This window comes from Vibrio sp. MMH1-50, from assembly GCF_022347645.1.
Taxonomy (GTDB): Bacteria; Pseudomonadota; Gammaproteobacteria; order Enterobacterales; family Vibrionaceae; genus Vibrio; species Vibrio harveyi.
Genome location: NZ_JAKRGG010000004.1, coordinates 1 through 57,671, shown reverse-complemented (window position 1 = coordinate 57,671; position 57,671 = coordinate 1). Strand labels below are relative to the sequence as shown.

General features: G+C 44.5%; 54 protein-coding genes (1 of these 54 running past the window's edge). 35 read left to right on the top strand and 19 right to left on the bottom strand.

Annotated features, from left to right (window positions below; all coding sequences use genetic code 11):
* Positions 1 to 962: the 5' portion of a maltose/maltodextrin ABC transporter substrate-binding protein MalE gene (gene malE, locus MHO32_RS04755; protein ID WP_005453405.1), read on the bottom strand. The gene continues 217 nt to the left of window position 1, outside the view; the window shows 962 of its 1,179 coding nt (coding positions 1-962); the start codon lies at positions 960 to 962; its stop codon lies beyond the left edge, outside the window.
* A 668-nt stretch (positions 963 to 1,630) separates the two neighbouring features.
* Between malE and malK the strand changes: the two genes are divergently transcribed.
* The 17 genes from malK (at position 1,631) to MHO32_RS04670 (ending at position 19,834) form a co-directional block, all read left to right on the top strand.
* Entirely contained in the window at positions 1,631 to 2,749 is a 1,119-nt protein-coding gene (gene malK / locus MHO32_RS04750) for a maltose/maltodextrin ABC transporter ATP-binding protein MalK (protein ID WP_005453403.1), read from the top strand.
* Between the two features lie 413 nt (positions 2,750 to 3,162).
* Positions 3,163 to 4,563 (top strand): undecaprenyl-phosphate glucose phosphotransferase, encoded by a 1,401-nt coding sequence (locus MHO32_RS04745; protein WP_005453401.1) that lies wholly within the window; start codon positions 3,163 to 3,165, stop codon positions 4,561 to 4,563.
* Positions 4,553 to 5,779 (top strand): outer membrane beta-barrel protein, encoded by a 1,227-nt coding sequence (locus MHO32_RS04740; RefSeq protein ID WP_061066257.1) that lies wholly within the window; start codon positions 4,553 to 4,555, stop codon positions 5,777 to 5,779. Before MHO32_RS04745 ends, MHO32_RS04740 begins: the two co-directional genes overlap by 11 nt.
* 12 nt (positions 5,780 to 5,791) lie before the next feature.
* On the top strand, positions 5,792 to 6,325 hold the full coding sequence (locus MHO32_RS04735) for a polysaccharide biosynthesis/export family protein (protein WP_005453398.1): 534 nt from the start codon (positions 5,792 to 5,794) through the stop codon (positions 6,323 to 6,325).
* Positions 6,325 to 8,520, top strand: a complete 2,196-nt coding sequence (locus tag MHO32_RS04730; RefSeq protein WP_239210753.1) for a GumC family protein — start codon at positions 6,325 to 6,327, stop codon at positions 8,518 to 8,520. Before MHO32_RS04735 ends, MHO32_RS04730 begins: the two co-directional genes overlap by 1 nt.
* Complete coding sequence (locus MHO32_RS04725; RefSeq protein ID WP_017188677.1) at positions 8,498 to 9,307, top strand: putative capsular polysaccharide synthesis family protein; 810 nt, start codon at positions 8,498 to 8,500, stop codon at positions 9,305 to 9,307. Before MHO32_RS04730 ends, MHO32_RS04725 begins: the two co-directional genes overlap by 23 nt.
* A 2-nt stretch (positions 9,308 to 9,309) precedes the next feature.
* Positions 9,310 to 10,362: a glycosyltransferase gene (locus MHO32_RS04720; protein WP_239210750.1), complete on the top strand. Its 1,053-nt coding sequence runs from the start codon at positions 9,310 to 9,312 to the stop codon at positions 10,360 to 10,362.
* On the top strand, positions 10,328 to 11,578 hold the full coding sequence (locus MHO32_RS04715; protein ID WP_045489950.1) for an O-antigen ligase family protein: 1,251 nt from the start codon (positions 10,328 to 10,330) through the stop codon (positions 11,576 to 11,578). Before MHO32_RS04720 ends, MHO32_RS04715 begins: the two co-directional genes overlap by 35 nt.
* A gap of 72 nt (positions 11,579 to 11,650) precedes the next feature.
* Positions 11,651 to 12,481 carry a putative capsular polysaccharide synthesis family protein gene (locus MHO32_RS04710; RefSeq protein ID WP_009697148.1) on the top strand — a complete coding sequence of 277 codons (831 nt, stop codon included), beginning with the start codon at positions 11,651 to 11,653 and terminating at the stop codon, positions 12,479 to 12,481.
* Complete coding sequence (locus MHO32_RS04705) at positions 12,481 to 13,512, top strand: glycosyltransferase (protein ID WP_009697149.1); 1,032 nt, start codon at positions 12,481 to 12,483, stop codon at positions 13,510 to 13,512. The genes MHO32_RS04710 and MHO32_RS04705 overlap by 1 nt, the downstream gene beginning before the upstream one ends.
* Positions 13,513 to 13,520: 8 nt before the next feature.
* A complete protein-coding gene (locus MHO32_RS04700; RefSeq protein WP_239210748.1) occupies positions 13,521 to 14,828 on the top strand; it encodes an oligosaccharide flippase family protein in 1,308 nt (435 codons plus the stop codon).
* Between the two features lie 2 nt (positions 14,829 to 14,830).
* Positions 14,831 to 15,217, top strand: coding sequence for a VanZ family protein (locus MHO32_RS04695; protein WP_009697151.1), 387 nt, complete (start codon positions 14,831 to 14,833; stop codon positions 15,215 to 15,217).
* 154 nt (positions 15,218 to 15,371) lie between these two features.
* Complete coding sequence (yqfB, locus tag MHO32_RS04690; RefSeq protein WP_005432046.1) at positions 15,372 to 15,692, top strand: N(4)-acetylcytidine aminohydrolase; 321 nt, start codon at positions 15,372 to 15,374, stop codon at positions 15,690 to 15,692.
* A 50-nt stretch (positions 15,693 to 15,742) separates the two neighbouring features.
* The gene (locus MHO32_RS04685) at positions 15,743 to 16,330 is read left to right on the top strand and encodes a TetR/AcrR family transcriptional regulator (RefSeq protein ID WP_009697152.1); all 588 of its coding nucleotides are present in this window, start codon (positions 15,743 to 15,745) and stop codon (positions 16,328 to 16,330) included.
* Between the two features lie 102 nt (positions 16,331 to 16,432).
* Entirely contained in the window at positions 16,433 to 17,464 is a 1,032-nt protein-coding gene (locus tag MHO32_RS04680; protein WP_239210745.1) for an NADP-dependent oxidoreductase, read from the top strand.
* A 15-nt stretch (positions 17,465 to 17,479) separates the two neighbouring features.
* Positions 17,480 to 18,097 (top strand): glutathione S-transferase family protein, encoded by a 618-nt coding sequence (locus MHO32_RS04675; protein ID WP_239210744.1) that lies wholly within the window; start codon positions 17,480 to 17,482, stop codon positions 18,095 to 18,097.
* Between the two features lie 300 nt (positions 18,098 to 18,397).
* A complete protein-coding gene (locus tag MHO32_RS04670) occupies positions 18,398 to 19,834 on the top strand; it encodes a catalase (RefSeq protein ID WP_005451376.1) in 1,437 nt (478 codons plus the stop codon).
* A 201-nt stretch (positions 19,835 to 20,035) separates the two neighbouring features.
* Here the strand turns inward: MHO32_RS04670 and MHO32_RS04665 are convergent, their stop codons facing one another.
* Together MHO32_RS04665 and MHO32_RS04660 are read right to left on the bottom strand one after the other, a co-directional pair.
* Positions 20,036 to 20,914, bottom strand: coding sequence for an NAD(P)-dependent oxidoreductase (locus MHO32_RS04665; RefSeq protein WP_010452745.1), 879 nt, complete (start codon positions 20,912 to 20,914; stop codon positions 20,036 to 20,038).
* A 116-nt stretch (positions 20,915 to 21,030) separates the two neighbouring features.
* Positions 21,031 to 21,399 (bottom strand): DoxX family protein, encoded by a 369-nt coding sequence (locus MHO32_RS04660; protein ID WP_239210743.1) that lies wholly within the window; start codon positions 21,397 to 21,399, stop codon positions 21,031 to 21,033.
* A 101-nt stretch (positions 21,400 to 21,500) separates the two neighbouring features.
* Between MHO32_RS04660 and MHO32_RS04655 the strand changes: the two genes are divergently transcribed.
* Positions 21,501 to 22,388, top strand: coding sequence for a LysR family transcriptional regulator (locus tag MHO32_RS04655; protein WP_239210742.1), 888 nt, complete (start codon positions 21,501 to 21,503; stop codon positions 22,386 to 22,388).
* A 326-nt stretch (positions 22,389 to 22,714) separates the two neighbouring features.
* Here MHO32_RS04655 and MHO32_RS04650 read toward each other — a convergent pair whose 3' ends face one another.
* Complete coding sequence (locus MHO32_RS04650; protein ID WP_020194036.1) at positions 22,715 to 24,586, bottom strand: fructose-specific PTS transporter subunit EIIC; 1,872 nt, start codon at positions 24,584 to 24,586, stop codon at positions 22,715 to 22,717.
* A gap of 233 nt (positions 24,587 to 24,819) precedes the next feature.
* Between MHO32_RS04650 and MHO32_RS04645 the strand changes: the two genes are divergently transcribed.
* Positions 24,820 to 25,119, top strand: a complete 300-nt coding sequence (locus MHO32_RS04645) for a PTS fructose transporter subunit IIB (RefSeq protein ID WP_005441202.1) — start codon at positions 24,820 to 24,822, stop codon at positions 25,117 to 25,119.
* Between the two features lie 12 nt (positions 25,120 to 25,131).
* Positions 25,132 to 25,908: a PTS sugar transporter subunit IIA gene (locus tag MHO32_RS04640; protein ID WP_017819357.1), complete on the top strand. Its 777-nt coding sequence runs from the start codon at positions 25,132 to 25,134 to the stop codon at positions 25,906 to 25,908.
* Between the two features lie 12 nt (positions 25,909 to 25,920).
* Here the strand turns inward: MHO32_RS04640 and MHO32_RS04635 are convergent, their stop codons facing one another.
* Entirely contained in the window at positions 25,921 to 26,763 is an 843-nt protein-coding gene (locus tag MHO32_RS04635) for a helix-turn-helix transcriptional regulator (RefSeq protein ID WP_005451367.1), read from the bottom strand.
* A 382-nt stretch (positions 26,764 to 27,145) separates the two neighbouring features.
* Between MHO32_RS04635 and MHO32_RS04630 the strand changes: the two genes are divergently transcribed.
* The 4 genes from MHO32_RS04630 to MHO32_RS04615 all read left to right on the top strand — a co-directional run bounded on the left by MHO32_RS04630 (position 27,146) and on the right by MHO32_RS04615 (position 32,550).
* A complete protein-coding gene (locus MHO32_RS04630) occupies positions 27,146 to 29,053 on the top strand; it encodes a PTS fructose transporter subunit IIABC (protein ID WP_239210741.1) in 1,908 nt (635 codons plus the stop codon).
* A gap of 77 nt (positions 29,054 to 29,130) precedes the next feature.
* The gene (gene manA / locus MHO32_RS04625) at positions 29,131 to 30,363 is read left to right on the top strand and encodes a mannose-6-phosphate isomerase, class I (RefSeq protein ID WP_239210740.1); all 1,233 of its coding nucleotides are present in this window, start codon (positions 29,131 to 29,133) and stop codon (positions 30,361 to 30,363) included.
* 201 nt (positions 30,364 to 30,564) lie between these two features.
* Positions 30,565 to 31,500, top strand: coding sequence for an ADP-ribosylglycohydrolase family protein (locus tag MHO32_RS04620; RefSeq protein WP_009704883.1), 936 nt, complete (start codon positions 30,565 to 30,567; stop codon positions 31,498 to 31,500).
* A 144-nt stretch (positions 31,501 to 31,644) separates the two neighbouring features.
* The gene (locus MHO32_RS04615) at positions 31,645 to 32,550 is read left to right on the top strand and encodes a LysR family transcriptional regulator (protein WP_239210739.1); all 906 of its coding nucleotides are present in this window, start codon (positions 31,645 to 31,647) and stop codon (positions 32,548 to 32,550) included.
* A gap of 65 nt (positions 32,551 to 32,615) precedes the next feature.
* Here the strand turns inward: MHO32_RS04615 and MHO32_RS04610 are convergent, their stop codons facing one another.
* The 6 genes from MHO32_RS04610 to norV all read right to left on the bottom strand — a co-directional run bounded on the left by MHO32_RS04610 (position 32,616) and on the right by norV (position 38,591).
* A complete protein-coding gene (locus MHO32_RS04610) occupies positions 32,616 to 33,611 on the bottom strand; it encodes an HlyD family secretion protein (RefSeq protein ID WP_047515197.1) in 996 nt (331 codons plus the stop codon).
* Positions 33,611 to 33,934 carry a DUF3302 domain-containing protein gene (locus tag MHO32_RS04605; RefSeq protein WP_239210738.1) on the bottom strand — a complete coding sequence of 108 codons (324 nt, stop codon included), beginning with the start codon at positions 33,932 to 33,934 and terminating at the stop codon, positions 33,611 to 33,613. The genes MHO32_RS04610 and MHO32_RS04605 overlap by 1 nt, the downstream gene beginning before the upstream one ends.
* 426 nt (positions 33,935 to 34,360) lie before the next feature.
* On the bottom strand, positions 34,361 to 35,218 hold the full coding sequence (locus MHO32_RS04600; protein WP_069219142.1) for a DUF2608 domain-containing protein: 858 nt from the start codon (positions 35,216 to 35,218) through the stop codon (positions 34,361 to 34,363).
* A gap of 330 nt (positions 35,219 to 35,548) precedes the next feature.
* Positions 35,549 to 35,887, bottom strand: a complete 339-nt coding sequence (locus MHO32_RS04595) for a DUF1971 domain-containing protein (protein WP_009697167.1) — start codon at positions 35,885 to 35,887, stop codon at positions 35,549 to 35,551.
* Positions 35,888 to 35,929: 42 nt separating this feature from the next.
* A complete protein-coding gene (norW, locus tag MHO32_RS04590; RefSeq protein ID WP_239210737.1) occupies positions 35,930 to 37,078 on the bottom strand; it encodes an NADH:flavorubredoxin reductase NorW in 1,149 nt (382 codons plus the stop codon).
* Positions 37,079 to 37,088: 10 nt separating this feature from the next.
* Entirely contained in the window at positions 37,089 to 38,591 is a 1,503-nt protein-coding gene (norV, locus tag MHO32_RS04585; protein ID WP_239210736.1) for an anaerobic nitric oxide reductase flavorubredoxin, read from the bottom strand.
* A 190-nt stretch (positions 38,592 to 38,781) separates the two neighbouring features.
* On the opposite strand from norV, the gene norR reads away from it, so the two are divergent.
* From norR to MHO32_RS04570, 3 genes are all read left to right on the top strand, one after another.
* Positions 38,782 to 40,314 carry a nitric oxide reductase transcriptional regulator NorR gene (norR, locus tag MHO32_RS04580; protein ID WP_050935311.1) on the top strand — a complete coding sequence of 511 codons (1,533 nt, stop codon included), beginning with the start codon at positions 38,782 to 38,784 and terminating at the stop codon, positions 40,312 to 40,314.
* A 97-nt stretch (positions 40,315 to 40,411) separates the two neighbouring features.
* Entirely contained in the window at positions 40,412 to 41,059 is a 648-nt protein-coding gene (locus MHO32_RS04575) for an HAD family hydrolase (RefSeq protein ID WP_005451350.1), read from the top strand.
* A gap of 156 nt (positions 41,060 to 41,215) precedes the next feature.
* Positions 41,216 to 41,749, top strand: coding sequence for a cytochrome b (locus MHO32_RS04570; RefSeq protein WP_009700145.1), 534 nt, complete (start codon positions 41,216 to 41,218; stop codon positions 41,747 to 41,749).
* 72 nt (positions 41,750 to 41,821) lie between these two features.
* Here MHO32_RS04570 and MHO32_RS04565 read toward each other — a convergent pair whose 3' ends face one another.
* Both MHO32_RS04565 and MHO32_RS04560 read right to left on the bottom strand, forming a co-directional pair.
* Positions 41,822 to 42,736, bottom strand: a complete 915-nt coding sequence (locus MHO32_RS04565) for a LysR family transcriptional regulator (protein WP_005451346.1) — start codon at positions 42,734 to 42,736, stop codon at positions 41,822 to 41,824.
* Between the two features lie 97 nt (positions 42,737 to 42,833).
* Positions 42,834 to 43,703: an AraC family transcriptional regulator gene (locus MHO32_RS04560; RefSeq protein WP_074051744.1), complete on the bottom strand. Its 870-nt coding sequence runs from the start codon at positions 43,701 to 43,703 to the stop codon at positions 42,834 to 42,836.
* A 123-nt stretch (positions 43,704 to 43,826) separates the two neighbouring features.
* On the opposite strand from MHO32_RS04560, the gene MHO32_RS04555 reads away from it, so the two are divergent.
* The 3 genes from MHO32_RS04555 to MHO32_RS04545 all read left to right on the top strand — a co-directional run bounded on the left by MHO32_RS04555 (position 43,827) and on the right by MHO32_RS04545 (position 46,468).
* The gene (locus tag MHO32_RS04555; protein ID WP_239210729.1) at positions 43,827 to 44,975 is read left to right on the top strand and encodes an aminotransferase-like domain-containing protein; all 1,149 of its coding nucleotides are present in this window, start codon (positions 43,827 to 43,829) and stop codon (positions 44,973 to 44,975) included.
* Positions 44,976 to 45,156: 181 nt separating this feature from the next.
* Complete coding sequence (locus MHO32_RS04550; RefSeq protein WP_155483438.1) at positions 45,157 to 45,426, top strand: hypothetical protein; 270 nt, start codon at positions 45,157 to 45,159, stop codon at positions 45,424 to 45,426.
* Positions 45,419 to 46,468 carry a hypothetical protein gene (locus tag MHO32_RS04545; protein WP_050908500.1) on the top strand — a complete coding sequence of 350 codons (1,050 nt, stop codon included), beginning with the start codon at positions 45,419 to 45,421 and terminating at the stop codon, positions 46,466 to 46,468. Before MHO32_RS04550 ends, MHO32_RS04545 begins: the two co-directional genes overlap by 8 nt.
* Before the next feature lie 54 nt (positions 46,469 to 46,522).
* Here the strand turns inward: MHO32_RS04545 and MHO32_RS04540 are convergent, their stop codons facing one another.
* Positions 46,523 to 46,849, bottom strand: coding sequence for a DUF4156 domain-containing protein (locus MHO32_RS04540; protein ID WP_005451338.1), 327 nt, complete (start codon positions 46,847 to 46,849; stop codon positions 46,523 to 46,525).
* A 79-nt stretch (positions 46,850 to 46,928) separates the two neighbouring features.
* Complete coding sequence (locus MHO32_RS04535; protein ID WP_239210728.1) at positions 46,929 to 47,393, bottom strand: hypothetical protein; 465 nt, start codon at positions 47,391 to 47,393, stop codon at positions 46,929 to 46,931.
* 239 nt (positions 47,394 to 47,632) lie between these two features.
* Between MHO32_RS04535 and MHO32_RS04530 the strand changes: the two genes are divergently transcribed.
* Positions 47,633 to 48,340, top strand: coding sequence for a lipoate--protein ligase family protein (locus MHO32_RS04530; protein WP_050908502.1), 708 nt, complete (start codon positions 47,633 to 47,635; stop codon positions 48,338 to 48,340).
* A 68-nt stretch (positions 48,341 to 48,408) separates the two neighbouring features.
* On the opposite strand, the gene MHO32_RS04525 is transcribed toward MHO32_RS04530, so the two are convergent.
* Genes MHO32_RS04525 through MHO32_RS04515 form a run of 3 tightly spaced genes read right to left on the bottom strand, consistent with a single transcriptional unit; the run spans position 48,409 to position 52,106 of the window.
* On the bottom strand, positions 48,409 to 49,446 hold the full coding sequence (locus tag MHO32_RS04525; protein ID WP_009697177.1) for an HlyD family secretion protein: 1,038 nt from the start codon (positions 49,444 to 49,446) through the stop codon (positions 48,409 to 48,411).
* A gap of 1 nt (position 49,447) precedes the next feature.
* Positions 49,448 to 50,764 (bottom strand): glycosyltransferase family 2 protein, encoded by a 1,317-nt coding sequence (locus tag MHO32_RS04520; protein WP_017819371.1) that lies wholly within the window; start codon positions 50,762 to 50,764, stop codon positions 49,448 to 49,450.
* Positions 50,751 to 52,106, bottom strand: coding sequence for a diguanylate cyclase domain-containing protein (locus MHO32_RS04515; RefSeq protein ID WP_239210727.1), 1,356 nt, complete (start codon positions 52,104 to 52,106; stop codon positions 50,751 to 50,753). The genes MHO32_RS04520 and MHO32_RS04515 overlap by 14 nt, the downstream gene beginning before the upstream one ends.
* A 900-nt stretch (positions 52,107 to 53,006) precedes the next feature.
* Between MHO32_RS04515 and MHO32_RS04510 the strand changes: the two genes are divergently transcribed.
* On the top strand, positions 53,007 to 54,551 hold the full coding sequence (locus MHO32_RS04510) for a DEAD/DEAH box helicase (protein ID WP_050938352.1): 1,545 nt from the start codon (positions 53,007 to 53,009) through the stop codon (positions 54,549 to 54,551).
* Positions 54,552 to 54,617: 66 nt separating this feature from the next.
* Here the strand turns inward: MHO32_RS04510 and MHO32_RS04505 are convergent, their stop codons facing one another.
* A complete protein-coding gene (locus MHO32_RS04505) occupies positions 54,618 to 55,487 on the bottom strand; it encodes a Vmh family MBL fold metallo-hydrolase (protein ID WP_239210828.1) in 870 nt (289 codons plus the stop codon).
* Positions 55,488 to 55,647: 160 nt separating this feature from the next.
* Between MHO32_RS04505 and MHO32_RS04500 the strand changes: the two genes are divergently transcribed.
* The 3 genes from MHO32_RS04500 to MHO32_RS04490 all read left to right on the top strand — a co-directional run bounded on the left by MHO32_RS04500 (position 55,648) and on the right by MHO32_RS04490 (position 57,552).
* The gene (locus tag MHO32_RS04500; protein ID WP_009697182.1) at positions 55,648 to 56,541 is read left to right on the top strand and encodes a LysR family transcriptional regulator; all 894 of its coding nucleotides are present in this window, start codon (positions 55,648 to 55,650) and stop codon (positions 56,539 to 56,541) included.
* A gap of 85 nt (positions 56,542 to 56,626) precedes the next feature.
* Positions 56,627 to 57,004, top strand: coding sequence for an MmcQ/YjbR family DNA-binding protein (locus MHO32_RS04495; RefSeq protein WP_005451324.1), 378 nt, complete (start codon positions 56,627 to 56,629; stop codon positions 57,002 to 57,004).
* 8 nt (positions 57,005 to 57,012) lie between these two features.
* Complete coding sequence (locus tag MHO32_RS04490; protein WP_239210724.1) at positions 57,013 to 57,552, top strand: nucleotidyltransferase family protein; 540 nt, start codon at positions 57,013 to 57,015, stop codon at positions 57,550 to 57,552.
* Positions 57,553 to 57,671: the final 119 nt, after the last annotated feature.

The window sequence follows — 57,671 nt, the reverse complement described above, 5'->3', positions numbered from 1 at the left end:
AGAGGCTTGTCGTTGTTAACCATACGTAGACCATCGTTAGTTAGTAGGTAGTTCTCGATGAACTCTACCGCTAGGTCTTTGTTAGGTGATGCAGTGCTGATACCAGCAGTTAGTACACCAACGAATGGCTTAGAAGACTGACCTTGGAATTTAGGCAGTGTTGTTACACCGTAGTTGATGCCAGACTTCTCGATGTTGCCCCAAGACCACGGACCGTTGATAGTCATTGCTGCAGTACCTTGGTTGAACGCAGACTCAGATACTGAGTAGTCCATATCCGCAGAGATTACGCCTTTGTCTACTAGACCTTTAACGAAGTTCATCGCGTCTTTCACGCCTTCCTTCGCGATACCAGCATCTTTAATGTCGTAACCTTCAGATGTGTATTTAAACGCGTAGCCGCCATCAGCTGCCATTAGTGGCCATGTGAAGTACGGTTCTTTTAGGTTCCACATGATCGCAGACTTACCGTCTTTCTTAAGCTTCGCATCTAGCGCTGCTACTTCTTCCCAAGTCTTAGGTGGGTTTGGAACAAGGTCTTTGTTGTAGATTAGAGATAGAGACTCAACTGCTACTGGGTAACCGATAAGTTTGCCGTCGTAACGAACTGCATCCCATGCAAAATCAACGATGCCGTCTTGAATTTCTTTAGATGGTTTGATTTCAGCTAGTAGACCAGATTCTGCGTAGCCACCGAAACGGTCGTGAGCCCAGAATACGATATCAGGACCATCACCTGTCGCTGCAGTTTGAGGGAACTTGTCTTGTAGACCGTCTGGGTGAGCCACTGTTACCTTGATGCCAGTGTCTTCTTCAAACTTCTTACCAACTTCAGCAAGACCGTTATAGCCTTTGTCGCCGTTGATCCAGATAGTCAGTTGTCCTTCTTCGATGGCAGCATTAGCACCAAAAGAACCCAAAGCAACAAGAGTACCTAGTGCTACAGCGCTTAATTTTTTCATGTTCGTATCCTTTTTATATTTTTGATGTAGGGCTAGTCCATTGAGGTTCAGCCGTATTTCGACATATATCATCTGAAATAATCCTATATGTCTCATCCTCCTAATCCCTACGCCCTTGCAATTATGACGTATTTTCGTGATCTGAATCGCCAAGGGTTAGAGACTCAAATCACAAAATGAATACTTCCTGTGATCGGTTTCAACTTTAGGTCACGCAATAATGTGATTTCAGCCCAACTCCCACTCTACTCCTCCTTTTTGACTCCTCCCCGCCTACTCCCCCTACAATTATTTCGATTAGGAGGATGTAGCAGTGAACACAATCTTAGAAACTGCAGTCATCCAAGAGTGGATGGTAAGAACCCTTTCCCAGCAGTACCTACCCTATAGGTGAAAAGATTTGCTGGTTTTTCATTGCCATACGAGTGGAATGTCATTATTGGTGTTGTTTGTGGTAATTATTTCACGGGGGAGACAACACGAATAATGTGGGGGAGAGAAACTCGTATTTGGCTATGATGGGTAGTGCTCCAGTTCAGGACATTTGGAGCGCTACCCTGTTTTTCTTACCAATCCCAATAACTTACCGATTCCTACTGTTACTGCTCGCTAGATAATTCATATAATGATGAGCGGTGAATAATAAAAATTGATCGAGGACGAGCTACATGGCGAGTGTCACGTTAAAAAATGTTTGTAAAGCGTATGGCGACGTACTGATTTCTAAGAACGTAGATCTAGAGATCAACGAAGGTGAATTCGTTGTTTTCGTAGGTCCATCAGGTTGTGGTAAATCTACCCTGCTACGTTGTATTGCCGGTCTTGAAGACATTACTTCAGGTGATTTGTATATTGGTGACCAGCGCATGAATGACGTAGAACCATCCAAACGTGGTGTTGGTATGGTGTTCCAGTCTTATGCTCTTTACCCACACCTAAACCTATATGACAACATGTCATTTGGTCTGAAACTAGCAAAAGCTGACAAAGCTGAAATCGATAAGCGTGTTGAACACGCAGCAGAAATTCTACAGTTGGGTCACCTGCTAGAGCGTCAACCAAAAGCACTTTCTGGTGGTCAACGTCAACGTGTTGCGATCGGTCGTACGCTTGTGTCTCAACCAGATGTATTCCTTCTTGATGAACCATTATCAAACTTGGACGCAGCACTGCGCGTAAACATGCGTGCGCAAATCACGAAGCTACAACGCCAGCTTGGTTGTACCATGATCTACGTTACGCACGATCAGGTTGAAGCGATGACAATGGCTGACAAAATTGTCGTTCTTGATGGTGGTTATGTATCACAAGTTGGTAAGCCATTAGAGCTTTACCACTACCCACAAAACCGTTTTGTTGCTGGTTTCATTGGTTCACCAAAGATGAACTTCATGAGTGTTTTCATTGACGAAGTCGAATCAGAGCGCGTAAAAGTACAACTTTCTAACGGTGTATCATTCTGGATCCCAGTAGATGGTACGACGGTGAACCGCGGTGACCGTATGTCACTAGGTATTCGCCCAGAGCACTTAGTTCAAGCCGTTGACGCTGATGCGACAATTCACGGTGAAGTGATGATCGTAGAGAAACTAGGTAACGAGACTCAAGTTTACCTAAACCTAGAAGGTGCGGACGCAGACGTTATCTACCGTCAACCAGATACACTACCAGTAGAGTCTGGTGACAAACTAGAAATCGGTATCCCTGCACATCGTTGTCACCTATTCCACAGCGATGGTCGCGCATGCCGCCGACTACATAAAGAAAACGGCGTAGATTTCGAGTAAAACTTCTTTCACCTTTGCTTGCTACCAATCCCTCTCATTCGAGAGGGATTTTTTATTTCCGAAACTAACGTATTAATTTTCCGTCCTAAGAATTAATTCGATAGACCATAAGCAAATTAAAACCTTAGTTTCTTTTCAATCCTTTACGATTAGTACTTTTACCCGCCCTACTCAGACAAGTATTAAGTTTTTCCTAAACTGCCAATATTAGCCGAAGGTCTAAATTTCATTCTTATTTCCACTTACCTAAACAGAGCGAATTTTTAAACTAATTTCCGAATTATGGTGATTGATAGATCGGTTTTCTGCGGTCACCAACAAACACATTTTATTTATCACTAAAAAGCGTTAACGACACGGATATTGGGAAACGACACCCAATGGCGGTAGCGTGTCTTAAGGGAAATTAGGTTATGAAACACAAAGGACTCATACGTTCTCATGAGATGGAATTCGCATTTTTATACCGCATCTCTGATCTCGTAGTCATCGTCTCGTTTATGCTGTTTTTGGTTGTCAAAGATGCCAACACGTCACTCTACAAAGATTACGTTATCCTATCTTTCGTAGGCAGCGTTTCTTTCCTCATCATGGCTGAGAGCGGAAAGCTATATCGTTCTTGGCGCACCAGTTCATTTAAAGAACAAATATTTATCCTGTGCATTTCATGGTTAGTGACCTGCACCTTCCTGTTTATGGTTCTGTACTTTTCTCAAGTACATGTCTTGTTCGAGCGCTACATTCTTGCATCTTGGTTCTTAATTACACCAGTACTACTTCTTTCTTGGCGCGTTGCGTTTCGTGCGGTCTTGGCATACATGAGAAAGATGGGCTACAACACTAGAACTGCAATCATTATTGGTCAAACGCCACACGGTTTAACACTTGCAAATGAACTAGAAAGCCACACAGAGCATGGTGTCTTATTTGATGGTTTCTACGATGAGCGCTCTAAAGACCGATTGCCAGAATCCGAATACCCAATAAAAGGCAATGTTGGTCTAGCCTTAGAACGAGCTAAACGCGGTGAAGTGGATTACGTTTATATCGCTATGCCAATGCACGCTAACGAGCGTATTGCATCATTCCTGACTCAGTTTTCAGACACCACGGCGAACACTTACCTTATCCCTGATTTCTTTACCTATAACTTACTGCACTCTCGTTGGGATCAAATAGGTCAAGTTCAAACACTCAGCGTTTTCGATACACCTTTCGCTGGTATTTCATCATGGGTAAAACGTCTAGAAGATATTGTTTTATCAAGCATTATCTTGCTTCTTATTTCACCAATCCTACTCGCAATTGCTATCGGCATTAAAGCTACATCTAAAGGTCCGGTTATCTTTAAGCAATTCCGCTACGGATTGGATGGCAGAAAAATTGAAGTTTGGAAGTTCCGTTCAATGACCACGATGGAGCAAGGGAACGACGTAAAACAAGCCACCAAAAACGATCCTCGCATTACACCATTTGGTGGGTTCCTACGTCGCACTTCTCTTGATGAACTGCCCCAGTTTATCAATGTTCTGCAAGGCACGATGTCGATTGTCGGTCCGCGTCCGCATGCGGTTTCACACAATGAGGAATATCGCCAAATCGTCGACCGTTACATGCTAAGACACAAAGTAAAACCAGGCATCACAGGCTGGGCACAAATCAATGGCTACCGTGGTGAGACCGATACACTCGATAAAATGGAAAAGCGTGTCGAGTTCGATTTGGATTACATCCACCAATGGTCAGTTTGGATGGACATCAAAATCATCTTCCTGACGATATTCAAAGGATTTACAGGTTCAAATGCGTACTAAGTCGATCATGATAAAAAAGACGTACTTGGGGGTTGTTCTAGCACTAAGCTCTGCTGCTTCAATGGCAGAACCGATGGCTTACAGAACCGAATCAGGCATTGAGTTTATTCCTACCGTAGGCGTGTTTTATGAAGGCAATGACAACATTGCGAAAGCTGACCAAGGTGAAAACGTTGAATCAGTAAATATTTGGGGTGTTGAGCCAAGCCTATTAACAAAGATTGAACGCAATCAATACCGTGCAGACTTGCTTTATAAGTTAAGCGCGGGCTTCTCCTCTGATGAACAAAATGATTACGATGATCATCTTATTCAATTCACTAACTTCTTTGAGTTTAATCATCGTAACCGCTTGGTCTTGGATTACCAATTTCGCGCTCAGCATGAAGAAAAAGGTGAAGAGTTTACTGAGGGGCAAGGAAACAAAATTACCGATCCGTTGGAGTTTCATCGCAATGTTTTCAGATCCAATTACATATTGGGCTCTGACGGTTCAAAAGGACGGTTTGAGTTTGGTATAGGTTACCAAGATAAAACCTATCAGAACTACCGTGATGGACTGCCAGGAAAGCCTGACTCTAAAACCAAATACAACGACTTTCGAGCGCCGAGCGCGCATCTCGAATTTTATTTGCGCGCCACACCCAGGACTTATTGGTTAATCGGAACAAAACAAACCTTAACAGATTATCAAACAGATAATCCAAATGTACCTTCCAAAGACAATCACTCGGGCTTCTATTACACCGGTGCTCAATGGGAAGTCACGGGGAAAACACAAGGTATCGCGCGATTGGGTTACCAAATAAAGGACTTCGATAGTCATCAAAGAGAAACCTTCGAGGGATTTAGTTGGGATATCGGATTGGAATGGCAACCACAGGAACACACGCTCCTGACCTTAAAGACGACTCAAGCTGCGGTTAGCCCAGATCAGGATGGCGATTACAACTTGCAAACTCGTTATACGCTAGCGCTCAAGCAAGATTGGAACAGCTACTTAACCACACGTTTAGAAGCACTCTATCAACAAGATGACTATACCGGCGTCACACGTAACGAGGATCGCTACGCCTTGTCCGCAGGTGTGGATTATCAAATTAAGCGCTGGGTACTACTTAAGGCAGATTGGCGCTATCAAGATAAAAACTCCAACTTGCAGGGCTATAGTTTTGACCAAAACGTTTGGTCTATCAGTGCCCGATTCTCTTTATAACAAGGAATATCAATGAACCTTTTAACAACGCTGCTTGGCTTAACGCTGGTTCTATTTAGCGCCTTTGTTTCGGCAAATACCAGTGAGCAAGATTATTTGCTCGATACAGGCGATACCATTTCTGTACAAGTGTATGGCGAAGAAGATCTGACGATAAAAAACATCCTAATTACGTCAGATGGCTACTTCGATTACCCATACCTAGGACGCATCAAGGCGATCAACAAAACACCAAAACAGCTGAAATACGAAATAGAAACCGGGCTAAAAGGTGATTACCTCATTAACCCTAAAGTCATGGTCACAATCAACAGCTTTCGACTTTTCTATGTGAACGGTGAAGTAAGAAAACCAGGTGGGTTTGAATATCAACCAGGGCTCACCATAGAAAAAGCGATCGCTCTAGCCGGTGGTTTGACCGACCGAGCATCAAGAAAAAGTATCAACCTTACCCAACATGCAACAGGTAAAACTGTTGAAAGCGTCAACATGCAGCGCTCGGTAGAGCCTGGCGACATTGTATTTATCGATCAGAGCTTCTTCTAATGACAGGCAATTCAATGAACGGAATTCATTCTACTCATCCTTCTTCCAATCGCATCGAGTTGATTCGTTTTGGGCATCACTACCGAACACTTAAAAAGAATTGGTTAAGCATTTTAGCGTTTACCATCATCTTTTCTCTCACTTGCACTTGGTATATCTATTCGAAAAAGTCGGTATACCAAGCCACTGCTACCCTTCTTATTCAAGAAGAGCAAAAAAGTGCACTCTCAATTGAAGAAGTGTACGGCGTGGACACCACTAAAAAAGAGTACTTTCAAACTCAAATCGCCATTCTTAAATCAAATCACATTGCCGACAAAGTGATTACTCAGCTTAACTTAACCCAGCACCCTGAGTTCACAGGGTCAAGTAGATTTGAGCAGAAAATCGATGAGATTAAGTCCATCCCACTAGTACAAGATGTGTTACGAGTGTCTCCAAATCCTGAAGAAACTCAACAGCATGCAAAACCATACTACCAGGCTCTTCAAGCATTCAAAGAGAAGCTAGAGATCGAACCTGTACGTAACACTCAGCTAGTGAAAATTCGCTTTCGCTCTACTGATCCCGAGCTTGCTACCAAGATTGCGAATGCCGTCGGTCAGGCATACATCGATACCAACTTCGAAGCCAAGTTAGTAATTACTCAAAACGCAGCGACTTGGTTGACCAATAACTCACAAAAGCTAGAACAACGCTTGAGAACGTCTGAGCAAGCGCTACAAGACTTCTTATTGCAAGAAGGTCTTATTGATATCAATGGTATTGATGATATCTACGCCAGTGAACTCGAAGAGCTAAGCCGCAAGTTAAATGCCGCGATTAATAACCGTATTGAAGCGCAGACTCTGATCGACCTTTTGAAGCGTAAATCTTCACAAGACTTAGATAGCCTTCTGTCTATCGACGAATTTGCAAACCAAGCGCAGATCCGCGATCTTAAACTTTCTGAAGCTCAAGCTGAGAAAAATGTCTCTGAGCTTTCTCAACGCTATGGACCAAAGCATGACCGTATGGTTCAAGCTAGGGCTCAGCTAGATTCAATTCGCACCCGAACTCAACAGCTGATTCGCGAAATCTCATTCAGCAAACAACAAGACTTACTCGCAGCGAAAGCGCAAGAAGATATGCTTCGCGCGGAATTAGACAGCAAAAAGTCAGATTTCCAAATGTTAGGCTCCCAAAAAGCCAAGTATGAGCAACTGAAGCGAGAGGTCGAATCGAACAAAGATTTGTATGAAGCGTTTTTGAACCGCGAGAAAGAGACCAGCGCCACTAGCGATTACAAAAACGTCACTGCGCGTTTTACTGATCCAGCAATCATTCCGCTTTTCCCGATTGCGCCACAACGTATGAAGCTGGTGTTAATTGCAACCTTCTTTGGTTTTGCTATTGCCTGTGCGCTTGTCATCATTTTAGAAACATTGCGTGAAGTGATTCGTACTTCCTCAGATGTACAAGAAAAGCTGGGGGTCACCTGCCTAGGCACAATACCAAGAGTGAAAAAGCGTAATCTAGGCAAAGGTGGGGTGAGCTATACCGCTTATCTCGACAAAGATGAGAAACTGTTCAGCGAAGCCTGCCGCTCGGTCAGAACCTCTCTCCTGCTCAGATTAACAAACTCGAAACAGAGAGTGCTCCCTTTCACTTCAGCTATTCCAGAAGAAGGCAAAACATCAACGAGCATCAATATGGCAGTGTCTTTTTCCACCATGGAGAAAGTCTTGATCATGGATTGCGACTTACGCAGACCATCGATCGCCAAACGTTTTAATATCTCGGAGTCGAGCCCTGGACTCACCAATATCCTTACGATGGATACATCGCTAAGTGAGTGTATTGTTCGCAGCGAGGAGGCGAATCTAGATGTATTGCCTGCAGGGATTATTCCACCAAACCCACAAGAGTTGTTGGCATCCGATCGTTTCGACAAATTGATCGAATACCTCAAGGGGAAATATGACCGCATCATTATTGATACGCCTCCACTGCTATCAGTGAGCGATGCACTCATTCTAGGTAAGAAAGCAAACGGATTAATTACGGTAATCCGATCAGAATCGACCAAGGCATCATTGGTTAACGCAGCGCTATCTAAACAAATTCAACACTCAGTTCCTTCGCTTGGCGTTCTGATTACTCAGGCAAAATCAAAGGAAGGAGAAGCGAATTATGTCCAGCAGTACGCCTATTAGCCTTAGCATGCAGTGGTACCAACTGTTAAAGGAGCAGGACAGCCCGGTACTGATTTATCAAATGGGAAAAGTGGGGTCGAGCGCGTTGGAGAAATCGATTCCAAAATCGATTCATCTACACGATCTGATGTCTATCGATGCAGAAAAACAGATATCTCCAGTTCGTGCACAACTGCATAACCCTGCGACTAACTACATCAAGCGCTTATTAAAGCGCTTGATCATGAGTCGCATGCTCAAGCGTAAGAAACAAGTCCGCATCATTTCTTTAGTGCGTGAGCCGATTGGTCGAAACATATCCATGTTCTTCCAATCCCTACCATTCTGGATGGCGGCAAAGTACTTAAACGATGACAGTGCAGTACGCTCTGAACGTTCTCAATTGCTACATGAAGCTTTTGAGGAGCATGTAAACCATCAATATCCATTGGAATGGTTTGATAATGAAATCAAGCCACTCACTGGCATCGACGTGTTTACACACCCTTTTGATCATGAGCTTGGATATCAAGTTTACCAAAAGGACAACTTCTCTCTTATGGTTGTTCGTGTCGATAAACTCGATCAGTCACAAAAAGCAATTAGCACCTTTTTACAACAAGAAGTAAAGGTGCAGCATGACAACCAAGCCGATAACAAGTGGTACTCCCCTCTTCTTGTTGAATTTAAACGTACTTTTCATCCCAAAGTAGCGCTCATTGAAGAAATGCTCACTTCTAAATTCACTAAGCATTTCTTTTCTGCATCTGAGATCGAAAAGTTCAAAAAAGATTACTTATCTGCCTAATTATGAAAACAAAAATACTTCATATCATCAATGACTTATCCAAAAATGGGGGCGCGCAAAAATTCCTTGTGGATCTTGTGATGGAACACGCACCTCAATACGATATAAAGATTCTTGTATTGTGCGATGACAACGACTATCTGGACTTGTTATCTGCTCAAGGCATCGAATGTTTTAACTGGAAAACGCTTTCACTAAAAGAAAAGTGGTCACTGTCGCGTTGGCCTGATTTAGTTCATGGTCACCTATATCCTTCCATCTATCTCGCGCTATTAGCTGTGGGGAAAAAACGAATTCAAACCGAGCATTGTTCTTATAACCGCCGCCGTGACTACCCCCTATTCAAATTCATGGAACACCTGCTTTACAGAGGTCATAACCTTACTGTTAGCATCAGTGAAAAAGTGCAAGAAGAGCTCGTGAAATTCATGCCTCACTACCAACACAAATATCGTGTTGTACACAATGGCGTTGATCTCGAACGTTTTCCAATGGTCGCAAAGTCCGCCAGTTCAGTGCTACAAAAGCCAGTTATTAATATCGGTATGGTCGGAAGACTGCATGAGCATAAAGACCATGAAACCTTGATTCGTGCGACTGCCCTAATGCCGACCAATTATGAGCTTCACTTAGCGGGAGATGGTAGTAAACGCACCGAACTACAGTCTCTTAGTCATCAACTCAATATTGCCGAAAGGGTTCATTTTCACGGCATCATCTCTGATATTCCGTCATTCCTGAGCGACATCGACGTATACGTCCAGTCTTCTAAAGTGGAAGGCTTCGGTTTAGCTGCGGTTGAGGCGATGGCAGCAGGTTTGCCAGTATTGTCTTCTGACGTACCTGGATTAGATGAAGTCATGGGCAGCAGCGAATACCTGTTTGATCTGGGAGATTCAAAGCAACTTGCCCACAAATTAACTCAACTTTGCACCACCCAAGAAATGTACAACAGAGCAAGCGAGTACTCAGTTAATCGCGCCAAGTTATACACCATCGACAAATTCCGAGACGGTTACTATGGACTTTACCAGCAACTCTGCACCAGTAAGTAGTCGCATCTCATTACTGGCAGCAATTACGCTCTCCCTCTTTTTCGCACCATTTAAAGTGGGAGCAGGTAGCCTCGTACTCGCGCCTTCCGATATTGCAAGCTTGCTCTCGATCGGTTTAGTCGCTCTTATCATACTGGAAGGTAAGACCCATGCATTGCTACATCCTCGAATGGGCTTCTTATTACTGTTTACCAGCTATGTTTTTGTCAATGGACTTCTTAATCGTGTCCCATTTATGCCTTTGGTCACGGAGACAGTTCAATGGGTAGCCATATTAAGTTTGCTGTGTTTACTTTACGCCTACGGTGTCTTTAACGACGAGCGAATCATGGTCTATTTTACATACAGCTTACTGGTAATTTGCTCTCTTGTTGCGCTGTGGCACTTCTCACAAGGCTATCAGAGTGGATTCAAGCTATTGGGCGTGAGTAAGTACGCCTTCGGTGTTCTCTGCTCCCTACTCTACCTTTACAGAGACAAAATCCGCGCTTTTCCCCTATTAATGCTATTTGCATTCGTACTACTGGTTCTTTCTCAAGAGAGAAAAGCGTTGCTCGGTTTTTGCTTGTTGGTTTTTATGGATCAACTGGTGATCAAGCGATTAGTACGACAAACCATCAGTGAGACCTACACTTGGACTGTTCTGATTGGGGTAAGTTTAGTCATCTTCTTCGTCGTATCAACAACGCTTTACGTGGGTTTTGACCAGCTTGCAGACAAGCTCGAAATTACTCAGGAAGACATCCTATTTGCCAACCAAAGTGAAGCGCGTTGGGTATCCAATTTACACCGTAAATTGCTCTTGGCAAACGGGTTAGACATCTTGCTTCAATATCCAATTTTAGGTGTCGGAGCAAAGATGTTACCTCACTACATGATCAACTACTTTAACTACGATGAGTTAGCGATTTACACCCACAACTTTGTTCTAGATACCTCTATCGAATACGGGCTATTAGGCATTTTGTTGTTATTTGGTGGTTATGTGCACTTTATGAAGGGCTGTTTCAACTCATTGGAAGAGAATAGAAAGAGCTTCCTACTCGCAATCTACGCTCTAATCATGGTGTTTTTTGTCGCCGTGAATACCACCATCATTTTAATACTTTTACTACCCGTCATGATCAGTAAAGCAAGGCATTATAACCTCCAGCAAGAGACAACCGTTTCGGCAGAGTTCCACTCTCAACCTGCTCATGATTCAAAACCCAATTAACTGATTTCGCCACCAAACAACAAATAGAAATGGCGAAGAGCAAACAATTTAAAGCTATCAAGGATAGGATAAATGAAATATTCAATCTCTCGACAATTTGAGAAAAACCGAGAACTTCAAGCAGACAATTTCGTGCTGGTTTACCAAATGGGTAAAGTCGGTTCGTCGTCTATTGAGCATACTTTGGGTGAGCGTAAAATTCCGAGCTACCACATCCACACGTTTGATGATCACGAAGAGTTCCAGATGTACCACAATAAAAAAGATGTGAGTAAATTCTTCGACTTTAAAAAACGCACCATGTATCGCCTTGTTCTCAACAAAAGAAAACGCATCTTACAAAAGCGCGACAACATCAAGATTGTGACTCTGGTACGTGACCCAATTGCAACGGTTTTCTCCCGCTTTTTCCAAGACCTGCATATTCAATTCATCGAAGGCAAGAAAAACGACGCTATCCATCGCGATATGGATGTGACTTACAAACATTTAGAGCATTGCTTCGATAACTACCTTAACCTTAATTATTTTGCTAACTGGTTCGATAACGAGCTTAAACGTAACTTCAACATCGATGTACTTCGCCAAGAGATTGATAACACTCAACCTTTTTATACATTCAGTAATGAAAAGGCGAGTGTCATTCTAATTAAATGCGAACAGCTGAGCTCCCTTGATAAAGAGATCGGTGAGTTTCTTCAGCTTGATGATTTTATTCTTAAAAACAGCAACGAAGCAAAGAACAAGTGGTATTCCAATATCCATCAGTACTTTAAAGAGCGTTACGACTTCTCCAAGCTTTTCTACATGTACGATCTTCCTCTTTATCGTCACCTTTACTCAGAGCAAGATCGTGAAGCATTTAAGAACAAGTGGAAGCAAACTCCAGGGACCAAAGCATAATGAAAAAAGTACTGCACATAACCGAAGCTTTTGGCGGTGGGGTTCAAACAGCACTCTACAGCTACGTTCACTCTTCGCGTAGCGAAGCATTCGAACATTCATTGCTTGCTCGTGCTCGCTCAAATGATATGACTAATGAATCAAGCAACCATGTCTTTAGCCACACAAAATGGGTAGAGGGCAACTTATTGCAATTCATGAAGGACGCAAACGCATTCATTGCGGAGATCAAGCCAGATTTTGTTCACTTACACTCAAGTAAAGCGGGCTTCCTCGGTCGATTCTTAAAGCTCGGTCATGCTCGCCTTATCTACACGCCCCACTGTTATGCATTTGAACGTGAAGATATTTCCAATTTTGCCAAACAGATTTACAAGACGTTAGAAAAAATCGCGCTCAAAAAAATCGATGTTGTTGCTGGGTGCAGTCAACGCGAATGCGATTTAGCCATCAGCATAGGCGCTAAGCGCGCTGAGTTACTCAATAACTACGTAACCTATGGTAGCGAAGAGCGCAGTCCAAATACTAACAAAACTCAACTGAAATTGGTCATTCTAGGACGAGTCGCTCCACAAAAAGATCCTCAGTTCTTGCTTGATACACTCGGTCAAATCAAAAAGGCTGAGTTAGCACATGATATTGATATCACTTGGATTGGTGGCGGCGAGAGAGAGCTTGAAGATCAGTTACGTGCACAAGGTATTAAAGTCACGGGCATGATTCCACGAGATGAAGTCGTTAGCCTACTCAAAACTTCGGATTTGTACTTACATACTGCAGCTTGGGAAGGTATGCCGCTGACCATTCTTGAAGCGGCGAAGCTGCATTTACCTATGGTCATTCGCTCTATCGGTGCCACCAAAGATCTTAACTACCCTTTCTTGGCACAAGGTCCACAAGAGATGGCAAAACAAATCACCCATTGCATTAATCACTACCACGATATTGACTTCAATCAGTACTCAAAGGAGCTCAATGAAACATTTAGTGAAGAAAAACAACGAATCGCGCTAATCAGCATTTACAGCTAGAGGATCAAATGCTTCAACAACTACAACAAAAGCGCGCAGCCACTCAGAACAAGGAAAAAAGTCTGTTTTCCCTCGGCTTTCAAACCGCAGTTACCCGTGTTCTGAGTGCTGGTTTTGCGTTTCTTTTAACGCTCATCGTTTCCCGAGTCACAGATGCATCGACATCAGGGCAGTTTTTCTTTTTGTTTAATCTCGCTTACTTCACTGCCATTATTTCTCAGTTAGGATTTGATGTTTCGCTTGTTAAGTACAACGCTATTGGTTTCTCGAATAACAATAGTGAGGAACAGAGCAACAACTACCGTATCGCGCTAGCACGAAGTCTGTTGTTTAGTGTAGCAGCGTGTACTTTTATCTACTTGGCATTCAACTTTTTCCCTAAACACGTAAACACAACTGGCGTTTCCGACGCTGCACTGGCACTTGCTTTGTTGTCGATCCCATTACTCGTTATTGGGCAGACAAATAGCCGAGTATTGCAAGCCTCTAGACGAGTTGTCCCCTCGCTATTTGCGTTACAACTCGGCGTGAGCTTCTTTATGGTTGCGCTGGTATTAGTGGCTCAGAGAGCTTACTCAATTGATGCAGATCTCCTTATGATTTTACTCGTCATAGCAACAGGGGCTGTCGCTCTCCAATCGAGCATCAAATGGCTTAAGTCTGATCAATATAGTCATGGGAAAACGGAGAAAAATACCGAGCTAACCTATTCAGCAAAACAAGTTTGGTTTGGCAGCATCTTTTCCAATTTGGTTCAGTGGGGCAGCTTGGTCATTGCGGGTTTCTTTCTCGCAACTTCCGATCTTGGCTTACTCGCAGCAGCACAACGCACCTCATTACTCATTGGCTTTGTGTTAGTCACAATTAACTTCGTCGTCGCTCCGATGTTTGCTTCACTCTATAAGGAAGGAAAACTAGATCGACTGCAAAGTCTTAGTCGTTTGGCATGCCGTGCAAATATTGGAGCAGCAATGATTCCCGTGGTTGTGTGCGTCGCCTTTCCTGAATTTGTTATGCAACTGTTTGGCAAAGAGTTTACTGCAGCTGCGCCCTTACTCGTTGCATTGTCGCTAGGGCAACTAGTGAATGTGGCAACAGGTTCAGTTGGGTTTTTATTGCTTATGAGTGGACATGAAAAGACCATGAAATACATCACTATCGTATCTGGTGTCATCTCCATTACATTACTGGTCACGCTCTCTCAATGTTACGGCGTATTAGGCGCAGCTTGGGCAATGGCGATAGGTTTAGCAATCCAAAACTTAGCCGCACTCTACTTCGTGAAACGTTATCTTGGCTTTTTTCCAGTGGGGTAAATATGACAAATACGATTGCACGAATTAGCTTTATCGGAGTGTTACTACTGACGATTTCTCTATCGCTTTGGAAGAGTTCTGATATCAGTCATGCCACGTACCAAAATCTAGAGAATTATGTCGGCGGCTCAAGTACGTTACATTTTACCTTTAGCCTTTTGATTGGTTTTCTAGCCGTGTTTAACTTCCCTAAATGGGTGACAGCAACAAACGCGGACATGTTTGGTATTCGGTTACTGATCGTCCTATTGTTTATCGTCTCTTTGGAGGAGTTCAGCCAATTGTTTATCGCAACTCGCTCCTTCAGTTTTGATGACTTAAGCACTAATTGGATCGGTATTATATTAGGTTACTTCTGTGCCAAACTTATAAAACTCATTGTTAAATAATAATATTTTCGGCGCACTCAACACTCTAAAGCGACAAACTACACACCTCGAAATAGCGACTCTACATAGGCGTCTTTGGTGAGCACTTTTTTGGATATTTTTCTTAAAGGGCGAGATATACTCTCGCCCTATTACATTAATATGAGCATCGGTTATGTCTTCACATCCAACTAAAATCACCTTCTTTGAATTCCTAACACCACTTATCACTGCAGGTAAAAAGACAATCACGATTCGTGATGAATCAGAAAGCCACTACGTGCCCAATACCGAAGTGGAAGTGTTTACCTTAGAAACAGATCGCAAGGTATGCGACATTAAAATCCTGTCAGTAGCACCACTGAAGTTTGATGACATCAATGAGTTCCACGCAGAGCAAGAAGCGATTGAACTGCCAAAACTGAAAGAACTTATCCGTGAGATCTACCCAAATATCGATGAGCTGTATGTGATTGAATACGAACTGATCAAGTAAGATTTACAAATTACTAGACGACTGGTCTAATCGCTTTTATAGTATTAGTCATGAATGCAAAAACGAACGATACACGCCAACACATTCTTGATGTCGGCTACCAGTTGGTAGTGACCAAAGGTTTTACCAGTGTTGGACTCTCAGAACTATTAAAGGTAGCGGATGTGCCGAAAGGCTCTTTCTACCACTACTTCAAGTCGAAAGAGCAATTTGGTGAGGCATTGATTGAAGATTACTTCTCTCGCTACCTTAAAATGATCACAGCCCACTTTACTGAAAGTGAAGGCTCTGGTTCCGAGCGCCTGTTGAGCTACTTCGAGCGCTGGATGGCGATTGAAAATGGTCAATGTAATGCCAACAAATGCTTGGTGGTGAAATTGAGCGCGGAAGTTTCTGATCTTTCAGAAGCAATGCGTGTAAGACTGGCTTCGGGTGCCACTCAAGTGGTGAAAGCCATCGAAGATTGTGTCCAAGCGGGCATTGAAGACGGCTCTATCCAAGTTGAATCAGCAGAACAAACCGCCCACTTGATTTATCATCAATGGATTGGTGCAAGCTTACTCAACAAACTGTATCAGGATCGTTCCGGCTTAATACGCAGCTTTGAGAGCACTCAAAGTATGCTAAAAGGCAAATAACGAACCACACTTAATCCGCCTTATCTTTACCCAAAAAGTACGGCGGATTTTTTAGGAATAAAAACTAGACGACTGGTCTAATAATTAATATAGGAACTTACCATGACCCAAACGCTTAACCGTCAAATCGTATTGGCTAACCGTCCAAAAGGTTCGCCAGTCCCAGAGAACTTCCGTTTAGAACAAACTGCTATCCCTACTCCAAGTGAAGGTGAAGTGCTTCTGCGCAGCGTATACCTATCTCTCGACCCATATATGCGCGGTCGAATGAATGAAGGCAAATCCTACGCAGATCCCGTTGAACTAAACGACGTGATGGTTGGCGGGACCGTTTGTCAGGTCGTGGAATCGAAGAACTCTGACTTCCAAGCAGGCGAATGGGTGGTAGCTTACACAGGCTGGCAAGATTACGCGCTATCTAACGGCGAAGGTCTATTTAAATTAGGCTGTGAGCCGACGCATCCTTCTTATGCCCTTGGTGTACTTGGTATGCCTGGCTTTACCGCTTATGTGGGTTTATTGGAAATTGGTCAGCCTAAAGCTGGTGATACCTTAGTTGTCGCTGCTGCAACCGGTGCGGTCGGTTCTATGGTTGGTCAAATCGGTAAGCTAAAAGGTTGTCGTGTAATCGGTATCGCAGGCGGCGCAGAGAAGTGTCAGTACGCAAAAGAGACCCTAGGATTTGATGATTGTCTTGATCACACCGCAGATGACTTTGCAGAGCAACTAGCAGCAACATGCGACAAAGGTATCGATGTCTACTTTGAAAACGTAGGCGGTAAAGTCTTTGATACCGTGTTACCTCTGTTAAATGTCGGCGCTCGCGTGCCACTTTGTGGTTTGATTTCTCAATACAACGCGACAGCGTTACCAGAAGGTCCCGATCGTATGTCGATGTTGATGGGCAACATCCTGGTCAAACGCATCAAGATGCAAGGTTTCATCATTTTTGATCACTATGAGCAAAGCTACACAAATTTCGTGAAAGATGTAAGCCAATGGCTAGCGGAAGGCAAAATCCACTACCGTGAGCATTTAGTGGAAGGTTTAGAAAATGCGCCAGAAGCATTCATCGGTCTGCTGGAAGGCAAAAACTTCGGCAAACTTGTTATTAAAACTAATCAACCTGTATAAGAAAAGGATTCTTCTATGATTAAACTGCATCACTTAAACCAGTCTCGTTCAAAACGCATCATTTGGTTACTAGAAGAGCTGGGCGTAGATTATGAAGTCATACCTTACCTTCGTGACAGTGTCACCTTTCTTGCTCCACCTGAGCTCAAGAGCATTCACCCACTCGGCAAGTCACCCGTATTGGAAGATGGCGACGAGATCGTTACAGAGTCTGGTGCCATCACTGAATACTTAATTGAGAAGTACGCGGACGGGCGTTTTGCACCAGAACGTGGCAGCAAAGCTTACACGCAATACATTCAATGGATGCACTTTGCAGAGAGCTCAGCCATGGTTCCATTGCTTCTCAAAATGTTTGTCGCTAAAGATGGCGTGCAAACGAATTTCCTAGCTGACTATGCAGATGCGGAAACCATGAAAGTCATGGGTTACGTTGATCAAAGCCTTAAAGGAAAAACCTACTTTATTGAAGAGCGGCTAACAGGCGCGGATTTCATGATGTCGTTTATTGTCGACATCCTAAACAAGTTTGGCGTTATTGAGCGTTTCCCTAACATTCAACGCTATGGTGCACAGCTTGCCACTCATCCAGCATTCCACAAAGCTGAAGAGCTAGAGGCAAAGTATGGCTAACTTAATGACTGCCAATCTGCGCTGAGTAGCCTAAGTTTCTGTCTATTTCCGATTTAATTGAAATAGACAGAAATTATTCATATAAGCCATATTCAAGAACAACCTTTAATCCATACGACAAATAATGTTAATTGACACAAAGGCATTATTTAACAAGCACTTAAAGCATAGGTGATACCTATCACACTGATTGCTAATAACAGTTTTTTTATTCTCAGTTGCAGCGCTATTCTCCTTGCATAACTTTCGAGCAGTTGCCGAAAAGTCGATAAATAATCACTATATTGCAAGGAAAATCAAATGAGCAAAAAACTGACTACAGCAGCAGGTTGCCCTGTCGCCCATAACCAAAACGTTATGACTGCTGGTCCTCGTGGCCCTCAACTATTACAAGACGTTTGGTTCCTTGAAAAATTAGCGCACTTTGACCGCGAAGTGATCCCAGAGCGTCGTATGCACGCAAAAGGCTCTGGTGCTTACGGTACGTTCACTGTAACGCACGACATTACAAAATACACTCGCGCGAAAATCTTCTCTGACATCGGTAAAAAAACAGAACTATTCGCTCGCTTCACAACCGTAGCTGGTGAGCGCGGTGCAGCAGATGCAGAGCGCGACATCCGTGGTTTCGCACTAAAATTCTACACTGAAGAAGGTAACTGGGACTTGGTTGGTAACAACACACCAGTATTCTTCCTACGTGACCCGCTAAAATTCCCAGACCTAAACCACGCAGTAAAACGCGACCCTCGCACTAACATGCGTAGCTCTACCAACAACTGGGATTTCTGGACATCACTACCAGAAGCATTCCACCAAGTGACTATCGTAATGAGTGACCGTGGTATCCCAGCTTCTTACCGTCATATGCATGGTTTTGGTAGCCACACATTCAGCTTTATCAACGCAGAAAACGAGCGTTACTGGGTGAAATTCCATTTCAAAACTCAGCAAGGCATCAAAAACCTAACTGACCAAGAAGCAGAATCAATCGTCGGTAAAGACCGCGAAAGCCATCACCGTGACCTTTACGAAGCGATTGAGCGTCAAGACTTCCCTAAATGGAAGATGTACGTACAGATCATGCCTGAGCTAGAAGCGGATGAAGTCAACTTCAACCCATTCGACCTAACAAAAGTGTGGTCTCAAAAAGACTACCCACTGATCCCAGTTGGTGAGTTTGAACTGAACCGTAACCCAGAAAACTTCTACGCAGAAGTTGAGCAGTCAGCGTTCAACCCAGCAGCAGTAGTCCCTGGTATCGGCTTCTCTCCAGATAAGATGCTACAAGGTCGTCTGTTCGCTTACGGCGATGCTCAGCGTTACCGCCTAGGTGTGAACCACCATCAAATCCCTGTGAACGCACCTCGTTGCCCTGTTCACAGCTACCACCGCGATGGCGCAATGCGCGTTGATGGCAACTTTGGTTCAACACTGGGTTACGAGCCAAACTACAAACAAGAATGGGCAGAGCAACCAGATTACTCTGAGCCACCTCTACGCATCAATGGCAACGCTGATCACTACGATCACCGTGTAGACGAAGACTACTTCAGCCAAGCGGGTGACCTATTCCGTCTGATGAGCGAAGAGCAACGTCAAACTCTGTTCGACAACACAGCTCGCGCAATGGACGGTGTGCCAGAGTTCATCCAACAGCGCCACGTTCAACACGCATACCAAGCGGACGAAGCGTACGGCAAAGGTCTTGAGATTGCACTAGGCTTAAACAAGTAAGTGAACGCTGTAATCATCACACTGTGTGATTAAAAGACATAAAAAAGGAGGTGCTCTACAGCACCTCCTGATTTCAAATCACTAATCCTTAATCACAGGTCACTAATCACAACCATACTCAAGGAGATTCATTATGATTAACTTAGATTTCTTTAAGCTCTTTGATACCAAAGAACTGTTTATCTATTACTGATTCATCAACTACTGATTTTTAGCGACCGCTTTGATCAGTACTGATGTATCCATGCGACCTAAACCATCTCGTTGAAGGTCTGCGTATTGCTCATCCACTTTCTTAGTCAGTGGAAGCTCTAGACCCACTCGCTCTGCTTCTTGCAGGCAGAAACCCAAGTCTTTGCGCATCCAATCAATAGCGAAGCCAAAATCGAACTTATCTTCCGCCATCGTATTTGCGCGGTTCTCCATCTGCCATGAACCTGCAGCGCCGTGCTTCAACGTTTCTACAACTTGAGCGATGTCCAAGCCTGATTTTTGTGCCAGCAGCAAAGCTTCACTCAGACCTTGTAAAACGCCACCAATACAGATTTGATTTACCATCTTACAGCGCTGACCCTGACCGTTTTCACCCAGTAGTGTCATCTGCTTCGCGTACACATCCATCGCTGGAGAGACACGATCAAAAATGCTTTGTTCACCACCACACATGATGGTTAGAACACCATTTTCTGCGCCCGCTTGACCACCAGAAACTGGCGCATCAATGAAGTGATTGCCGTACTTAACACACGCTTCAGCCAGCTCAACCGCTAGGTCTGCAGAAGTCGTTGTGTGGTCCACTAACACTGCATCCGCTTTCAAGCCAACCAGAATGCCTTCTTCACCGTAAACAACGCTACGAACGTCATCATCATTACCCACACAGGTAAAAACAATGTCACAGCCTTCTGCCGCTTCACGTGGTGTTTCACAAGCCACGCCTTGGTATTCTTCAGCCCATTTGTCGGCTTTCGCTTTTGTGCGGTTGTATACTTTGGTTTCAAAGCCCGCTTTACTTAGGTAACCAGCCATTGGGTATCCCATCACACCCAGACCAATAAATGCTACTCTTAGTTTTTCCATTGCAAGCCTCCTTGAATTCGAAATAAGTGACGTTTTGAAACTATTACTATTTGAAACAGTTACTATTTGAAACATGTTACTAAAGATTTCAGAACATTACTTGCAATAATTTCGTCTTAAATAAGCGCAACAAACTCAATTAAAGGCGAAGCCACCAAAAGTGATAATAAAAGCGTCACCATTGACGGAATCGCATCTTTCCAAGTATCAAAACGAAAATGGAAAAACATCGCACCAACTGAGGTGAAAACAATAAAACTTGCACCTATCGCACTTAACAAGTTGTTCGTCGATAACAAGCCAATTAACATCAAAATTGCACCCGTTACCTCGACCAGTCCAACCAAAAACATAGCGGCACGATTCAACCCATATTTATGAAAGAAAGCAAGCTGTGGCTCAAAAATCGGCTTCACCCAACCGATGATTTTGATCGAACTGGCAAACAAGAAAAACGCGATTAACAACCCTTGAATCAACACCATAATTTTAACTCCCGAACAGATAATGGAAGTATTAAAGCATTCCACTTAAAACTTAAGGAGAGTAGTATTTAGCTACTTATCATTCCAAACAGGAATGCATCATGGATAAATTTGATTGTTTGAAAGTCTTTTCTCGTGTCGCTCAGTTAGGTTCATTTACTTCCGCGGCTAACGAACTCAATACCACTCAGAGTGCGGTAAGCAAGAAGATCGCTTGGCTTGAACGAGAAGTCGGCATTACTTTGTTTCACCGTCATGCACGTGCCATCAGCTTAACTTCTGGTGGAAAGCAATATCTCGAGCTGGCGCAGACACTCACAGAACAAATGGATTCCTTCGAGTCGCAGCTTAGACAAGAGCAAGCGTCGGTCTCTGGCGAGCTCAAGCTTTCAGTGCCGAGTGCGTTTAGCGTTCGCTTGTTATCTGCGCCACTGAATGAGTTTCTCAACCAACATCCGGAGCTTAGCGTCGATGTGTCAGTTTCGGACAAGTTTGTCGATTTAGTTGAAGGCAATGTTGATATCGCGATTCGTGCCGCCTACCTAAAAGACTCGGGGTTAAAAGCGCGTTGGTTGATGGATAACGAATTGGTTTACTTCGCTTCTCCAAGTTACATCGACAAGCGCGACCCTATTCTTAGTGCTAACGATTTGAGTACGCACTGCTGCTTAACCTACTCACTCTCCAATCCGTCTAACTTGTGGCGTTTTAGCGATGGAAATGAAACCATTAAAGTCAAAGTGAAAGAGCAGGTTCGAAGTGATAGTCCTGAGATGTTGGTGCAAATGGCAAAGCTTGGGCAAGGCATCGCTGCAATGCCAAAATGGATGGTAGAACAAGAGCTTAACAATGGTGAACTAATTCAAGTATTAACGCAATATCAATCAGTTAAGCTACCAATGTACTTGGTTTACAAAGATAGTGAGTACCAACCTCAGCGCATTCGCACTTTTATTGATTTCTTGGTTAAGCACTTTTCTCAGGGATAAAAAAAGCTCCATCAAAAATGATGGAGCTAACTAGCAGATAGCCTTAGTTGGGATTATCCCCAAGTGACTTCAAGATGCAGTATTCAGAGCTTGGTCACTGACTCGAGTTCGAGGAAAACATCGCAGCGTAATAGTGAGCTATTTCCAAGATGTTTGACAAAGAAATCGCTTCAGTGACAAGCTCCCGAAGGGCGAGTTGATTTGGTTTGCATACTTTGTTAACGATTTTTGATTTAGCACCACTAGAACTTCAAATCGTTGCCTCGTCTGAAAACCAAATCATTCTCGCTGAACCATGCATATCGAGGTTACTTGGGGATATGTACTTAAGGGATTCTTTTCGCCTGCAACAGTGCTGCTGCATTGAGCATTGCGTCTTTAGTACTGACATCCAGCACCTTCATTTTTCTGAATCGTTCTGGCTCTTTGATGGCGACATCGTGAGCGAAGATTACAAACCTTGCCTTGGCGATATCTTTGTCAGTGATTCGGTTAATGATGCCGTTCGCACCTTGCGTTTCGACCTTAATCTTAATGCCTAACGCACAGGCGGCTTTCTCTAGTGACTTCGCAGCTAAGAAGGTATGCGCCACACCTGATGGACAAGATGTCACGGCAAGAATATCTGCTTCGCCCTCGCCTTGCACAGACGTATAAGCTTGAGATTGACCAACCGGACTATCGTCTTCTGTGACTGTCTTCTTAAGCGCAATAACAATCAATGCTGTGGTAAACGAACCTGCAATTGTGCCAACTATGTAGCCAATCTTGCCGTCCACAACTGGCAGCACAATCCAGCCGCCCCACGGAGCATGGTTAATGACATGGAACATAAACCCAATCACATTACCGACGATACCACCAGCAACAATCGCAGGCAATACGCGAGCTGGGTCTCCGGCAGCAAACGGAATCGCCCCTTCGCTGATGCCAATCATACCCATGATGCCCGCGGCTTTACCCGCTTCACGTTCATCACGTTTAAACTTACTTGGCGATAGAAAAGTTGCTAACGCCATACCTAAAGGCGGGGTACAAATCGCGATACCGACACCACCCATCAACCACGGCTGAGTATTCACCTGTGTCTGAGCAAACAAGGTCGCCACTTTGTTGATAGGACCGCCCATATCAAACGCGGTCATTGCGCCCAGTACGGTGCCCAACATCACTTTACCTGAGCCAGCCATACCCGTGAGCACATCGTTCATGGTCGTCATTGCGCTGGCGATAGGTGAACCAATCACCCACATCACTGCGCCACAGGTGACAAACGTACCAACCAGTGGGTAGATAAAAATCGAGCCGAGGGAGCTCATGCTGTCCGGCAATTGAATCTTCTTCAGTAGCCAAACCACAAAGCCTGCGAAAAATCCGACCACAATCGCGCCCAAGAAGCCAGTGTTGTAATGACTAACCGCAATCCAAGATCCAATCATTCCCGGAGCAAGACCAGGCTTATCAGCGATCGAATAGGCAATGTAACCACCTAATACCGCGGTAAATAGTGTCAGACCAGCAATACCCATTTTGGCGATATCAGCCAGAATGCCTTCTTTCGGAACCCCACCATGACCTGAGATCATCACAGAGAGAGATAGCAATACACCGCCCGCGACAATAAACGGGATCATATGTGAAGTGCCGAACAGCAAGTGCTCTTTCATTCTGCTCAGCTTTTGTGCCCAAGGGCTAAGGGGTTCAGATGCGAATTCCAGAGGATCTAAACCTGAGTCGTTTGCGTTCGACTGAATGTCAGTGAGTAGTTCGTGCGCTTCATCCACTGACTTCGCCGCTTTTAGCTTATTGACGAAACCATCTTCAATGATTTTAGTGGAGATTTGTGCCAAAACTTCGATGTGGTGATGGTCATCCCCATCTGGAGAAGCCAGCATGAAAAATACGTCAGACAGTTCGCCATCATCAGCACCGTAATCAATCCCTTTGCGGCTGATGCCCACTGCAACTGCGGGTTTTGCGACCGCATTGCTTTTGGCGTGAGGAATGGCAATACCCTCGTCAAAGCCGGTATTGCCAATCTCTTCTCGTTTCCAAATGTCCGCCAAGAACTGACTTTTGCTAGTGAGCTTGCCCGCCGCGTCCAACAATTCGACGAGCTCTTTGAGCGCTTCATCTTTGGTTTGAGCCTGCAAATCCAAGCAAATGGTTTCCGGTTCAATAAGGTTTAATATGTCCATTGTTTGTACCTTGCAATGTTCACGCTCGAGAGTCATGAGTTATTTGTTCCATCTATGACTGTGTACAGAGTAACCAACACTCGTCCTTTCCAATACAGGACAAAAAGTGCATTAACTGGATTAATGTAACATGAGATTTAAACTGTGATAGAGCTCTTGCGATTATCTGCTTTAAATCCATCCTTCCGACGGTCACTATGCTAAAATCCACAAAAAAATAAAGTGGATAGAACATGAAGATCGTAGCGGTGACAGCGTGCCCTACAGGCATCGCTCATACTTATATGGCGGCAGATGCACTAATGAAAGCTGCGCCTAAGCATAACGTACAAATTAAGGTTGAGACGCAAGGCGCGATGGGTATTGAGAATCAGCTCACTCCCCACGATATTGCACAAGCGGATCGTGTCTTAATTGTGTCCGATATTGAGATTGAACAACCAGCTCGCTTTGAAGGCACCAACAAAGTCCAAATCCCGATTGAAGACGTGTTACTCAATGTCGATAAAGTATTCCTTGTACACTGTCGATGATACGCTGTGCTGATGAACGAATACCAAATCACCTTTTTTGTCGACGATATTAATGCCAGTGCTCATGTCGCACAGCCCCTCAATCGCGTCGCCAAAAAGTTCAAAAGCACATTACACATCATCAACATAACCCAAAATCGCGTCGCTGAACTCACTAAGTCAATCGCGGTTTTACAAGTTGGCTTGCAGCAAGGCGACTTGTGTCAAATCACGGCTATTGGTATTGACGCCGAGCTTGCCTGTTTCGTTATCAAAGATATGATTGCTGAGAACTTCACCGTTGTGGGTTCTCACATCAACTACGAATTCTCAAGCCAACTTGCTGAGCGTCTTCCGCAAATTTGCCCGCCTTGTGAAATTAAATGGCATTACGCCAAAGCGCACACTGAGCTCACCAAGTTTGAGTGCTTGAAAGGGCTAGCGCAGCTTATTCATCCTATTCACCCAGACGAACTCATTCTCGCCTTTATCAAACGTGAAGAGCGGTCCTCAACCGCAGTAACACCAGGCATTGCTCTACCCCATGTCATGTTCGAAGGTGTGGACCACATTTCTGTCGCAGTTATCGCTAACGAGATTCCGATGGATTGGGCATCCAAAATGGGTGAGGTGCATCTTGCTATAGCATTAGTAATGCCAGCGAAACCCACACGCGAGCACATCATTGCAGCAACCAACTTAACTCGTAATCTACTGACCGACCAAATGGCTGAACGTTTACTGCTAACAAAAAGCAGCGTCGACTTGCAGGCGCTTCTGATGTACGCCATGTCGAGGCTGCTTGCTTAATCTTTACTTGCTTTAAATTGAACCGCGATACTCCGTCGGCGTTCTGCCCGTTCGGTTCTTAAATACTCGACAGAAGTAGTTCACATCTTTGAATCCACAGCGCACCGATACCTCATTCAACTTAAAGTTGTATTTCTTGAGCATAAACTTCGCGCGGTCTACCCGCACCCACGTAATGTAATCGGCTAACGTCATGTGACCTTGCTGACGGAACAAACGCGACAAATGGTTAGAAGAGATGCTGAACCTCGACGCAATACTGTCACGTGTGATTGGGCGGTGGAAATTCTCTTGGATGTAGATACAAATGCCCTGATACAGATCTTGCACTCGACTGTGCGCCTGCGTCTCTATAGGTGCATCTAACATCGACTTAGCGTATTGCAACAAAGCTTGCAGCAACAACTCATCCATTGGCTTCTTATTACACTCACGAGCCAATGAACTCAGCGCTTCCAAGATATTATCAATGGCGAATCCAGAACGAGTTTGAATACTGTGTTTTTGAATATCGTAAAAGCTCGCTTCCCCTTTACGTTTGGACACGAGACTCAAACCCAATTGACGGCGACCAAAGAGAATACTTAATACCGAGCAATCTGTATCCCAGTCAGGTTTATTCCAACAGTTAGGCGGAATAAATATCGCATCACCGGTTTTCGCCACGATATGCGTCACTTTGCGATCATGACTTTCCATTTCATTAATATATTCACCAGACAAGACCAATTCTAATCGAGGGAAGTTAACCTGATAGCTAAATTCAGGTGGTGTATGAAAATCACCAGCAAACCATATATTGTGGAATGGTTCTCGCTCGTTTAATACTGATGAAATCAAATCATGAAAAATCATTTTACGTACTCTTAAACACGCATCCATGATGCTATACCTATAGATATACACCCTACTGGATTTTTGTGCTATTGAGCAAAATCACACTTCCATTTTAAGGTTACAAAAATCCAGTTAACGCATCAATTATCCAGTCTATCAAATCATCAAAAAAGCCTTTAAACCCTTATATATGGGAGCAATAACACATTTCACTTATGGTTCGTCGACTTCTACATAATGTCACAGATATGCAGTAAGTTTATCCAGTAGACGATCTACATCACACTCTAGTCGGGCGGTTACAATCGTCCAGTAAATGCATTTTTTCTTCACTATTGTCTCCGCTTGGTTAATTTCAAAATACCCCTGAAATAAAAATTATATTTATAGGGGTTCGACAATGATCACCAAACTAATAAATGAAGACTTGATTAAGCTTGATCTTCAAGCGACTTCAAAAGAAGACGTATTTAAAGAACTGGTTGCAGTTCTACACGCCCAAGGTCGTATTTCAGACCAAGAGCAATTTCTTGCAGATATAAAAGCACGTGAAGAATTAGGTAACACCGGATTTGAAGATGGCGTTGCTATCCCACACGCAAAAAGTGCCGCAGTTCTTGAACCAGCGGTTGTGATCGGCGTAAGCAAATCAGGTATCGAATATGGCGCAGAAGACGGTTTGCCTTCAAAACTGTTCTTCATGATCGCTTCTCCAGACGGTGGCGATAACCACCATATCGAAGTACTTGCAGAGCTGTCTTCAAAACTGATTGAAGATGGTTTCATTGATGCGTTTTTAGGTGCAGCAAACAGCCAAGACGCACTAGCACTTCTACTTGCTAAAGAAGAGCCTCAACCAGTGGCTGACACCCCAGCCAACCAAGGTTTCATCATTGGTGTTACTGGTTGTCCTGCGGGCGTTGCGCACACTTACCTAGCAGCAGAAGCGCTAGAGAAAGGTGCAGCGGCGATGGGTTACGAAATCAAGGTTGAAACGAACGGTTCAATCGGTGTGAAAAACAGCCCAACCTCAGAAGAAATCGAACGTGCAGATGCAATCATCGTGGCATGTGACAAGCAAGTCGACATGAACCGCTTTGCTGGCAAACGCGTGGTTAAAACCAACGTAAAAGCCCCTATCCGCGATGCTCAAGGTCTGATTAGCGAAGCGTTAAGCGCTCCAGAATACCAAGCAGAAGCAAGCAGCAATGCACAAGCGTCTGTTGCAAACAAAGCCTCTCAGGCTCGCTCGGACCTGTACCGCTACTTGATGAACGGCGTATCACACATGATCCCATTCGTTGTCACAGGTGGTCTGTTGATTGCACTTGCTCTTGCAGTCGGTGGTCAGCCAAGTGAAGCGGGCATGGCAATTCCTGAAGGCAGCATGTGGAACCAAATCCTCAACGTAGGTGTGGTTGCCTTTACGCTGATGATCCCAATCCTTGCTGGTTACATTGCTTACGCGATTGCTGACCGTCCTGCTCTAGCTCCTGGCTTGATCGGTGGTTGGATTGCAAACAACGGTTCTTTCTACGGTGCAGACGCAGGTACAGGCTTTATCGGTGCCATCATCGCTGGTCTGCTTGTGGGTTACTTCGTGAAGTGGATTACGTCGATTAACTACCACAAATTCATTCAACCTTTGGTGCCAATCATGATTGCGCCAATCACAGGTTCGCTATTCATCGCTGGTCTTTTCATCTTCGTTATCGGCGCGCCAATCGCAAGCCTAATGGACGGTCTGACTGCGCTACTAACAAGCATGAGTACAGGTAACGTCGTTCTACTAGGCATCGTACTTGGTGGTATGGCTGGCTTCGATATGGGTGGTCCATTCAACAAGGTCGCGTTCCTATTCTCTGTGGGCATGATTGCGAGCGGTCAAACTCAATTTATGGGTGCGATGGCGTGTGCAATCCCTGTTGCACCTCTAGGCATGGCACTGGCAACGGCGCTTGGTCGTAAGTTCGACCTGTTCGAAGAATCAGAAACCGAAGCGGGCAAAGCAGCAGGCGCTATGGGTCTGGTTGGTATCTCTGAAGGTGCGATTCCGTTCGCAGCGCAAGATCCAATGTCAGTGATTCCTGCAAACGTACTTGGCTCAATGGTAGCAGCAGTAATGGCGTTCTCATTCGGCATTACCAACAGTGTTGCTCACGGCGGTCCAGTTGTCGCTCTACTTGGTGCGATGAACCACCCAGTACTTGCTCTGATTTGTATGGCAGCTGGCGCAGTGGTTACCGCAGTAACGTGTGTAACTCTGAAGAAAGTTCGTAAAGCAAAAATGATGCAAGCAGCCGCTTAATCACCCCTACCCCCAAATGGCTCCTATGGCTTGGGCAATGTCGCTCAAGCCATGATTTTCTCTCATGGTGACACTCTATGTCTGATTTAACGATGTCCGATACACAAACGATTCAAACTCAAGCTAAGCATCCGATGTTTTTCCTGATGAACAACGTGATTCAAAACTACGCTTGGGGCAGTACTACTTCTGTTAACCAACTGTTTGGCATTGAAAACCCAACGGGTGAACCACAAGCAGAAGTATGGATGGGCGCGCATCCAAACGGTTGCTCATTGGTGATGGTAAACGGTGAGGAGACCAAACTCTCTTCACTGATTGCTCAAGACATGAATGCCTTTCTGAGTGAAGAAGTCACAAACCGTTTTGGTGAACTTCCATACCTGTTTAAAGTGCTTGCCGCTGAGAAAGCACTATCGATTCAGGTTCACCCAAACAAACAGCAAGCAGAATTAGGCTTTGCACTGGAAGAAAAACAAGGCATTCCCCTAACCGCTGCAAACCGTAACTACAAAGATCCAAACCACAAACCTGAGTTGGTTTACGCGCTAACCGAATACCAAGCGATGAATGGCTTCCGCCCAACAAATGAAATCATCAGCTTCTTCTCTGAACTGGCGATTCCTGAGCTACAAGGCTTGGTGGATGACCTTATCGCAAACCAAACGCCAACTGGCTTGGCGACCTTCTTCTCGGGTCTACTGTCACTAGAGGGCGAACAGAAAGGGATGGCGTTGACGGTGCTATTGGCTCAAGCTCGCATCACCGACTTACCTCTGTTCAACCTCATTCTTGAGCTAGAGAAGCAATACCCTGGCGATATTGGTTTGTTTGCGCCACTGATGCTTAATGTGATTACCCTACAACCGGGTGATGCCATGTTCTTGGATGCAGAAACGCCACACGCTTACTTGAAAGGTACAGGTCTTGAGATCATGGCGAACTCAGACAACGTACTGCGCGCGGGTCTGACACCAAAATACATGGACGTGAAAGAGCTTCTTGCGTGTACACGCTTCAACGAGAAGCCATTCGACAGCCTATTGCTCGCACCAAACGAAATCGACGATATGTTGGAATACCCAATTCCTGTGAACGATTTCAAATTCGCTATCGTTAAGCAAGCTCATCAGCGTACTCTAGAAGTTCAAACCGCTGAGATCCTTATGCCTCTGGATACCAAACTTGTGCTAACTCACGCAAACGGCGAAACATGCGTAGTTGAAAAAGGACAATCCGTTTTCATTCCGGCTTACGCAAAACAGGTTACTTTGGATTGTGAAGGTCGTGTCGCACGCGCTTACAGCTAATCGTTATTATTGATAGTACGCCACTAAAACCAACGCCTCGCCACTCGCGGGGCGTTTTGCTTTTAACCTTAGTCTTTTTAACCCTAGTAAAGCAATGGTTAATTGAGCACTATAGTCTTGATCCAAAACAGAAAAATTTCCCTACAAAACCAAGAAACTGTGTAAGACTTATTGAGTAGCCCTGTTGATAAAGGTGGCAAGATGACTCACAGAAACGCTCGATCTCTTCATGCCATTATCGGCGCACTCGTCGGTGATGCAGCATCTCTCGGATTTCATTGGCTTTACGATCAAGAACTCATCAGGCAGTTTGGTTCTCCGCATCCGGAATTTCACCAACCTAACCGAACTGAATACCATGACAAAGGTTATTTTGCCCACGGTAGCAAACAAGTCGGTGACCTCACCCACTACGGCGCACAGCTTGTTGCCATGTTAGATGCTCTGGTTCAAACCGGACACTACGACGAGGCGCGTTATATTCGCTCCTTTCGAGAATGGTTTGATTTTGGCGGTAAATGGCAGGGCTATACAGACAAACCGACTAAGCAAACACTGCTCAACATTCATGAGTTGGAAGCCAAAGAACTGCGCGTAACTTTGTGCGGGGCTGACGACACACAAAACCCTGCATTATCTAAGCTTCCGCCTTTGGTGGCTTTTCATTCCGATGATGACAAACTCGCTAAACTGGTCGACTCCGCAGTGAGGGTTACCAATAACAACGACACCGCAGTTATGTATGCCCAAGCTGTCGCAGTGATGATTCAGATGGCATTGCAAGGCGCTGCGCCCAAAGCGTGTGTAATGGCAGCTCAGACGGTTTCTCCAAAGATTGCCAGCGATATTCAACGTGCAGAGGCGATGAGCGGCAGAAACGCCACCAGCGTTGCGGAGTCCGTTGGGATGCATTGCGGTTTAGACGCTTCGTTTGTGGTGATTTGTCATTTGTTGATGAACTCAGAAAGCTACGAAACTACCATGCGTGAGAACATTTACTGTGGCGGCGATTCAAGTGGACGAGCTATTCCGCTCGGTGCCATTCTTGGGGCAAGTTACTACGACACACCAATGTCGATTCCAAATCATTGGATGGATCAAACCGCGCTACCTCGCCGTTTACTGCAGTGTTTATAACCCTTTTCAACCAGCGAAAAGAACAGAACCTAAACTCTGGTCTTTTCGTTGGTGATGATTTGAATCTCGCCTGACAGAAATAATCCTCGAAATCTTTACGCTATCCACCTACATTGAAGATAAAGCAAATCAAAGAGATAGCCTATGGACCTTAACTTGTTAAAAACGTTTGATGCGGTCATGAAATCAAAAAGCGTCAACGATGCCGCTACCGCGTTAAACATCACTGCGCCCGCCGTGAGTCACGCACTCAACAAGTTAAGAGATCAATACCAAGATCCCCTCTTTGTTCGTCAAGGTAGAGGCATCGTTCCGACGAATTTCGCGATTGAGTTACACGCAGAAATCAAAGAGCCTTTGAGCCTACTGATCAACGGTTCGAAATCTCGTCAAGAATTCACGCCAGAAACCAGCCAACGCACGTTTCGAATCTCTAGCCATAAAGATATCGATTTAATGCTCGTGCCAGCCTTATCGAAATACAAATCCCAGCATGCGCCCTTGGTTTCTATTGAAGCAGATGTGGAACACTTGAACGAACAAGACCGCCAAGACGACTTGAGACGCCGACGCGTGGACGTGATTCTTGCTACCGTGCCTTTAACGGATCATGGTTATCACAATGAATTGTTGTTTGAACAAGAACTTATGGTGACAGTGAGCCAAGATCATCCTCGTATTCAAAACACGCTCACGTACGACGACTTCATACGTGAATCTCATGTAACTTGGCGAACGCAGCGACTCAACACCAACGCTTTAGACTCTTTGATCATCGAAGATACGCTGCCCCCGAGGCAAGTGGCTTACTCCACCGGCTCGACCATGACAGCGCTACAGTTAGTGTCTCAAACCGACTGGATATGCGTTACCTCGCGTTGGTTCTCTGACAACTTGGCAAGCAAGCTCGGATTGAACGCTTTCCCTTTGCCCTTTGAAGCCAATAAGGTGCCTATTTACATGACTTGGCACCAATCACAAAAGAACGACAAAGGACACGAATGGCTGAGGAATGCAATTAAACAGGCGGTCGCTCAATCCATTGAGTAACAGACGAACAATAGCAGTACACCCATAGAAAAAGGGCAAAACCTGCAGCTTTGCCCTTGATGTCATTAGCCTTCGAATAGCCAGTTTTGCCAACTCTGCATTCTCAGAATCACTTTACGTACGATACTGAACATTTCCCATTTCGGTGAGTACACCGCAACATGTGCATCTGTGCCGGATGGCAATGGCATGTCTTTTACCAAGTCTGGATTATCCAGTTCCACTTTCACTAAGATTCGACCACCAGCAGGAATTTGTTCTGGGTACTTCATATTGCCTGATGGTGATACCGCGCCTTGAGCAAAAATGTCATTCACTTGTGTCACATGCGCCTTGTAAGCATGACCGGGAATGGTATTGAAGGTCACTTCCGCCGGATAACCGACTTTCACGTATCGTGCTGGCGCTTGTTTAAATGCAGCAAACAGTTGTTTGTCTTCTTTGTGGACGAAGGTCAGGTTTCCTTGAAACGGCACAATGCGACTCTTCATCCCCGGACGCAGCGCCACTTGCGTGACATAGCCATCCGTTGGTGCGGTGACAGTGGTTTTGCCTAGTTTAAACTCAGCAACAGCTAACTCTGATTGATATTTGCTCTTATTTGCCTTTTGTTCCAGCAATTGGTTCTCAATATCGTCCACTTTCTCTTGAGAAGAATACCCCTTACGCCCTAACTTTTGGTATCTTTCCAGCTCCGCCTGATAGAAATCAATCGCTGATTCGGTACGACTGATATCACCTTGAATACGGCTCACTTTATCTTTGAACGGTGTATCGTCAATTTGATAGAGAGGGTCACCCGCTTTCACTTGTTGGTTTCCTTGCACATACACTTGAGTAACTATACCTTCTACCTGAGAAGTGATTGGTGTCGTCACACTGTACAAACGCGCCATGCGAGAAACGGGTTGATACATTGCCATATAGAGAAAAATCCATCCCACGATGAACATGCCAATAACGGATGCCGTGGTGAGTGTCCACTTGGTTTTAGGTACACGAAATACTCGAAATACGATAACGCACAGCGCTACGTAACTTAGGATGATAAGAGTTTCCATTATTCGCTCCCTCTCGCTTGCTCAAGTTGATTGATACGAACCAATAGTTGCTCATAATCTTGTTGAGATACCGAAGGCTTAGCACCTAACCAGTTTTGCTTCTCTCCGTCGTACATGGCTGCCCATATCCAAAGAAACGGCCAAATCACATGAAGAAAGAACAAGCTCACCCAACCGGCAATATGAATCGCATCGGCATGGGGATGGTTGCGCTTTTTTGCAATTTCGTAGGGGATATCATGTAAGGCTATCAATCCAAAAATCAGAATTAACAGCACCACAAATAAAATCGCCAGAGAGGCGTAGTCCAACATTAAATTCATTGTGGAAGCTCCTAGTTTAAGACGCTCTAGACGTTTAAGACGATCTAAACAATGCTAAAACGTAACTGAGTGATGACTTTCCTTAAGCTTGTCGCTCCGTCGCAATGAAGAAATTGTAGGATGAGGCTTACATCAGGACTATTGATTCCTATTTAAATGACAGTTTAGTGATATTTAATTATCCATAAAATCATCAAGTTAGACCTCTATACCCATTCAAATCCTGAATGATTTCAGAATAAGCAGAACAGGATCGAATCTAGCTTTCTACAGGCAGAAAAAAAGCGATACCAACATTGATATCGCTTTGGATAAGGTTGCAAGACCAGTAAATAATCCGAAAAAATCGATTGGACCCCTCCATCTCTCTAAACGGGTATTAATAACCCGGCACAAGCAACAAACCTAAATCACTTTTTCACCTGGTTATTGACCCAAACAAGTGTCACCCATACGTGCAGGCGCAATCTGGTCCAGGACTTTGTTTAACGCTTTCCAATCACTCGCCATCTTATTTGCTTGTTCCTGTGTTAGTACTGCTCCATTTGCTGCAATACGGTCATGCTCTACTTTGGTATAGTGGAAGATTGTCATATCTACTGCTTTGTCATCTTTGTAGGCATTCTTCATATTGACGACGTTCTTCTCACTGTCATCAACAAACACAACGTCACTAAAGCTTTGATCTGTCTTATCTAAAATGTACTCAAGCATGGTGCCTTTGTTCATACCTGTGGTCATCATAATGCCATTGATGTAGCTCAGCGGGCGCTTGGGATTATCGATATAGATAGGCAGTGCATCTGAACCTTTCTCTTTAAGCGCAGAGCGTGTCATATCAAATTGATTACGCATCATTTCACGCTCTGTGGCGTAACGATAATTTGGAGAACGAGACGTTAGAGCCATCACCGTTAGACCGTCATCTTGCCAGCCACGCAACATCGCAGGCACGCCATTTTCGATGGTTTTCATCGGTACTAGCTCGTACAGCATGCCGATGGAGTCTTGAAAAAGACAATCGACTTTATCGCCATCTTTCGGCTTCACATCCAATTTACCGCGTTGCCATTGGTACCAAATATCGCCCCCAATATCGGAAGTCGAAGTCAGCAAAGTATTGTCGATATCAACCACGATCAGTGGATTTTTCCCTGCTTCTTTCAGCTGATTTACTTTAGCCGCAACATCGTTAAAGTTGTTGGTATCTTTGACCTCCACATCTGCCATTGCGTTAGTTGCGAATGCCAGTGCGCAAAATAGAGCCACTTTTTTTAGCGTCATAGTATTTCCTTAAGTTGATTCTTTCCGAATAACTCGAGCTTTTCAATATTAATTACGTTATAACATAACAAAAATATCGTAACTTTTTGTTACATTCCAACTATATAATTGATATCCATCACATAAATGAGAGCACGGTTTCGTTTTAACGCTCTTCTCGTCGGAGTTCTGTGTACGCAAACCATTATTCAACATCATTTGTAATCGTCGTAAAGTAAGAGACAAAAAAGAGCAGAGACGAATCTCTGCTCTTTTGCCTACGCTTAATGCATAGTGTGATAGTCAACGCTTCTTCCCGACAAATTAGCGCTGTATTCACTTCTGTATGCGTTATTTCTTCGCGTGGAACATCGCTTGCCCACTCTTATCTTTGTTCGACCAAAAATTGATGTTGAACTGAGCATCATCGCTCATCTCAATTCGGTGCCAATATTGCGGAGGACTGGTAGCAAACTGACCTGCATTAATCACCACCACCAATTCTGCTTCTGTGGCATTTTCATCAGCAAAGCCGTAGTAAGTCACTTGCCCTTCCATGACACACAGCTGCCCAAACACACCCTCAGCGGTATTATGATGAGTCAGTAGCGCTGGTGGCACATTGTCTTTAGTGAAGAAAGGCGTTGAACGTTGAACAGTCCAGTCTTTAGGAATTCGTAAGTGCGACATAATGATACCCTCCCTAATTACAATTCTTTTCGTTTAAATCGGTTAAGTCTGACTGGCTTGAGACAACTCTCGAAGTAATGGAAATGCTTGGCTGACTTGTTCGCCCGTCACGACGAAGCCCTTGAGTCGGCTATTTTCATCTTCAGCCTTTGCGGCAATACCAGTTTGAGAAATCTGCACGCTCCAGTTCGTCACCGAACTAAAATCGCCCGCTAATTGAATTGGGTAGCTCGGCGTTTTCACCTTTACCATCATAGGTGGTAGTTTCAACTCTGCTTCTTGCCCCAGTAGCTGTTTGCCTAACACATTGGCACTTAGCACGATCGGTTGGAGATACGGCATCATTCGACCTTGGATCTCGGCGCAATCGCCTAATGCAAATACATTGGCTACTGATGTCTGTAATCGAGCATCCACCTTGATGCCTTTATTGACGCACACCCCACAAGCCTTCGCTAACCAAGTGTTAGCACGTAAACCCGCCGCTGAAATCACTACATCGGCTTCGATTGCATTACCTTTGCTCACGCTTGCTACCAGCGAATCATCTGAGTGATTGATCGCGACAACCCCAGTCTCCAAAGCAAGTTGAATACCTTGCTGCTTAAGTTGGTTTTCGAGCGGTAATGCGACGAATTCAGGAATCAGGTTAGCGAGCAAACGGGGATTTGGCTCAACCACCGTAACCGCTTTACCACTGGTCGCGAGATCCATGGCAATCTCGACGCCGATCAACCCACCACCAATCACTAAAACACGTTTCGCACGGCTAATTTTCTCTTCTGCCAATTGGTATTCTTGGAGTGAATTTAACGTGATCACCTCAGATGCCGCATTGCCTGACATCGGTGGCACAAAGGCTCTCGCACCTGTCGAAAATACCAATTTGGAGTAAGGATAGACTTGACCATTGACTACCACTTGCTGAGCTTGCACATCGACATGCTCAATCATGGTATGGGCAAATAACTCAATGTTGTGTTCCTGTGCAAACGCTTCTCCACTCTTAACCACTAGGTCTTGGGCGGTTTGCTTATTGCTAAATACATGACTCAAATCAGGCTTGTTGTATTCCGCGCCATCATCGGCAGTAAACACTTGTAGCGGAATATGTGCGTCCATTCGACGCACTGTTTTCACCAATTGGTAAGCCGCAAAACCGCTACCAATAATCACAATAGGAGCTTGCATATTCGCCCCCTTACCCGTTGTATTCGACAAAAACGTCTTTACCCAAGTGGCATTCTGGGCACAAGAAGTAATTTGGCACTTCAGTCCAAGCCGTACCTGGCTCAACACCTTGATTAGGCTCACCTTTAGCTGGGTCGTAAACCCAATTGCAAACCGTACAAACCATGCATTGACAATCTGCAGGATGCGCCTCGGTACTATGGTTACTAGGAGCAGCATCTACCACAGCTTGTGTTGCTACTTGTGCAGCGGGTTGTGATTGAACTTGTGGTGCAGACGCAGCAATCGTCGGTGCAAAAACAGGGCTCGTCAGGTCATGCTTCGCCCACAATTTCGCGATGTTCTGACCATGTTCACGGCACTCACGCATCGCTTTACCATCTGGTCGCCATTTGGTTTTCAAACTCACTGCGGTTTCAAAGCCTGCGTCGGTCAATCGAGCATGGATACGATCCACCGCGCCACCATTCCACCCGTAGCTACCGAACGCAGCGGCTTTCTTCGCTTTAAAGCGCAGACCGGTAATTTCTTCTAACATGCCTGCGATCTTCGGCATCATGACGTTATTCATCGTAGATGAACCAACTAAGATACCTTTTGAGCGGAATACATTGGCGAGAATTTCATTCTTATCGTGCTTAGAGACATTAAAGACTTTAACCGCCACACCAGGATCGACATCGTGAATGCCATGCGCAATGGCATCTGCCATCATTCGGGTGTTATTTGACATAGAATCGTAGAAAATCGTAATGCGATCTTCTTGATAATTGTCTGCCCACGCCAAGTATTGCTCGATGATTTGAACCGGATTATCGCGCCATACAATACCGTGTGACGTTGCGATCATGTCGACAGGCAAGTTGAAGCTCAGTACTTCTTTGATTTTAGCGGTTACCAAGCTGCTAAATGGCGTTAGGATGTTTGAGTAGTAACGCAAACACTGCTCCATCAATTCATTTTGGTCCACTTCATCATTGAACAGACGTTCATCGCAGTAATGCTGACCAAATGCGTCGTTACTGAATAGCACCGCATCGCCCGTTAGGTATGTCATCATGCTGTCCGGCCAATGCAGCATTGGCGCTTCCACAAACACCAGTTGCTTGCCATTACCGATATCGATACTGTCGCCCGTTTTTACGGTTTTGAAGTTCCACTCGGGATGGTGGTGATGACCAACGATGGAGTCAATCGCCGCTTCTGTACAGTAAATTGGCGTGTTCGGAATCTTCTCCATCAATGCAGACAATGCGCCCGAGTGATCTTCTTCTGCATGGTTTACCACGATAAAGTCGATAGACTTAAGGTCGATTTCCATCTCTAAATTTTGGATGAATTGTTGACTGAATCGATGATCGACCGTATCAATCAGTACGGTTTTCTCTTCACGAATTAGATAACTGTTGTAGCTGGTACCTTTTGTCATTTTGTATTCTGTACCATGGAAGTCCTGAACTTCCCAATCGCGCTGACCTACCCAATGAATGTTGTTTTTTACGTGAATTGTCATAATTACTACCTTGAATGACGAAATAAATAAGAAGAACTGACTTTTATAATGCATCGGGTATGCCAACTTTTTAATTTCTTTATTTTCAACAAGTTAAAACAAAATCAACAATAATAACTGTCATTAAGACACAGTTGAAAATTGTCATTAAGACACTACAATAGTCATATTGACACAATTGGTATTGGTTATGACTTCTTTAATCGCGCAGTGGCTACACATCACACAAGACCTTAACTCAGCACTCACTCAGCAAGCTCGTTTTGATACGTTGTTAACCACGATTCGAGAGGTATTAAAGTGTGACTCTTCTGCCCTTCTTTTGTATGAAGATCAGCACTTTAAGCCATTAGCGATCAATGGTTTGGCAGAAGAAGTGCTGGGACGCCGTTTCTCCATTGAGCAGCACCCAAGGTTAGAAGCCATTGCCCGAGCTGGCGACATCGTGCGCTTTCCCTCTGACAGCGACTTACCTGATCCTTACGACGGCTTGATTCCAAACCACGATGACAAACTACATGTCCATTCCTGCATTGGTTTACCTTTGCTGATCGACGATCAGCTCATTGGTGCTATTACGATTGACGCCTTCGACCCCAACCAATTTGATGGGTTGCGTAACCAAGAATTACGTTTTGTTAGTGCATTAGCCGCAGGTGGCTTACATACAGCTCTACTGTTAGAGCAACTAGAAACTCAAGCGAGCCTGCCACGTGATTCTTACGCCGAGAAACGCACCTTGAGCAACGAAATCATTGGCAACTCTCAGGGGATGAAGAATCTTCAAGAACAAATAGATGCAGTCGCCGATACCGAGTTGTCTGTACTGATCATGGGTGAGACTGGCGTGGGTAAAGAGTTGGTCGCCAGTGCTATTCACCATCGCTCCAATCGTTCCAGCAATACCTTGGTTTACCTCAACTGTGCGGCTCTGCCTGAGTCCGTAGCAGAGAGCGAACTGTTTGGGCACATCAAAGGCGCATTTACGGGCGCAATCAGTAATCGTAAGGGTAAATTCGAACAAGCAGATGGCGGCACACTGTTTTTGGATGAAGTCGGTGAACTGTCATTAGAGCTACAAGCCAAGTTACTTCGAGCCCTACAATACGGCGACATCCAACGAGTGGGTGACGACCGTCATATCCGAGTCAATACACGCATTGTCGCCGCCACCAACCGTATTTTGCATGAAGAAGTCACCGCTGGGCGTTTTCGAGCCGACTTATATCACCGCCTAAGCGTCTTCCCACTTCATGTGCCACCTCTTCGCGAACGCGAGGATGATGTAGTGTTGCTAGCGGGCTTCTTTGCTGAACACTTGAGAAGTAAGCTCGGATTGAACAGCATTCGCTTGTCCCCTACGCTCGTTCACGCGCTTAAGGATTATTCGTGGCCAGGCAACGTTCGAGAACTCGAACATGTCATCAAACGGGCTGGAGTTTTGGCAAAAGCACGCACCCATTCCATGGATATTGAGTTAGTCGAACAAGATTTTGATATTCGAACGCCGAATCAGAACATCAAGAACGTTGAAGAAACGAAACAAAACTCTCGCTTAGAGCTGCCAGAAGGCGGATTAAAACCAGCCACAGACGCATTCCAAAAAGCGATGATTGTTCGATCACTGGAAGAGAACCAAGGTAACTGGGCAGCAACGGCACGTCAACTTGAGCTGGATAACGGCAATTTGCACCGTTTAGCAAAACGCTTAGGAATAAAATAAGGATTGAGTAAAAAGCGTGTGAGATGGTGGAATTCCACAAGAAAATCGTTTTCGCTTATGTCAAAATGCGCCATCTCAATCGACAAGTCATAACGTAATGAATTTTCAAGCTGCTATTTTTGACATGGATGGTTTACTCCTCGATACGGAACGTGTGTGCATGCGCATTTTCCAAGAAGCGTGTGAAGCACAAAACCTCCCATTCTATAAAGACGTTTACCTTTCAATCATTGGTCGCAATGCAGCCGGCATTGAAGTGATTTTCCGCAAAGCTTATGGGGATGATCTTGATCGCTTACACAAAGAATGGCGCGACCGATACGATGCGGTAGTTAAACACCAAGCCATTCCGGTCAAAGAAGGAGTGATTGAGCTACTTGAATGGTTGAAAGAGCAAGGGTTACCCATTGCTGTTGCCACTTCTACAGCAAAAGAAGTGGCGAAAAAGAAGTTGGAATTGGCAGGTTTGAGCCAGTATTTCGACAACTTAACTACCGGCTGTGAAGTTTCACACGGTAAACCCGATCCAGAAATTTATTTGCTTGCGGCAAGTCGTTTAGACATAGAACCAACCAAATGTCTCGCCTTTGAAGATTCAAATAATGGCGTTCGTGCTGCTGTTGCTGCCAACATGGTAACTTTCCAAATCCCAGACCTCGTTGAACCTTGTGAGGAAGTGCGTGGATTTGGTCATGCGATCGTTCCTTCACTGCACCACGCTCTCGCTGAGTTAAAACAAGACTAAGCAATTTTGGCTCATTGAAATGACTCAAAACGCTCCAACTTTCGGAGCGTTTTTTGTGAACAAAATTTACCCAACTTTACACTGTCATGTGTAGTTCTATTCACAACATTAATGGATAATCGTTCGCATAACCACAAAGAAAAAGAGGATTATCTTATGCTCAACAAAACGCCTTTAACTTGGCAAACTATCGCTTTGCACTGGGTAACTGGACTCGCTTTTATAGGTGTGTTCGCACTTGGTTTATACATGGTGGATTTACCACGCAGCCCAGTAAAATTCGAATGGTACGGGATTCATAAATCGCTAGGCGCTATCCTTTTAGTTATCGCTCTTGCTCGTCTAGTGTGGCGCTTAAAAGAAGGCGCTCTACCACCAGCTTCTGAGATGCCAGCATGGCAAGACAAAGCAGCCAAGGCAGTCCACGGTATTCTACTGTTAGCCACCTTAGCAATGCCTATCTCTGGTATTGCTATGAGTGCTGGCGGTGGTCGAGCTGTTGATATTTTCGGGTGGGTGATCATCGCAGAAGGCGCAGAAACACCTTGGCTGCAAGAGCTTGGCTCAACGATTCATCACTCTGCGGTAGAAGTGCTCATCTTAGTGTTTGTTTTGCACGTTGCTGGCGCTATCAAACACCAAGTGATCGATAAGGATGGCACCATCTCACGTATGCTTGGTCGCAGCTAATCTTCTTAATTTTATAAGAAAAAACGCCACTTAATGCGAATTAAGTGGCGTTTCCATTGAATATTATTCAGGCTACTTTTGCTGTTCTGCCAGTTCAAGCTCCCAATAAGGCGGTTGACCGTAATACTCCGCGAAATAGTCAATAAACGCTCGAACTTTAGGGGCGATCAGGCGAGAGCTCGGGTAGACCGCCCAGATACTCGCATTCATCACTAATGGATAGTCTTGTAATATTTCGACTAACTCACCTTTTTGTAGCTGTTTGTATACGCTCCAAATCGAGTTAATTGAAACCCCAAGCCCATCAATGCAAGCATCACGCATTGCATCACCATTATCGGTTCTAAAGCTGCCAGAAGCGCGCATCGAGTACTGCCCTTCTGGGGTTTCAAATACCCAATTCTCCAAACCAGCCAAAGTCACACATTCATGATTTACAAGCTCTTCTGGCGATTGAGGTGTGCCATGCTGCGCCAAATACTCCGGTGACGCGACAACAATACGACGATCTGGAGCAAGTTTGCGTGCCACCAGAGACGAGTCTTTCAGCTCGGCAAGGCGAACAGCAACATCGAAGCCACCTTCCACCATGTCGATAATCGAATCGGAGAAGCGAAAATCAATGGTCAACTCTGGGTACTTTGCCATAAACCCTTTAAGTGCTGGCACTAAATGCAAGCGCCCAAAAGATGCAGATGCGGTGACTCGTAACGTCCCTGTTGGCGCCTTGTGACCAACACCTACAGCACCTCGTGCCGCTTCAACCGTTGCCAACACTTCTTCAGCATGAGGTAAGAATGCCTGCCCCTCTTCTGTTAACGAGACCTTGCGCGTGGTTCGATGTACGAGGCGCACACCCAAACCTTCTTCCAATTTATTAATATGGGCACTAGCAACCGCAGGAGATAATCCCAGCTCTTGTCCCGCCATACTGATATTGTGGGTCGATGCTAAACGAACGAAAAGTTTTAGATGTTCTATGTTCATTTTATTTTATTTTCAACTTATTCTATAAAGTCTGAGGTTATTAATGGCTATTTTCTTCCCACACAATAGTAAAGCATTCAATTTGAAGCAAAGACTTTTAGAAGAAACTGATAGGTAAATAGAAATCTAACTCGAAGACTTCTTCGTGATTAAGAAAATGGTTTTTATGATAGTGCACATAAGCAGGTGTCGAACGTTGCTTAAAACCAGAGTTAGGTAACCACTTTTCCAATACCATGCTGATTTGCGGCAAAAGCTCACCATAGACGCCTGTTAATCGGAACACCGCGTGTAAGCCACCTGGAATGGTCATTTGATTCACCACACCACGATATTTAAGCGGTTTATCAATCGCCATGCACGCGACATAGCGACACTTATCCAGCTCTACCCAAGCAGGGTTGGAATGGTGCAAACCATATTGAGTAGAGAAATCACGCTGCTCAGAGTTCGCCCACGCTTTCAGCACCAGCCACGCATTACGAATCGAACGGTTGTAACCTTCATGGCGAACGTACGCAGCCAAGCGTTGTGGAACTTCAATAATCTTTGGCTCTGGTAGGGTGCGCTTTGCGACTCGATGATACCCTGCTGCCACTTCCGGATCCTTCAAATACGGCTTTTCTGCCACATGAAGGTCATGCTTACGCCATGCTCCTGGAGACAATTCAAACGTCGCTTTAAAAGCACGACTAAAAGACGACACTGAGCTGAAACCACACTTATTAGCGATTTCCAATACCGACGATTTAGTATCAAACATCAACTGATTTGCTGCGTATTCCATTCGCGTACGACGTATGTATTGATGAATAGACTCACCTACTACATCTTTAAATATACGGTGGAAGTGCTGTTCAGAATACGCCGCTACATCAGCGAGCTCTTTGGCGGATAATTCTCTACTGATGTCTTGATGAATATAGAACAGCACGTCATTGATTCTGGAAACCTGTTGCTGGCTCATAGCTTATCGCTTTACTGAAATAGCATAAATGGACATGTTTAACAGCATAAATGGACACACCTTAGTTAGCAAATACCATGTACTATCTTTCACATAAAATAAAAAATACGAGAAACACAACACATGGAAATCGCACAGTCACTGCAACAAGTAAAGTCATCGTACATTCGAGAGATCCTCGCTGCCGCTAGCGATAAAAACGTCATCTCACTTGCTGGTGGTTTGCCAGATGAAAAAACCTTTCCTATCGAGCTGATGAAGCCAACATTAGAGAGCTTGGCAAACATGCCTGAAGTTTTCCAATACGGTTCAACGGCAGGCTATGGACCACTATTAAACTTCCTAAACGGTTACTTCAAACTGCCTGAAACACACACTGCGATGATCACTACTGGCTCCCAACAAGGTTTGGATTTGATCGCACGTGCTTACGTGAATCCAGGTGACAAAGTCGTGATGGAAGCGCCAAGTTACTTGGGTGCCATGCAGGTGTTTGGTTTGGTTCAAGCAAACATCGTTACCGTTTCTCAAACAGAATTTGGTCCAAACCTTGATGAGCTGGAGCAATGCTTCGCTAAGCAACAACCGAAGATGTTCTACGCCGTACCAGATTTCCATAACCCAACAGGTGTTTGCTGGGCACTGGAAACACGCCAAAAGGTTGCGGAGCTTTGTATTCAATACAACGTGGCTTTCATTGAAGATGCACCCTACCGCGAGTTACGCTTCTCTGGTGAAGCTCTGCCTTTGGTATCTGACTTCTGCCCACAAAACTCTATCGTGTTGCGTTCTTTCTCTAAGATCGCTTCTCCGGGTTTACGAATCGGTGTTGTGACGGGTAAAACCAGATACCTAGAGCCACTGATTAAAATCAAACAGGGTGCAGACCTGCATTCTAGCGTGCCTATGCAAGCTCTGTTGCACGGTCTATTGCAACACGATAACTTTGCAACCCACATCTCTACTATTTGTGAGCTATACAAATCGCGCTACGACGTGATGTATGCAGAATTAGAAAAACAGCTTCCGACAAGTTGTGTATTGAAACCGGTTGATGGCGGCATGTTCGTATGGGTGGAGATTCCAGAGTGCGATACGTTTGAGCTAGCGAAGTCATTGCTTGCGAACGGTGTAGCTGTCGTACCGAGCCCAGTGTTCTACCCAGAAGGTTCAGAAGTAAAAGCAGCGCTTCGCTTGAACTTCACCAACGCAACACCTGATGAACTCAGAGTTGCCGTAACCCGTTTAGCTGATGTACTGAAGGCGCTGTAATCCGAATTCCCCTTTAGAATCCAATCACCTGCCTTTGGGATGCGAATTAAGTCCCAAAGGCAGCAGTATAAAAAGTTCCCTAAAAAATTTATTTTTTTCTCTCAAAATCAACTCTCTAGCTTAAGTGTCTGTTTTCGCTTGATCCTCGCACTATCGCAAAAAATAGATCTCGATCACGTATTTGAAGCTTGGAAAAGTTACGTCTATCTTTCAGAAAAAAGACATCGCCCTTGCAGCATCATCTGCGAATTCAAACACTTTTGATCGTGATGGCTTATCACCATCGAAAGGCGAGCTGACACCATCAGCAATGTCGTCTTGTGAAGATGAAGATGAACGTGGTGAGGACGCAATTACAACCATTCTGAATGTCGCTATACCAATCCGCGATTGGTCTTATACACGTCGGCTTAGCGCATCATATTACAGAGGGGTTTATCAGGATGAATAATCGACCATCGAAAGGACTCGTCGTCACGGGCTTGTCCGCCATGCTTTCTCTCGCAGCCATACAAACAGCGCATGCGGGCAATTCACCAAACTGTAGCGACGTACTAGCGGGTAACAAGACCGCCGCTTCTCAGAAAATGACGATATTGCTGGGTGAAGACATCACCAAATCAAATCTAATCACTACTGTTGTCCCAGCAAAAAATAATCCGTTTGTGACCGAAGAGCTTGTCTCTGTCTCTAACAATGTTTCACCAAATGGACCGTTATCCAAGCAGTCATTAGAAGAAATCAAGCAAGTACGAGAAAACATCGAAAAAGCAGGCGTAGAAGTGAGTAAGCTTCAAGGGACTTTTGAAGTAGCGTTTGTGAGCCTTATTGACGGGCACTGCCAGTTCTCAACCAACCAACTCACTACGCATGCAAAAATCGATTTTGACCATTTAGAGGGGTTAACTGCATTTTCAATACCAGCTCTGCTAACAATGGTCGATAAGTCTTATTCGATGGCAGAAAAACGTATTGCTGAAGAAGAAGCGAAGCTCGCAGAAGAAAAGGCGCGCCAAGAAGAAGTAGAACGTGAGAAAGAAAGACAGCAAGAGTTAGCGGCAGCCGCAGCAGCAGCTCGCTATCAAGACCCAAATGTTTTGGTTAAAGTTGAAAAGTTCGATGGCTCCAATGTGACCTTCTCTGTGACTAACCTATCCGCTGATGGTGAACTACAACCAAACTTCAATACGTTTAGGGCATACCAAACAGACAAAGGTGAACTTATCTACAAATCAGAATCCTTGTTGAGCTTAGTGGACAGCGAGGGAAATGGTCTAACAACCGTGGGAATCGCTGAACTCGGTCCAGAAAGCGGAGCTGATCTGGTGATTGCTCCGGGAGAAACACGCACTTTCATTACCAGTATCGAGTCGGAAGTCGCATCCGAAATGAAGCTTAGCCTGGAATTTCCTGCGAAGGTGTTGAATACCGACGAAGCATTCTCGGTGTCATTTACTGATGCGGTCGCCATGGCAACGGCGGGCTTGAATTAGATAGCAAAATTGACGATTACACAAAAACAAAAGCAGACCTCAGGTCTGCTTTTATTAGTTCTGGCATTTATACGCGTTAGCGAACATTGTCACTGAGCTCGAAAAACCAAGCGGTTGGTACAAATAAAGAGTGTCCCCCCCCAGTTCAGCAGCTTTGATACGCATTTGGTTCAGCGTTCCCCAAACCATATCTTTGTCCGCATGCAACCAGTAGTCATAGAAGTGACCTTCTGAACCGATCACTGTACCTAAATGTTGGCAGTTCGCGATTGCGTTTGCGTCATCCCAAATCACTTTTACTTGTTCAGATTCTTGTGTTGGGAACGTCACACAGCCAGTTAATAACGCTGCTAATGCTGCACCAGTCATTAACTTTTTCATAATTTCATCGCCTTAGAATTAAATCGTCTGCGGATTCTATTTATCGTTTAGACAATGACCAACAAATTATTTTTATGCTTTACATAACCGCTCGTTTAGGAGCTTTCTTAGGCTTCTTTAATGCACGCGCATCGCGAATGTTCAGCGTCATCAATGTTAGGTTCGTGAAACCAGCAAGCAACTCAACCAACTGAACAACATAGAAGGTCGTATCAAACTGATTACTTGCGGCTAAATGCTGCAAATAAATCGCCGCCGGAACCAAAATCAAGATGCCGTTCATCGCAACGAAAGGCATACGCTTTTTCTTTGCCGCTAGAGGTCCTTTTTTCACATTCGGAGCCATCTTTGATCCGGTTATGCCGGCTGCTGCCACAAGAGGGACAACTGCCCAAATTGCGTACGAGATATAGGTTTTAACCACCAAAGTTGTGTGATGATCACCAAACAACTCAACCGCGACTGTACTGGTGAAAAAGCTCATGATGAGCAGGTATGCACTAATAGAGGTGATTCGATGAGCAAAGCTGAGTGTCTTTTTCATAGCGATATTCTCTTTTCATGTTGTTGGGACTCACGGCACAAAAAAAGATTACACAACAATCATTGCATGCGCAACACTTGTGACTGAAATAAAATCATTAAAATTTAGCTTAATTAAATGGATTTTTATTAAGCTTATGTTTTAGTTAATAATTTAATAGAAAAAATAAATAACTAGGCGATTTGCTTTTTGACCAAATTAGAGTAAAACAGAGGAGCAAGCGGCAAGAGGGACTGAATTTGACTTCGAAAAACAAACTGATCCGTTACCAATCTAAAGAAGTAGCTGACGTATTCAGCAAAGAAGACGAGTTAATCAAGCTTGTTCAATCTGGTCAACTTTCTCAAGTATTACTGTTGTGGCAAGTCAAAAGCCCTACGCTAGTGCTTCCAGCAGGTAAGAAGTGGACAATTTCAGAGCAACTAGAACAAGGTCTAGCAGACTCAGGTTGGAGGCTGTTTTCACGTAAAACCGGCGGTGCACCAGTTCCACAGGTTCCGGGGATCATAAACCTCTCTCATATCTACCACTGGTCTGAAGGTCAACCTTACGACATTAAAAAAGCGTATCTCGACTTATGTTCCGTACTCGCCGTGTTTTTTAAACAGTTAGGTGTCAAAGTTGATGTGCACGCTACGCCAAACTCCTATTGTGATGGCGAATACAACTTAAATATTGATGGGAAAAAAGTGGTTGGGACAGCACAACGTGTCTTACTGAAAAAAGGCGGAGGACAAGTAGTGCTCTCTCAAGCCTGTATTCTCATAGATGCTGACGTAGAAAAAATCGTTGAACCAGTAAAGCTATGTAATCGCCTTTGCGGGCATAACGATGATATTCGTGGCGACGTTCATACTCCCCTATTCGACCATATAGAACAAAAACTAAGTGTTGATACGTTGTTTCAAACGCTGACTCAAGCGTTTTTGGATCACGCGAAGCGTTGAGTCTATTCGCGATATTCATCAAAAAAGGGAGCATTTGCTCCCTTTTATCATTTATTAAACTCATTAAGTTAAAAACGAACTTCCACTTCAACGCCCTCAATCCATCTCGTTTGCTCTACGGGTTCGTCAAAAGATAATGTGACTTTCAGGTACGCTGGTTGACCCTCAAATGGGCTTTGCAGCTCTTGGGGTAGCTTGTTAACCACTTCAACCGGCCTTGAAACTGTCGCAGATAACTTTTTACCGTCAGGGAAGATGACCTTCGCTTTGGTTCCTTTTTGGCTGTAATCCAGATACTTAGGATTTAAAAATGCGGTAATGTCCGGTGTTACGTTCTGAGCTACCGTCAATAATGGTGCATTCTCTGTAACGCGCTGACCTTCATGAACATGAATATCCAAAACTCGACCACTAAACGGTGCTCTAAACGTCAAGCTCTCTTGTTGGGCACGCTTTACGACAAGCTCTTGCATTAACGCTCGATACTGCTGTGCAACCGGCCCCGCCAATGCCAATTGCTCTCTATCACGTTTGGCATTGATGTAAGCTATTTCTTGGTCGCTCAATTGGCTATCAATGGCATTGCTCACGTTAACTACCGCAGCGTAATCCACTTCTGACACCTGACCTTTCTTTCTAAATTGGTCGTACTTTTGCTGAATTTGTTGCACCTTAGCGAGGCTTGTTTTGGTACTGGCTATCGCTTGCTGATACAACTCATCAGTACTTTGAACCTTGTTATTGGACAACGAAACCAACTCTTTTTGTAAAAACTCGACTTCTTTGTTTAACGCACTATCTGCCAATAGAATTAAAGACTGCCCCTTGCCTACCTCGTCTCCAACATTCGCCGGAATCGGTCCAACAATTGCGGCTTGAGTCGCCGTTATCGTTAATGGATAAGAGGTCACGATACCGGGCGCAGTCACTAGAATCTGCGTCTTAAACAAGTAATAAGCCATAAATAACAGCGGGCTAATGACAATTGCCAAAATCAGATACCAACGAAGTCGATAACCACCACGCTTCGCCTGACCGTAGGCGACTTTCATGCCACTCTCAGATTGTGGCTTGTTCTTTTTATCTAAGTGAAAGTTAACTTTCATACTAAAACTTTTTGCCTCGTTTCAATACCCACCAAGGTGCCATGCTAGATTCTTCGTGACTGCGTCTTACTACCTCATTCACCATCGAAAACGCCGTTATTAGACGCATGAAAAACTGATAAACGGGGTATAGAAATAGCCATTTCGTAAATTTTAAGTCTTCTTTTCTTCTCTCAGACACCAGCCCGATATAAACAATAAATATAATTAAAGAGAGAAATAAATACGTTAAGTACAGCAACAGCATTAACGCTAAAACAAATTTAAGCGGATACGCTATAAGCATATACACGGTAAAAATAACAACTAACAAAGGTAATAAGACGTTTTGAACCACACCATAAGCGAGAGTAAATAGAAAATTACCCCACCCCAAAAGAGATGGTGATAATCCTTCATTGTGCTTACGCAAAAATAGGAAAAGCAAATCGCCATCCCACCTTAAACGCTGCATAACTAGCCCTTTTAAGGTATCTGGAACATCGGTATGCCCAATCGCATGTGTGGCAAAAGCTAATTTATTGTTTGGATAGCGTCGCTTATATTGTTTTAAACGCATGGTTAGATCCAAATCTTCTGCAGTATGCGTATCCCAGCCACCCACTTGTTTGAGTAAGTTTTTTCTAAAAGCCCCAAACGCACCTGAAATATTATTTAATACGCCCCATTTTGCCATCCCAGTTTTGCCTGCTTGCATGGACAACATGTATTCTAAGGACTGCATTTTTGTCAGAATATTGGCGTCATGATTTCTAACCCGTAACGCGCCTCCGCTTGCAATCACATCTTTCGATGTAAATTGTTTCATCATGGTAAACACCATGTCGTTATCAAAGGAGGTATCACCATCGACGTTAATCACGATCTCGCCCTGAGCAACAGATAAACCAGCATTAAGAGTCGACACTCGACCGCCACGTTGCCACTTTGGAATAACCCGTACTTTGCGATTGCGGACGCCAGCGTGACGTAGTTCTCCGTTCAACGCCGCTTGGTAAGTATCTTGGTTCTGAACCGCACCATCTACGACGGCGAGAATTTCTATGTGACCCGGATACACTTGTTCAACTAAAGTGTCGATGGTGATTCCAATCGCATCCCCTTCGCCATAACAAGTGATCACAAAACTGATCGATGGAAACTGCGTCAACTCAACGTCTTCCTGATCATACGACCATCGAAAAATGCCCGTTAATACCAACAGGTACAAGGGCAGTTCGATAATAATCATGACCGGGAATAGCAGTAGCCACAGCTCTTCATTGTGAAGCAGCATCCCGCGAAGATAATCAAGCAGAACAAGACTATCTTGCAGCATAAATATCACCAACCAGTGTTTCTAACCATACCGCTACGCCGTCTTCAATACTTGCTTGAGGAAGTGCCCATGAGAAGACATTGAGTTCAAACTCTTCATCTTCAATTTGGCTTCCCAGTACCGAGAGTTTGTTCTGCAATACCGATAAGCTAGACGTTTCGGTATTCGGCATGAGCACCAGCAACACATCTTGCTTAAATTGGCAGCAGATATCCGTATCTCTGAATATCTCACTAAGACGCTTAGTCAGTTGATCCATCAAGGAGAAAAGCTTGGCGTCACCGTGCTGCTTTCCGTACTCATCTAAAGATGGAAGGTGTAACCCCAAAAGTAGGTGATGCTCTTTGTGGCGCATAGCGACTTTATTTAGCCACGCGAGTAAGTTCTGGAAGAAACTGTTCTCAACCTTACCTTTGATTGAGAGCTCAGGAGCTTGAGAGGACTTTCCGTGCTGGAATATGTATTCTCCTGCTTCACCTAAACGGTATTGGTACAGCTTGCGCACAACGAGATCATCAACCTTCATCTTCTCATCACAACTCAAGCATTGGCTCATCGTTGCTGCTTCAACAAAAAGATTAGAGCACTGATTGCAAACGTGATTCTCTAGAGGGCGGTCGTAGTCCACACCAATGTGTCTTAGTTGCGTTAAACACTTTGGGCATTCCAACTTACCGCGGCGTTGAAATGACTGCTGCTCACCAACGTGACCACAAGTAAAGCAGTGGAGCGAACTCTGAGACTCAATGTCAATACTGCTGCATTGAGGGCAAACTTCAACGTAATTCAAGTGACCGCTGTTGCAATGCGTACAGACACGAATACGATCCATCAGTTGTTCACTTTCTAAAATATCTCGTGCTTTCTCGGACAGCACGTAGCGATAGGTTGAGTAAATGTCAGGGTAAAACGCTTCTATCAGTGGATACGTATAAATTGAAGATGATTCAAGGCTTTTCATCGCCGTTAATCTGCGGTTTCTATTTATGCCAAGCCAGCCAATCAGCGGATCTAACGACGTCACCTGAGGTACCGATTCAAGGCGGCTTCGCGAGCTTTGCCATGCTTTATAGGACGTCGTTAAATCAAAAGTGCCATCAGTAACACATCGAGAATATGGTGTTTCAATCGTGGTGTAGACAGCCCAACTCCATCTCTCTTGCTGTTGGTAAAAAGCTTTAAGTATTCCTTCAAGGTGCTTTGGTTCCGAAGCGTTTACACAAAACATACCTCCCATACCAGCAGGCAGTGCCTCTACGTCATTGATATACTCTACATTTTCAAGTTCGTATTCAGTTGGTTTATCCCCGAGCCAATAGAACTTTTCATTCTCAATTAACATGATTATTACTCACACAAATATTAGAACGACCTACTAATTAAAAATATAGAACCTTTACAGATCTTTTTTGAATAATTTAATCGACAGGAACGCAAAAATGCCTTGAACCCGAACCGCTAAATGACGTGGTCAGGTAAACAGCAGTGAATTTATATAATTTTCAAATCAGGGCGTTACAGAGCGGTACTTTCACGCTGGCACGCCGAAGCAGTCAATTAATTGACAGAAAGAATAACGTTGAACTTATAATAAAGAAATGAGGATATATATTTTAAATTAATACGAAGAAACGAGAACATTAAGGAACCTTTATTAAGCAAGCTGAATATCATTTATCTATGTGGTTTATGATCGCTCTTATTACCACTATATCTATTTATTTTAATAGCCGTTTCGGCGTTCAGCATTTAAGCACAGCAATTGGTCTCATTGTTAAGACGATTATTTCTATTTTTTCATCTTCACTTTACACACATGAAATCAATTAGATTAATTCTTAATTTTCAATTACAAAGCGTCGTTTTATCGTTTGCTATATTTTTGCTTTATAAATAGAAAGATAATTTAATTTGCATAACCAAATATTATAAAATAAAAAAGACACCTTTAAATTAATAAGCAACAATTACATTTAGCAACAGTATTCATATCTATGAAATGTGTTGTTAAGCCTCCCTCCTCTATCATCACTACCAAAAATGCCAAAGGTATGAGAGCTCTTCTTCAACGCTCAAATCGCTTGATTAGCTCACTCAATTTCGAAATGAGATCTACCTCAAACATTTATCCATGACGGAAATAGTTGAAGCTAACGCCCAAAAGCCTCAGAATGTCGCACTTTTCGCGTCGCGCATAAAATCGACGCCTTGTTATCAAACTCGACAATTGAGAATCATACATATGGGTTTTACCTCGTTAGGTCTATCTGCTCCAATCCTTAAGGCTATTCAGGAAAAAGGCTACGACACCCCTTCGCCGATTCAGGCTCAAGCAATTCCTGCTGTTTTGGAAGGGAAAGACGTAATGGCAGCAGCACAGACTGGTACAGGTAAAACGGCGGGCTTTACGCTGCCAATTCTTGAACGTCTGTCAAACGGTCCACGCGTACGCGGCAACCACATCCGCGCATTGGTGCTGACACCAACTCGTGAGCTTGCTGCCCAGGTACAAGAAAACGTATTCATGTACAGCCGTCACCTACCTCTAACGAGTGCAGTGGTATTTGGTGGTGTGAAGATCAACCCACAAATGCTTCGCCTGCGTAAAGGTGCAGACGTATTGGTTGCAACACCAGGCCGCCTAATGGACCTATACAACCAAAATGCAGTGAAGTTCGACCAACTAGAAATGCTAGTACTGGACGAAGCAGACCGCATGCTTGACATGGGTTTCATTCGCGACATTCGCAAGATTCTTGAATTGCTACCGAAGCAACGTCAAAACCTATTGTTCTCTGCGACATTCTCAAACGAAATCCGTGAGCTTGCGAAAGGTCTGGTCAACAACCCTGTTGAGATTTCAGTTAACCCAGCAAACTCGACAGCACGCACCGTAGAACAATGCATCTACCCAGCAGACGTGAAGAAGAAAGCACCAATGCTGGTCAAGCTGATCAAAGATGGCGATTGGAAACAAGTATTGGTATTTACCAAAACCAAGCATGGCGCGAACCGCTTAGCCAAGTTCCTAATCGACCAAAAGATTACAGCAGCTGCAATTCACGGCAATAAGAGCCAAGGCGCACGTACTAAAGCTCTGGCTGACTTTAAATCTGGCGAAGTTCGCGTATTAGTCGCAACAGACATCGCTGCGCGCGGTATCGACATTCCTCAGCTTCCTCAAGTGGTTAACTTTGAGCTGCCAAAAGTAGCTGAAGACTACGTTCACCGTATCGGTCGTACCGGTCGTGCTGGTGAAGTGGGTAAAGCGATTTCTTTAGTATGCGCACTTGAAGCATCCGAGTTGTTTGCGATTGAACGTTTAATTCAACAACTGCTGCCTCGTAAAGAACTGGAAGGCTACGCACCAACTAACGTATTGCCAGAGTCGAAGCTTGATACTCGCCCTATCAAGCCAAAGAAACCGAAAAAGCCTAAGAAGCCAAAAGCAGAAGGTGAAAACGGTCAAACAGCTGAGAAGAAAAACAACGGCGGTAACAACAAACCAAAGCGTCGTTTCAACAGCGACAACAAATCAGGCAAAGGCGGCGCTGGTAAGCCAAAAGGCAACCGTGATGGTCAAGCTCGCACAAACGACAAGCCAAGCGGTAACAAGCCTAATACGAACAAATCAGGCGCAAATAAAAATGGTAACGGTGGTAAACCATCAGGAAACCGCAAGCCTAACAGCGGTAAACCTGCGGGTGCAAAACCTTCAAACGGCAAACCGTCAGGCAACAAGCCATCAGGACAACGTCGCAAGCCACGTCCACAAGCAGCAAAATAATAAAAAACAGCCCCTCACGATGAGGGGCTGTTTTTTTTGGGCAGTATGGCGAATAGCAAGCTTAGATTAATGCCACTCCATTTCACCACTTAGCACTTTCGCGCCCAGTTCAAGATCACCTTCTGTCGCAGCAAACTGTGGGTACTTAGCCTTCATCGCTGCCGAAATCTCGCTTGATGATGGCTTGCTTGACTTTTCTAACGTCTGCTCGATGTCTGCGATGTAGTTTATGGTGAATTGAACACCTTCCACACCTTTCGGCATATCACCAAGGTAGTGTCCCGGAATCACGGTTTTTGGTTTCAGTGCTTTCATGCGCTCCAACGATTGAGACCATTGAGCACGCTCTTGTTTCGACTGAGTGTCCGCCATCCAAACATGAACACCACTGTAAACCGATACACCACCAAATACAGTTTTCTCCGCAGGCACCCAAAGGTAAGCATCATGAGTATTGATTTCTTTTACTTCAATGCGCTTACCTTCAAGCGTCAGGGTGGTGTCATTGAGCACAGTAGGCACAACAATTTTTGATGGTGCCCCCTCTTCCAAAATAGGTCCCCAGTACGCCAGTTTCGCGTCTTTTGTACGTTCGATATGTTTAACAACCGCTTCGCTCGCAACCACTTTTACATCAGGGAATGCAGCAACAATAGGCTCTAAGCCAAAATAATAGTCTGGGTCACCGCTGCTGATGTAAATCATCGACAGCTCTTTGCCAGTGTTTTTAATCTGTTCCACCAATTTTTCTCCGTCTTTGACGCTAAATTGTGCGTCAAACAACATCAGCTCTTTTTCACCAGAAACAAGCACAGAGCTTGCAGGAAAGATCGCATTTTCACCGGGGTTGTAGTGGGTAATCGTTAAGTCTGCAGCCGACACATAGTTCGATGCCGCTAGTGCTGTAATCAGTAGAGTAATTGAACGCTTATTCATCATCTTATTCCGTATTAGAGAACCAACTCATGCGGCTCGTTTAGTGTTGAGGTCATCTTATTTGATTGGTTTTAGATGAAATAGACAGCAAATTAACTTTCACTGTTGCGAAATCCGGACATATACTGTGACGGCGATTTTCTTAAGGTGAAGCAACAGAATGGACAGACTTGAGGCAATGAACGTCTTTGTCACGATCGTAGAGCGAGGAAGCTTAAGTGCTGCCGCTGAGCATCTCGATCTTTCGCGAACTAAAGTGACACGTTATTTAGGTGAGCTCGAAAAGTGGATGGATACTCGTTTACTCCACCGCACAACTCGAAGCCTCAGCTTAACCAGTGCAGGGAAAGAGACGCTTGAGATTGCACGAGAGCTACTTGCCCTTGAAGAGTCCCTAAGCGGAATCCGAAACCAAAATCGAGTGAATCTAAAAGGTCAATTGCGTATTACCGCAAGCTATTCCATTGTGAGTAGCTTCCTCATTGATGCAATCACAAGCTTTGTTGAACAATGGCCAGATGTGGCGATTGATATTGTGTCGACAGATGAAACCGTAAACCTTGTGGAATCACGCATTGATCTTGCCATACGCATCACCAATGAGTTGCCTGCTAATGTCGTAGCAAAGCAATTAGGTGAATGCCGCTCGGTGATATGTGCGTCCCCCAAATATATCGAACAAAAAGGCGCACCGTTAAACGCCCAAGACCTAGGACACCACAATTGCCTTTCCTTTAGCTACTTTGGTCGTTCTGAGTGGATATTCTCTGGACCAAACGGTGATGAATCAGTCTCCATCAAAGGCAATATCAGCGCGAATACCCCAGAAGTACTGCTTGCTGCCGCTTTAAATGGTAACGGAATCAGCTTACAGCCTTTCCCAACCGTGAAGGATTTGCTCACTGAGGGTAAGTTGATTCAGCTGTTACCAGAATGGCACCCAAAAACGTTAGGCGTTCATGCCATCTATGGCACACGTAAACAAGTCACACCGTTATTAAGAGCCTTTATCGACCATCTCTCCATTAGCATGTCGGAATCCAAGCGCTGGTGAGCACTTTTCCGCAAACGTCCTAACCTTACTCTCAACCTGTGTTAGTCTAGCGAAATCCGTGACTAAGATAGGTTGAGACGTCATCATGACATACGATGAATTTAATCAATTCTGTGGCTCATTCGCTGCTACTTCTCATGTTGTTCAATGGGGTGATGCGCACGTTTGGAAAGTCGGTGGAAAGGTATTTGCTATTGGTGGCTGGAGTAAAGACAAGCAGCCTGCATTTACGTTTAAAGCTTCCCCTTTAAACTTCGATTTTTTAAGTGATTATGAGGGTTATATTCCAGCCCCTTATTTCGCAAACCGTGGTATGAAGTGGATTCAACAAACGGAAACCTCCGGACGCCTAGACGAAGAGCTAAAGTACTATTTATCAGAATCTTATCGATTAGTTGCACTTGGCTTGAGTAAGCGAAAACGCGATGAATTGGGCATTGAGCTGCCACCAGCCAAATCTTAAGGGTGAACATGGAAGATCTTGTTCAATTATTGCTCGCCGACCCTGAGCGTATGAAAGCAATGGAATGTGCTCGCTCACTGGCTTTACCAGATTGCTGCATTGCTGCAGGCTTCGTACGAAATCTAGTTTGGGACCATCTTCATCACAAACCGCAGCCAACCCCACTCAATGACCTTGATATTGTCTACTTCGACCCAAATGAAATAGATGACAAGGCGGCGTTGATTTATGAAGCCCAGTTAACTGCAATGATGCCAGAGTTCAACTGGCAAGTACGTAATCAAGCAAACATGCACCTAAGGAATGGTGATAAGCCATACCAAAGTACCTTGGATGCGATGAGTTACTGGCCAGAAAAAGAGACGGCGGTTGCTGCCAGATTGAACGAAAAGAACCAGATAGAGTGCATTTCAGCGTTCGGATTTGAGTCTTTGTTTAGAGGTTACCTGACTTGGAATCCAGAACGACCATTGGTTTTATTTCGACAGCGATTAACTCAGAAAAATTGGCTAACCATTTGGCCAAACCTAAAACTTGTACTCAAGTAACCTCAAGGTTCTCGGATATATATACCCAAGTGACTTCAAGATGCAGGATTCAGAGCGTAGTCATTGATTCGAGGTCAAGGAAAACAACGCAGCGTAATAGCCAGCTCTTTCCAAGTTGT

Bases quoted from the DNA above. Each gene is read 5' to 3' on its own strand.
- MHO32_RS04570 (WP_009700145.1), top strand. From the start codon at position 41,216: ATGCTCAACAAAACGCCTTTAACTTGGCAAACTATCGCTTTGCACTGG.
- MHO32_RS04650 (WP_020194036.1), bottom strand. From the start codon at position 24,586: ATGGACATATTAAACCTTATTGAACCGGAAACCATTTGCTTGGATTTG.
- yqfB (WP_005432046.1), top strand. From the start codon at position 15,372: ATGTCTTCACATCCAACTAAAATCACCTTCTTTGAATTCCTAACACCA.
- MHO32_RS04670 (WP_005451376.1), top strand. From the start codon at position 18,398: ATGAGCAAAAAACTGACTACAGCAGCAGGTTGCCCTGTCGCCCATAAC.
- MHO32_RS04695 (WP_009697151.1), top strand. From the start codon at position 14,831: ATGACAAATACGATTGCACGAATTAGCTTTATCGGAGTGTTACTACTG.
- MHO32_RS04620 (WP_009704883.1), top strand. From the start codon at position 30,565: ATGACTCACAGAAACGCTCGATCTCTTCATGCCATTATCGGCGCACTC.
- MHO32_RS04705 (WP_009697149.1), top strand. From the start codon at position 12,481: ATGAAAAAAGTACTGCACATAACCGAAGCTTTTGGCGGTGGGGTTCAA.
- MHO32_RS04685 (WP_009697152.1), top strand. From the start codon at position 15,743: ATGAATGCAAAAACGAACGATACACGCCAACACATTCTTGATGTCGGC.
- MHO32_RS04490 (WP_239210724.1), top strand. From the start codon at position 57,013: ATGGAAGATCTTGTTCAATTATTGCTCGCCGACCCTGAGCGTATGAAA.
- MHO32_RS04745 (WP_005453401.1), top strand. From the start codon at position 3,163: ATGAAACACAAAGGACTCATACGTTCTCATGAGATGGAATTCGCATTT.
- MHO32_RS04680 (WP_239210745.1), top strand. From the start codon at position 16,433: ATGACCCAAACGCTTAACCGTCAAATCGTATTGGCTAACCGTCCAAAA.
- MHO32_RS04700 (WP_239210748.1), top strand. From the start codon at position 13,521: ATGCTTCAACAACTACAACAAAAGCGCGCAGCCACTCAGAACAAGGAA.
- MHO32_RS04505 (WP_239210828.1), bottom strand. From the start codon at position 55,487: ATGAATAAGCGTTCAATTACTCTACTGATTACAGCACTAGCGGCATCG.
- MHO32_RS04645 (WP_005441202.1), top strand. From the start codon at position 24,820: ATGAAGATCGTAGCGGTGACAGCGTGCCCTACAGGCATCGCTCATACT.
- norV (WP_239210736.1), bottom strand. From the start codon at position 38,591: ATGACAATTCACGTAAAAAACAACATTCATTGGGTAGGTCAGCGCGAT.
- MHO32_RS04605 (WP_239210738.1), bottom strand. From the start codon at position 33,934: ATGAATTTAATGTTGGACTACGCCTCTCTGGCGATTTTATTTGTGGTG.
- MHO32_RS04535 (WP_239210728.1), bottom strand. From the start codon at position 47,393: ATGAAAAAGACACTCAGCTTTGCTCATCGAATCACCTCTATTAGTGCA.
- MHO32_RS04725 (WP_017188677.1), top strand. From the start codon at position 8,498: ATGTCCAGCAGTACGCCTATTAGCCTTAGCATGCAGTGGTACCAACTG.
- MHO32_RS04660 (WP_239210743.1), bottom strand. From the start codon at position 21,399: ATGGTGTTGATTCAAGGGTTGTTAATCGCGTTTTTCTTGTTTGCCAGT.
- MHO32_RS04600 (WP_069219142.1), bottom strand. From the start codon at position 35,218: ATGACGCTAAAAAAAGTGGCTCTATTTTGCGCACTGGCATTCGCAACT.
- MHO32_RS04615 (WP_239210739.1), top strand. From the start codon at position 31,645: ATGGACCTTAACTTGTTAAAAACGTTTGATGCGGTCATGAAATCAAAA.
- MHO32_RS04555 (WP_239210729.1), top strand. From the start codon at position 43,827: ATGGAAATCGCACAGTCACTGCAACAAGTAAAGTCATCGTACATTCGA.
- manA (WP_239210740.1), top strand. From the start codon at position 29,131: ATGTCTGATTTAACGATGTCCGATACACAAACGATTCAAACTCAAGCT.
- MHO32_RS04565 (WP_005451346.1), bottom strand. From the start codon at position 42,736: ATGAACATAGAACATCTAAAACTTTTCGTTCGTTTAGCATCGACCCAC.
- MHO32_RS04595 (WP_009697167.1), bottom strand. From the start codon at position 35,887: ATGTCGCACTTACGAATTCCTAAAGACTGGACTGTTCAACGTTCAACG.
- MHO32_RS04675 (WP_239210744.1), top strand. From the start codon at position 17,480: ATGATTAAACTGCATCACTTAAACCAGTCTCGTTCAAAACGCATCATT.
- MHO32_RS04720 (WP_239210750.1), top strand. From the start codon at position 9,310: ATGAAAACAAAAATACTTCATATCATCAATGACTTATCCAAAAATGGG.
- MHO32_RS04665 (WP_010452745.1), bottom strand. From the start codon at position 20,914: ATGGAAAAACTAAGAGTAGCATTTATTGGTCTGGGTGTGATGGGATAC.
- MHO32_RS04495 (WP_005451324.1), top strand. From the start codon at position 56,627: ATGACATACGATGAATTTAATCAATTCTGTGGCTCATTCGCTGCTACT.
- norR (WP_050935311.1), top strand. From the start codon at position 38,782: ATGACTTCTTTAATCGCGCAGTGGCTACACATCACACAAGACCTTAAC.
- MHO32_RS04635 (WP_005451367.1), bottom strand. From the start codon at position 26,763: ATGATTTTTCATGATTTGATTTCATCAGTATTAAACGAGCGAGAACCA.
- MHO32_RS04510 (WP_050938352.1), top strand. From the start codon at position 53,007: ATGGGTTTTACCTCGTTAGGTCTATCTGCTCCAATCCTTAAGGCTATT.
- MHO32_RS04525 (WP_009697177.1), bottom strand. From the start codon at position 49,446: ATGAAAGTTAACTTTCACTTAGATAAAAAGAACAAGCCACAATCTGAG.
- MHO32_RS04640 (WP_017819357.1), top strand. From the start codon at position 25,132: ATGAACGAATACCAAATCACCTTTTTTGTCGACGATATTAATGCCAGT.
- MHO32_RS04655 (WP_239210742.1), top strand. From the start codon at position 21,501: ATGGATAAATTTGATTGTTTGAAAGTCTTTTCTCGTGTCGCTCAGTTA.
- MHO32_RS04575 (WP_005451350.1), top strand. From the start codon at position 40,412: ATGAATTTTCAAGCTGCTATTTTTGACATGGATGGTTTACTCCTCGAT.
- MHO32_RS04740 (WP_061066257.1), top strand. From the start codon at position 4,553: ATGCGTACTAAGTCGATCATGATAAAAAAGACGTACTTGGGGGTTGTT.
- MHO32_RS04730 (WP_239210753.1), top strand. From the start codon at position 6,325: ATGACAGGCAATTCAATGAACGGAATTCATTCTACTCATCCTTCTTCC.
- MHO32_RS04610 (WP_047515197.1), bottom strand. From the start codon at position 33,611: ATGGAAACTCTTATCATCCTAAGTTACGTAGCGCTGTGCGTTATCGTA.
- MHO32_RS04500 (WP_009697182.1), top strand. From the start codon at position 55,648: ATGGACAGACTTGAGGCAATGAACGTCTTTGTCACGATCGTAGAGCGA.
- MHO32_RS04630 (WP_239210741.1), top strand. From the start codon at position 27,146: ATGATCACCAAACTAATAAATGAAGACTTGATTAAGCTTGATCTTCAA.
- MHO32_RS04735 (WP_005453398.1), top strand. From the start codon at position 5,792: ATGAACCTTTTAACAACGCTGCTTGGCTTAACGCTGGTTCTATTTAGC.
- MHO32_RS04540 (WP_005451338.1), bottom strand. From the start codon at position 46,849: ATGAAAAAGTTAATGACTGGTGCAGCATTAGCAGCGTTATTAACTGGC.
- MHO32_RS04520 (WP_017819371.1), bottom strand. From the start codon at position 50,764: ATGCTGCAAGATAGTCTTGTTCTGCTTGATTATCTTCGCGGGATGCTG.
- malK (WP_005453403.1), top strand. From the start codon at position 1,631: ATGGCGAGTGTCACGTTAAAAAATGTTTGTAAAGCGTATGGCGACGTA.
- norW (WP_239210737.1), bottom strand. From the start codon at position 37,078: ATGCAAGCTCCTATTGTGATTATTGGTAGCGGTTTTGCGGCTTACCAA.
- MHO32_RS04515 (WP_239210727.1), bottom strand. From the start codon at position 52,106: ATGTTAATTGAGAATGAAAAGTTCTATTGGCTCGGGGATAAACCAACT.
- MHO32_RS04710 (WP_009697148.1), top strand. From the start codon at position 11,651: ATGAAATATTCAATCTCTCGACAATTTGAGAAAAACCGAGAACTTCAA.
- MHO32_RS04545 (WP_050908500.1), top strand. From the start codon at position 45,419: ATGAATAATCGACCATCGAAAGGACTCGTCGTCACGGGCTTGTCCGCC.
- MHO32_RS04715 (WP_045489950.1), top strand. From the start codon at position 10,328: ATGGACTTTACCAGCAACTCTGCACCAGTAAGTAGTCGCATCTCATTA.
- MHO32_RS04560 (WP_074051744.1), bottom strand. From the start codon at position 43,703: ATGAGCCAGCAACAGGTTTCCAGAATCAATGACGTGCTGTTCTATATT.